Here is a 44,376-nt window from a genome sequence, read left to right as displayed (position 1 = left end):
AGCTTCCTGCGTCCCTGCGGCTGCCGGTCCTCGCGGATATCGAAGTCCATGCCACCCCTTGAGCTGGGGTGTTGCAACGACTCCTAGAACCCGAGACGTGTCCGTGGGGCCCTTCTCGTGTACGGGCGTACGGGCTGCCGTACGGGCGTACGGGCTGCCGTCAGCCGACGGAGCTGTAGGCGACGACGCCCCTGAGCAGCGCGTCGACGGCCTTGCGGGCGTTCTTGGCGACGGTGCTGTTCTCCCGGGGTGCGGCGGCCGCGATCTGGCCGAGCACGTCGATGACTTGCTTGCACCACCGGACGAAGTCGCCCGCGGGCATCTCGGCTTCACGGAGCACCTCGTCGAGCCCCTTGTCGGAGGCCCACTGGTAGGCGGCCCAGGCGAAGCCGAGGTCCGGTTCGCGCTGGCCCACCCCCTCCGCCTGGTTGATCTTGAACTCTTCTTCGAGCGCGTCGAGGCGGCCCCAGATCCGCACCATCTCGCCGAGGGCGGCCTTGGCGGCGCCGGAGGGCAGCTTGGGCGCGACGGCGTCGTCGGCCTGACGCGCCTCGAAGACGAGCGCCGAGACGCAGGCGGCGAGTTCGGCCGGGTTCAGCCCCTCCCAGACGCCGTCGCGGAGGCATTCGCTGGCCAGCAGGTCGAGCTCGCCGTAGAGCCGGGCCAGGCGCTTGCCGTGCTCGGTGACGGTGTCTCCGCGCAGATAGTCGAGCTCGGTGAGGAGCGCGACGATCCGGTCGAAGGTCCGGGCGATCGTGTTCGTACGGCCCTCGATGCGCCGCTCCAGCTGGCGGGTGTCGCGCTGGAGGCGGTGGTAGCGCTCGGCCCAGCGGGCGTGGTCCTCGCGCTCGTCGCAGCCGTGGCAGGGGTGCGCGCGGAGTGCGGCGCGCAGCCGGGCGATGTCACGGTCGTCGGCGGCGGGCGAGCGCTCCTTGCGGTGGTGCCGGTCGGGCACGATGTGCCCGGCCTTGGTCCGCAGGGCGGAGGCGAGGTCCCGGCGGGACTGGGGCGAGCGCGGGTTGAACGACTTGGGGATCCGCATCCGTTCCAGCGCCTCGACGGGGATGGGGAAGTCGATCGAGGCGAGCCGCTTCACCTGCCGCTCGGCGGTGAGGACGAGCGGGCGCGGGCCGTCGTGCTGCTCGAAGCCGCGGTGGCCGTTGGTGCGTCCGGCGGGCAGCCCGGGGTCGAGGACCAGGGCGAGGCCGGCGAACTTGCCCGTGGGGACGTGGATGACGTCGCCGGGCTTGAGCTTCTCCAGGGAGCTCGCGGCGGCGGCGCGGCGCTGCGCGGCGCCCTGCTTGGCCAGTTCGGTCTCGCGGTCCTTCAGGTCGCGGCGCAGGCGCGCGTACTCCTCGAAGTCACCGAGATGGCAGGTCATGCCTTCGCGGTAGCCTTCCAGGCCTTCCTCGTTGCGCTGGACCTGCCGGGAGATACCGACGACGGACCGGTCGGCCTGGAACTGCGCGAAGGACGTCTCCAGGAGCTCGCGGGAGCGGTGGCGCCCGAACTGGTCCGTGAGGTTGACGGCCATGTTGTAGGACGGCTTGAAGCTGGAGCGCAGGGGGTACGTGCGGGTGCCGGCGAGCCCGCCGAGGTGGCCCGGGTCGAGCCCGCGCTGCCACAGGACGACGGCGTGTCCCTCGACGTCGATGCCCCGGCGGCCGGCGCGGCCGGTGAGCTGGGTGTACTCGCCGGGGGTGATGTCGGCGTGCTGCTCGCCGTTCCACTTGACGAGCTTTTCGAGGACCACCGAGCGGGCCGGCATGTTGATGCCGAGCGCGAGGGTCTCGGTGGCGAAGACGGCCTTGACCAGGCCCCGGACGAAGAGCTCCTCGACGACTTCCTTGAACGTGGGGAGCATGCCGGCGTGGTGGGCGGCGATGCCCCGCTCGAGCCCTTCGAGCCATTCGTAGTAGCCGAGGACGTGCAGGTCCTCGCTGGGGATGGACGCCGTGCGCTCCTCGACGATGTCGCGGACCTTCTGGCGGGCCTCGTCGTCGTTCAGCCGCAGCCCGGCGTACAGGCACTGCTGTACGGCGGCCTCGCAGCCGGCGCGGCTGAAGATGAACGTGATCGCGGGCAGGAGGCCTTCGGCGTCGAGCCGCTCGATGACTTCGGGACGCCCCGGGGTCCAGATCCGGGAGCGCTGGCGGCGCTCGCGCTCACGGTCGGCCTCGCGCACCATCTTGCCCCGGCGCCGGTCGCGGGGGTTGTACGTGCGCTGGTTCTCCATCCGGGCGAGACGGACGAGGTCGGGGTTGACCTCGCGGCGGCCCGCGCCCCGGCCGCCGTGGTCGGTCTCCTCCTCGAAGAGGTCGTACATCCGGCGTCCGGCGAGGACGTGCTGCCACAGCGGCACGGGCCGGGACTCGGAGACGATGACCTCGGTGTCGCCGCGGACCGTGTCGAGCCAGTCGCCGAACTCCTCGGCGTTGGACACGGTGGCGGAGAGTGACACGAGGGTCACGGACTCGGGGAGGTGGATGATCACTTCCTCCCAGACGGCGCCGCGGAAGCGGTCCGAGAGGTAGTGGACCTCGTCCATGACGACATAGCCGAGACCGGAGAGCGCCTGGGACCCCGCGTACAGCATGTTGCGGAGGACCTCGGTGGTCATGACGATGATCGGGGCATCGCCGTTGACGCTGTTGTCACCGGTGAGGAGGCCGACCTTCTGGGGGCCGTAGCGCCTGACCAGGTCGGCGTACTTCTGGTTGGAGAGCGCCTTGATGGGCGTGGTGTAGAAGCATTTGCGCCCCTGGCTGAGGGCGAGATGGACGGCGAATTCGCCGACGATGGTCTTGCCGGAGCCGGTGGGGGCCGCGACGAGCACGCCCTTGCCGGCCTCGAGGGCCTGGCAGGCCTCGATCTGGAAGGGGTCCAGACCGAACTCGTACATCTCGCGGAAGGGGGCGAGCGCAGTGGCCTGCTCGGCGGCGCGGGCCCGGGCGGCTGCGTACGCCTCGGCTGGTGTGAGGTCCTCTGTCATCTTGTTGTCGAGCCTACCCGGCACCTCTGACAGTGGGCTCGATCTTTAATTGTCCGATGGTCCTACCGGCCGGGGCCTGGGTGTTCGGCCGGATCCGGGGCGAGGACACGGACGGCCGCGGGGACGCAGACGGCGGTGAGCGGCAGGGGGCCGAGCGGCTCCCCGTCGGCGTATCCGGTGGTGCCGGGGGCGGCCAGGGTGACGCGTGTGGCCCGGTGGACCGTGACCTTGGGGTGGCTGAGATGCGTGCCGCGGTAGACCCGCGGGAAGACCTTGAGCAGCGTGGTGCGTGAGCAGTCCCCGACGACCGTGATGTCGAAGAGACCGTCGTCCAGGGCCGCGTCGGCGCAGATCCGCATGCCGCCGCCGTAGGAGGTGCCGTTGCCGACGGCGACGAGAGTGGCCTCGATCTCCCGCTCGGTGCCGTCGTCAAGGGTGAGGCGGTACGGGACGGGCCGGAAGGCGGCGAGTTCCGCGATCATCGCGAGGTCGTACTTCAGCCGGCCGACGGGCAGGCGCATGCGGTTGCCCCGGTCGTTGACGCGGGAGTCGAAGCCGGAGGCGAGGACGGTGCCGAACCATCGCTCCCCGACCCGGCCGAGGTCCACCTCACGTATCCACCCGCCCTTGAGCGCGTCGGCGGCCAGGCGTGCGGCCTGCGCCGGGGCGCGTACGGGCAGGCCGAGAGTACGGGCGAAGTCGTTGCCGGTGCCGACGGCGATCACGCCGAGCGGGGTGTCCGTACCGGCGACGGCCTGGAGGGCGAGCGAGACCAGTCCGTCGCCGCCGACCGCGACAAGGGCACCGGTGCCCTCGCCGACGGCTTCGCGCGCCCGGCGCAGGGCGTCCTCGGCGTCGGCGCCGAGGACGGTGCGTACGGAGTACCCGGCGTCCCGGAGCGCACGCGCGGCCGGCTGCGCGGCGTGCGCGCCCCGGCCGCGTCCCGCGGTGGGATTGACGAAGAGGGTGATCTCGCTGGTCACCCGCCGGACCTTACAAGGTCAGGTGATGTCGTCGTAACCGTTGACCCGGTGCGCCCGTCCGCCGTCGGCCTCGCCGGTGGCCTGCTCGGGCAGGGCCCGGGCCGAGGGGACGGTTTCGATCTCGCCGACGGAGGAGGGGGTGAGGTCCAGGGGCGCGGCCTCGTCGTCGTCGAGCTCCGCGTCGGGGTCGTTCCGGCGGCGGCGCCGGTCGTTGAGGATCGAGATGCCGACGGCGATGAAGTAGAGGACGATGATCGGCCCGGCGAGGGCGATCATGCCGAGGGGGTCGGTCGACGGCGTGGCGATGGCGCCGAAGACGAAGATGCCCATGACGACCCCGCGCCACCAGCCGGCCATGCGCTTGCCCGTGACGATGCCCGCGAAGTTGAGCATGATCAACAGCAGCGGGAGCTCGAAGGCGAGACCGAAGACCAGCACCATGCGGGTGGTGAAGTCCAGGACGTCGTCGAGGGAGAGGAAGTTCGACGCGACGTCCGGCGTGATGCTGATGAGGACCTTCACGCTGACCGGCATGATCAGGTACGCGAGGTAGGCGCCGGCCAGGAAGAGCGGCACGGCGACGCTGGCGAAGTAGTACGTGTACTTCTTCTCGCTCTTGTGGAGGCCGGGCGCGATGAACGCCCACAGCTGGTAGAGCCAGATCGGGCAGGACGCCATGACGCCCGCGAGGAGGATCACCTTGATGGTCGAGGTGAACGGCGAGAGCATCGTCTGGTAGGCGATGATCACGCACGTGCCGCCGGTGTTGTCCTCGATGCCGGTACCAGGAGGGCACTTCGGTACGGGCGATGCAAGGAAGTCCATCAGCTGCTGGCTGTAGAAGGCGGCGGCGATCGACGCGATGGTGATCGCCAGCATGGCCTTCGCCAGGCGGTTGCGAAGCTCACGCAGATGGTCCGCGAGAGGCATCCGCCCCTCGGGATCCTTCGCCTTCTTGCTGCGGGCAGGCTTGAGCAACCCACGTCCTCATCTCGTGCGGCAGGCCGCCGTCGGCGGCCTTGGGGGCAGCGTCCTGGGGGTCAGCGCTGGGTGGTCGTGTCGGTCGGCTCGGTCACCGGACGGGCGCTGGTGACGTCGCCGGGCGCGGCCTTGATCGTGCGCGGGGCCGGGGGCTGCTCGGCCGGCGGGTCGGTGGGGGCGGTCTGCTGGCCCTCCGACTTCATCGCCTTCGCCTCGCTCTTGAGGATGCGGGCGGACTTGCCGAGCGAACGGGCCATCTCCGGCAGCTTCTTGGCGCCGAACAGCAGGACGACGACGAGCAGGATGAGAATGATCTCGGTGGGGCCGATCTGTCGGAACATAAGTCTTGTCTACCTTCTCACCGAGGCGGCATGGGGCTGGGCGGGTGGCCGTCGCGCGGACTGGTGTCCGAACCCCGACCGTCAGCGATCGTAACGTGCATGGGTAAACGCTCGGCAATCCCTGTGCATACTCACGCTTTCTACGGCAGGTGTGCCTCAATCACCCGCCGCGATCAGCAGCGTACCCCCCGGGTCGGACAGCGAGGCGAGCGCGCCGGTCAGCGCAGCGCCTGGCCGGTCCGGGTCAGATCGGTGGCCGCGCGCTCCAGGTCCTCGGCGGCCTGATGGATGCGCTCGGTGGTGTCGGCCACTTGACGGCCGAGGCGCTGGGCCTCCAGGAAGACCTTGATGCCGAGGACGCCGAGGACGGCGATACCGAGGAAGCCGAGGGCGATGGCGAGCATGGGCCAGAACATGCGGTGAGCCTAGGGGGTGTCAGGCGGTGGACGGGGACGTGGAGTGCAGCCGCAGGGTGCGTACGCCGCCGCCGGTCAGCAGCTCGACGATGCGTTCGCCGGCCGGCTTGCGGACGGCGCTGCCGCACTCGGGGCAGGTGAAGGAGTAGAAGGTGGTGCGGCTGCTGCCGCCGATGGCGAGACGCAGGGCGCTCGCGGAGAGCTCGAAGCGGCAGCGGCAGTCGGGGCAGGAGGCTTTGAAGAGGACGGGCCCTACGGTCGCCGGAATTCCCACCATTCCTGACATCACGGACATGTCGCTCAACTCTCTCACCTCGGTGTGCTCGGTCGTCTCCGGTCCGGCCTGCTCGTTCGGGTCCGGCGGGGTCACGCGGCCCCGCCGGTGAGGTACGTCAGTCCTGCCCGTCGTAGGCGGCCAGCGCCTCGGCGGCCGCCTGGCGGGCGCTGTCCGCCAGGTCCTGCGGGGCGACGATCCGGCCGTCCCGGCCGAGCCGCAGCGCGAGGCGCCGCAGCGAGGCGGGGGCGGGGGTCCGCAGCGTGATGCGCAGACCGCCGTCCGGGAGCTCCTCGGCGCTGTCGTGCGGGTAGTACTCGGCGACCCAGCGCCCGCCGGGCCCCACCTCCACCACGACCTCCGGGTCCTCGGCGGAGGGTTGGACCAGCCCCTCCGAGAGGTCCCGCAGCTCGATCTCGGGCGGCGCGGACGGGTCGTCGAGGATCCGGATCTCGGCGACCCGGTCGAGGCGGAAGGTGCGCCGGGCCTCGGAGAGGCGGCACCAGGCCTCCATGTACGTGTGGCCGACGGCGAACAGCCGGATCGGGTCGACCTCGCGCTCGGTGAGCTCGTCGCGCGCGGGCGAGTAGTAGCGCAGCCAGAGCCGGCGGCGCTCCGAGATGGCCCGGTCGACCTCGGCGAAGACACCGCCCTCGGACTCGAAGGTGACCGAGAGCCGGGAGCTGGCACCGGCGGCCTCCCCGGCCGCGGTCTCCAGCTTGGCGGTGGCGCGCAGCAGCGCGTCCCGGTCGCCCTCGCGCAGCCCGGGCAGGGTGGCGACGGCGCGCGCGGCGACGAGCAGCGCGGTGGCCTCGTCGGCGGCGAGCCGCAGCGGCTCGGCGACGTCGTCCGGGTTGTGCCACCAGATCCGGTCGCCGTCGGTGTCGATGTCCAGCAGGTCGCCGCCGCGGAAGCTGGTCCCGCACATGGGCAGCACGTCGAGGTCGGAGATCAGCTCGTCCTCGCTGATCCCGAAGGCCCGGGCGACGTCCTGCACATGGGCGCCGGGGCGCTCACGGAGGTAGGTCACCAGGGACAGCATCCGCCGGGTCTGGTCGATCGCGTTCGTGGCCATCGCTTGTTCGTCCCCTCAGCCCTTGGCGACGGCGCGCAGCCGGTCCACCACGTCGGCCCGCAGATCCGCGGGCTCCACCACGACGACGTCCGGGCCGAACTCGACGAGCCAGGCGTCCAGTCCGTGCCCGTACGGGATCTCCAGCTCGTCCCAGCCGTCGCCGCGCTCCCGTACGGACAGGGCGCGGGCGCGCAGCGGGTAGCCGCAGCCGGTACGGAGCCGGATGACGGCCGACCGGGTCGCCGTCTCACCGGCCCAGCTCTCCACGGTCTCCCGGACGGTCGACACGTCGGGTACGGGCGCGGTGAAGGCGCCGGCCCGGGAGCGGACCTTGCCGGTGATGCGGGAGAGGCGGAAGACCCGCTCGGCGCCGCGGTCCCGGTCCCAGCCGGCGAGGTACCAGTGGCCGCGCCAGCACTCCAGGGTCCAGGGTTCGACCTGCCGGGTCTCGGGGCGGGCGGCGTTCGACTTGCGGTAGTCGAAGACGACGGGGCGGCGGTCGCGGCAGGCGAGCATCAGCGGCTCGAAGGCGGTCTCGTGGACCGGGATGCGCGGTTCGAGGGCGCTGTGCCGGTCGTCGTACGCGTCCTCCGCCTCCGGCATACCGGCGGCGCGGAGCTTCTGCAGCGCGCCGCTGGCGGCGCCCGCGAGGCGGGCCTGCTGCCACACCTTGGCGGCGAGCCCGAGGGCCGCGGCCTCCTCGGCGTCCAGGGTGATGGGCGGCAGCCGGTTGGAGTCGCGGCGGGCGAGGTAGCCGGTGTCGCCGTCGAGGTTCTCGACGGTCTCGATGATCAGCCCCAGCTCGCGGAGATCGTCCTTGTCCCGCTCGAACATCCTGTTGAAGGAGTCGTCGGACCCGGCCTCCAGGTAGGCCTCGATGGACCCACGGAGCTCACGCTTGCTCAGTGGGCGCCGGGTTCCCAGCAGGCACAGCGCCAGATTCATCAGCCGCTCGGCCTTGGCAATCGCCATCGACGCCCTGCACCTCTTCTGATGGAGTCACTTGCCCGATGACCGTACCGCCCCGGGGTGTCGCGGGAAAAGCCGAGGGCCCGCGCCGGCAGGCACGGGCCCTCACGACGACCGGTTCCGGTCGTCTTCTTCGGTTGTCGTACGACCGGCCTGGCCGATCAGACGGCGACGAGGTCGCAGACGAAGATCAGGGTCTCGCCCGGGGCGATCTTGCCACCGGCGCCACGGTCGCCGTAGGCGAGGTGGGCGGGGATGATCAGCTGGCGGCGGCCGCCGACCTTCATGCCCTGGATGCCCGCGTCCCAGCCCTGGATGACCTGGCCGGCACCGAGCTGGAACTCCAGCGGCGTACCGCGGTTCCAGGAGGAGTCGAACTCCTCACCGGTGGAGAAGGACACACCCACGTAGTGGACCTTCACGAAGTCGCCCGCCTTGGCGACCTGTCCGTCGCCCTCCCAGAGGTCCTTGATCTCCAGGTCCTTGGGCGGCTCGCCACCCGGGAAGTCGACCTCGGGCTTGTCGATGCTCACGAAAACTGCTCCTCAAACTGATGAACGGGCAGGGGACAGTCTTACATCTTCGCCAGGATGTCGACGGCGAACACCAGGGTGGAGTTCTTCGGGATGCCCTGCTGCTCCTTGTCGCCGAAGGCGTCGGCGGGCGGGGCGACGATCAGGACGCGGCTGCCGACCTTCTTGCCGACGAGGCCGTCCTTGAGACCCTTGAGGGTGACCTGCGCCAGCGGGAAGTTCGCGGTCTTGCCCGTGTCGTAGGTGGAGTCGAACTTCTTGCCGTCCTTCCACAGTGTCGCGACATAGTTCACGACGACCGTGTCAGTGGCCTTGACGGCCACGCCCTTGGACTCCAGGACGTAGTTGGAGACGAGCTTGGCGGGCGGGTCGGTCTTGGGGACGGTGACGGTCGGGGCCTTGCCGTCGGTGTTGGTGCCGACCTTCGGCAGGTCGATGTTGTCCTGGGCAACCGGGGTGCCCGCGGCGGACTTGGGGATCGTGGTCGACTTGAGGATGTCCACCACGAAGACGAGGGTGGCGTTGGGCTTGATGTCGCCCTGGCCCTTTGCGCCGTAGCCGAGCTCCGGCGGAATGCCGATCTCGACGCGGCTGCCGACCTTCTGGCCCTCCAGGCCCTGGTCCCAGCCCTTGATGACCTGTCCGGCACCGAGCGTCAGATCGAACGGCTGCTTGCGGTCGAAGCTGTTGTCGAACGGCTTGTCGGAGTCCCAGGCCTGTCCGAGGTAGTTGACCTGGAGAGCGTCGCCCTTCTTGGTGACCGCGCCGTCGCCCTCACTGATGACGTTGACCTTGAGTTCCTTGGGCGGGTCGCCCTCGCCCTTGGCGAGGGTGGGCTTCTCTCCGAACTTGTCTCCCGCCGTGATGGCGGGCAGTCCGTTCTTCATCGAGGCGGAATCGGAGCCCTCGTCGCCGCAGGCCACCGCCGACAGCAGCAGCAGGGGGACGACGAGAAGGCCGGCAAGTCGGCGCACGTGTTCCTCAGATCTCAGACGGCACATTGGTTGCCCGACACTCTAGGGCGTGCCACGGGCCCCGCACGAGAAACGTACGGGGCCCGGGTGACGTTCCGAGGGGATGGCCCTACATTCCGGCGATCAGCTTTTCCACCCGGTCGTCGACCGACCGGAAGGGGTCCTTGCACAGCACGGTCCGCTGCGCCTGGTCGTTCAGCTTGAGGTGCACCCAGTCGACGGTGAAGTCCCGGCGCTGTTCCTGGGCACGCCGGATGAAGTCGCCGCGCAGCCGCGCCCTGGTGGTCTGCGGGGGCACCGACTTGCCCTCGAAGATCTTGAGGTCGTTGCAGATCCGGGCGGCCTGACCCTTGCGTTCGAGGAGGTAGTAGAGGCCCCGGCGGCGGTGGATGTCGTGGTACGCGAGGTCTATCTGGGCGACCCGCGGATGCGACATGGTCATGTTGTTCTTGGCGCGGTACCGGTCGATGAGCTTGTACTTCATGACCCAGTCGATCTCGGTGTCGATCCGGTCGAGGTCCTCGGCCTCGATGGCGTCGAGCGTGCGGCCCCAGAGCTCCAGGACCTGGGCGACGGTGCCGCTGCGGATGCCGCGGCGGTCGACGAAGTCCACGGCCTTGTCGAAGTACTCGCGCTGGACCTCCAGGGCGGACGCCTCGCGTCCGCTGGCCAGGCGTACCTTGCGCTGTCCGGTGATGTCGTGGCTGACCTCGCGGATCGCCCGGATCGGGTTCTCCAGCGTCAGGTCGCGCATGACCGTGCCCGCCTCGATCATGCGCAGGACGAGGTCGGTGGCGCCGACCTTGAGCAGCATGGTCGTCTCGGACATGTTCGAGTCGCCGACGATGACATGCAGCCGGCGGTACCGCTCGGCGTCGGCGTGCGGTTCGTCACGGGTGTTGATGATGGGGCGTGAGCGGGTGGTGGCGGAGCTGACGCCCTCCCAGATGTGCTCGGCGCGCTGGCTGACGCAGTAGACGGCGCCGCGCGGGGTCTGCAGCACCTTTCCGGCACCGCAGATGAGCTGACGGGTGACCAGGAACGGAATGAGGATGTCCGCGAGCCGGGAGAACTCTCCGTGGCGGGCGACCAGATAGTTCTCGTGGCAGCCGTAGGAGTTTCCCGCCGAGTCGGTGTTGTTCTTGAAGAGATAGACGTCGCCGGCGATTCCCTCCTCGTGCAGGCGGCGTTCTGCGTCGACGAGCAGGCCTTCGAGAATGCGCTCGCCGGCCTTGTCGTGGGTGACCAGTTCGGTCACGTTGTCGCATTCGGGTGTGGCATATTCCGGATGCGATCCCACGTCGAGGTAGAGGCGGGCGCCGTTCCGCAGGAAGACATTGCTGCTGCGGCCCCATGACACGACACGGCGGAAGAGGTAGCGCGCCACTTCGTCAGGAGACAGTCGGCGCTGTCCCCTGAACGTGCACGTGACGCCGTACTCGTTCTCCAGCCCGAAAATGCGGCGGTCCATGTCTGAACATTACGCCTGCTGGCCTGAGCTGAAACCGGGTTCGACTGCACCGTTTCGATCATTTTCCGATGAGCTCGTGATGACTTCGGCGTGTCGCGCGGTGGGGGCGGGAGCCGTGAGGACCCGCCCGGTGGCGAGAAGGACCAGCAGGGCCGCCGCTCCGCCCGCCGCGGCGACGGCGAAACCGGCGGTGGTTCCGGAGAGTTCCACGGCGGGTCCGGCGGCGGCCGTGCCGACCGCGGCGCCGACACCGAAGGTGGTGACGAGCCAGGAGAACGCCTCGGTGACGGTCCCCCGCGGGGCGTGGCGGTCGACGACGATGAACGCGCAGGCGAGCGCGGGGGCGAGGAAGAGTCCGGCGAGGGCCGAGAGCGCGGTCATGGCGGGCACACCGGGGGTCAGCATGAGCGGCAGGTAACCGAGGGCCAGCAGCGCGGTGATGACCCGCAGTCGGCGCTCGGGCGCTCCCGCCCACTGGCGGGCACCGTAGAGCGCGCCGCCGACGAGCGCCCCGAGGCCGAGGGCGGCCATCAGCCAGCCGTAGACGGAGTCCTGGCCGTGGTCGTCGGCGTAGGCGACGGCGGCGACGGTGATGGAGCCCAGCGCGAGGCCGACGAAGAAGAAGGAGCCGAGCAGGGCGAGGAGCCCGGGTGAGCGCAGGGCCCCCAGCCAGTGGGCCTCGCGGGGGGCCGAGCGCCACGCGCGCGAGGGTGCGGAGACGACCACGGACAGAGCACCGAGGACCCCGACGGCGTTGACGACGAGCAGGGCGGCGGCCGGCGAGTGCAGCGCGACCAGCAGGGTCACCAGCAACGGGCCGACGGTGAACATGACTTCCTGGGCTATGGCGTCCATCGCGTACGCCCGGTGGACCCGGTCCTCCCGGCCGAGGACGCCGGGCCACAGGGCGCGCAGTCCGCCTTCGAGGGGCGGGGTGAACAGTCCGGCGACGACGACCGCGAGGTAGGCGAGCAGGAGCGGCTCGACGCCGAGGACGGCGAGCAGGGCCGCGCCGAGGGCCGAGACCACGGCGGCGGGGAGCTGGACGCGCGGCTGGCCGTACAGGTCGACGGCGCGGCCGAGCAGGGGCTGCCCGATGGCGTTGGCCACGCCGTAGGCGGCGGCGAGGCCGCCGGCGAGGCTGTAGCTGCCACCTTCGGCGCGGGTGAAGAGCACGATCGCGATGGGCGCCGTGGCGTTGGGGAGGCGGCCGACCAGCGTCCCGGCGAGGAGCCGGGCGGCGTGCGGCGCCCTGAGGATGTCGAGATATCCCCCGGCGGCCTTGGCCTCGGTGGCCATGTGCGGCTCCTCCCCCTCGGTGTCCCCCGAGGTGTTACGTATAACGTCCGGTCTTCCATACGTACCATGGCGACAGCCCGCCGGTCCACCCCCGGTCCACTGCGCGGGCGGGACCGTACGATCGCGGAGGCATGTGTGCAGACCCCGGAACCCCGTGGCGGGACCCGGCCGACCAGCCGTGACGTCGCCCGCGCCGCCGGGGTCTCGCAGGCCACGGTGTCGCTGGTGCTCGGCGACAAGTGGCGCGGGCGGGTCTCGGAGCGGACCGCGGAGCTGGTCCGGGACGCGGCCGGGCGGCTGGGCTACCGGCCCAATCTGGCCGCCCGCAATCTCCGGCTAGGCCGGACCAGGACCGCGCTGCTGGTCGTCCCGGCGCTCACCAACGAGTTCTTCGCGCGGGTGTACACGGGCGCGGCGACGGTGGCCGCCCGGCACGGCTTCGGCGTGGTGCTTTACCCCTCCCCGGAGGGGGTCGGGCCGGCCAGGGACCCCTTCGCGTCGGCCAGGGCCGCGCTGGACGGGGTGATCGCCTCGTCGATGGCGGCGCGGGCGCTGGACGCGATCCGGGGCAGCGATCTGCCGCTGGTGATGCTGGACAGCGATCCGGCCGACCCGGCCGCGGCGGCGCGGGTCAATCTCGATGTCGCCGACGGCATGCGGCAGGTGACGGCGCATCTGCTAGCGCTCGGCCACCGCCGCTTCACCCATCTCGCCTCGGCGGTGCCGTCCTGGACCTTCGACGTACGCGCCGCGGCGCTGGCCGAGGCGCTACGGGGGGTGTCCGTACGGACCGTACGGGCGCCGCTGGACGTGCACGGCGCCCGGGAGGCGGCCGAGCGCGCGCTGACCGCTCCCGGCCCCCGGCCCACGGCCCTGATCTGCGACGACGACATCCTGGCGGCGGGCGCGTGCAAGGCGGTACGGCGCCTGGGGTTGCGGATCCCGGAAGACGTGTCGGTCACCGGGTTCGACGATCTGGCGCTGGCGACGGCGGTCGAACCGGAGCTGACGACGGTCCGGCTGCCGGCCGAGCGCATCGGCGAGCGGGGCATGGAGGCCCTCCTCGCCGTCCTGGAGGGCCGTCCGGCGCTCTCCGGGGACCTTCCGGTGACCCTGGTGCCCCGGGGCTCCTCAGGGCCCCCGCCGGCGGCCTGAGGACACGGCACCGGCCCCGGACCGTCCGCGGAGGCGGGCGGTCCGGGGCCGGTGCCGGCATCGGTCCTGGCGCGGCTACTCCGCGGCCGTCCCCGGGGTGTCCTCGCCGGTCTCGGGGGCCTCGTCGGAGGGCGCGTCCGTCGGGGTCGACGGGGCGCCGTCCGCCTCCAGCAGCCGGGCGAGCTGGCGGCCGACGATGCGCTTGAACTTGCGCTGCTGGGGACGGGTGCGGTCCAGGACCGCCACCTCCAGGCGCTCGGCGGGGATCTCCCGCTCCGTGCCGTTGGTGTCCCGGGACAGCGCCTGCACGGCCAGCTTCAGCGCCTCGGCGAGCGACATGCCGTCGCGGTGCCGCTGGTCCAGGAAGCTGCTGATCTGCTCGGCGTTGCCGCCGACCGCGACCGAGCCGTGCTCGTCCACGATCGATCCGTCGTGCGGCAGCCGGTAGATCTGGTCGCCCTCGGGCGCCGCGCCGACCTCGGCGACCACGAGCTCCACCTCGTACGGCTTCTCCCCCGCGCTGGAGAAGATCGTGCCCAGGGTCTGGGCGTAGACGTTGGCGAGGCCCCGCGCGGTGACGTCGTCGCGGTCGTAGGTGTATCCGCGCAGGTCGGCGTAGCGCACGCCGCCGATCCGGAGGTTCTCGTACTCGTTGTACTTGCCGGCGGCCGCGAAGCCGATCCGGTCGTAGATCTCGCTGAACTTGTGCAGCGCGCGGGACGGGTTCTCGCCGACGAAGACGATGCCGTCGGCGTACTGCAGCACGACCAGGCTGCGTCCACGGGCGATGCCCTTGCGGGCGTACTCCGCCCGGTCGGCCATGGCCTGCTGGGGTGAGACATAGAACGGCGTCGACACCGGCTATCCGTCCCTTTCTGTCATGGAGGAGAACATCAGAGCAGCGCGGCGCGCGGGCCGTCCGGCTGTTCGAGACGGCGTTCCAGGATCGAGCGGGCGATGTCGGAGGACTCGGCCTCGGTGAGCCGGCGGAAGCCCTCGTCCGTGATGACCGTGACGATGGGGTAGATCCGTCGGGCCACGTCCGGGCCGCCGGTCGCCGAGTCGTCGTCGGCCGCGTCGTACAGCGCCTGGACGACGAGGGTGGTCGCCTGCTGTTCCGTCAGATCCTCGCGGTAGAGCTTCTTCATGGCTCCGCGGGCGAAGATCGAGCCCGAGCCCGTCGCGGCGTAGCCGTGCTCCTCGGAGCGGCCGCCGGTCACGTCGTAGGAGAAGATGCGGCCCTTCTCACGGTCCACGTCCCAGCCCGCGAAGAGCGGGACGACGGCCAGGCCCTGCATGGCCATGCCCAGATTGCTGCGGATCATCGTGGAGAGCCGGTTGGCCTTGCCCTCCAGGGAGAGCTGGGTGCCTTCGACCTTCTCGAAGTGCTCCAGCTCCAGCTGGAAGAGCTTGACCATCTCCACGGCGAGGCCGGCGGTTCCGGCGATGCCCACGGCCGAGTACTCGTCGGCCGGGAAGACCTTCTCGATGTCGCGCTGCGCGATCATGTTGCCCATGGTCGCCCGGCGGTCACCGGCGAGCACCACGCCGCCGGGGAAGGTCGTGGCGACGATGGTGGTGCCGTGCGGCGCCTCGACGGCGCCCTGCACGGGCAGCGTGCGCCGGCCCGGCAACAGCTCCGGCGAGTGGTCGGCCAGGAAGTCCAGGAACGAGGACGAGCCCGGCGTCAGGAAGGCTGCCGGCAGACGCCCGGTGCTACGAGGGTTGGCTTCCACGCGTTTCCTTCCGGATGGGAGAGGCGGCCCGCCGTCGGAGGCCGGGCCGATCTTGCGTACTGTGCACGGACATTACCCGTACCACCGCCGGTCATCCGCCCCGGTGCCCACGGCTTTCACCGCGGCCCCGGGGCGGACAACTGGGAATCCCCCGGCGAACTTTGGGGGAGTTACTCGCCGCCCTTTTGCACGAAGGAGCGCACGAAGTCCTCCGCGTTTTCCTCCAGGACGTCGTCGATCTCGTCGAGTACGGAGTCGACGTCGTCCGAGAGCTTCTCCTGCCGCTCCTTGAGGTCCTCGGATGCCTGCGCTTCCTGCGCCTGCTCCTCGACCTCCTCGGTCGAACGCGTCGACTTCTGCTGTCCGCCGCCGGTGTCCTTGGTCGCCATGTCCCTCACCCCGCTCGAATCGGCCCGCTCGGTTGGGTCTGTCAAGATCAGACCCTACAAGGCGGGTCTGACATCGGCCCCGCAGTTACTGCAAGAACCGGGGGGCCACCCCCATGATTCCCTTTGGAAGGCCCTTTCAGCCGCCGGAAAGCACGCGGACCAGCTCCTCCGCCGTACGGCAGCGGTCCAGCAGCTCCTTGACGTGGTTCCTGGTGCCCCGCAGTGGCTCCAGGGTGGGCACCCGCTGCAGTGAGTCACGACCGGGCAGGTCGAAGATGACCGAGTCCCACGAGGCCGCGGCCACGTCGTCGGCGTACTGCTCCAGGCACCGGCCCCGGAAATAGGCCCTGGTGTCCTCTGGAGGCTTCGTCTCGGCCCTCTCGACGGCGGGCTCGTCCAGGAGGCGCTTCATCTTCCCGCGGGCCACCAGACGGTTGTACAGGCCCTTCTCGGGCCGTACGTCGGCGTACTGCAGGTCCACCAGGTGCAGCCGGGCCGCGTCCCAGTCGAGGCTGTCCCGGCGGCGGTAGCCCTCCATGAGCTCCCGCTTGGCGAGCCAGTCCAGCTCCCCGGACAGGCTCATCGGATCGTTCTCGAGCCGGTTGAGGGTGTCCTCCCAGCGGACCAGGATGTCCTTGGTCTGCTCGTCGGCGTCCGCGCCGAAGCGCTCCTCCACGTACTTCCGGCCGAGCTCGAAGTACTCCATCTGGAGCTGGACAGCGGTGAGTGTCCGGCCGCTGCGGAGCGTGATCAGATGCTGGAGCGACGGGTCGTGGGAGACCTGGTGCAGGGTGCGCACCGGCTGGTCCACGGCCAGGTCGACATTGATGAAGTCGTCCTCGATCATGGACAGCACCAGCGCCGTCGTGCCGAGCTTCAGGTACGTCGAGATCTCGGAGAGATTGGCGTCGCCGATGATCACGTGGAGCCGGCGGTACTTCTCGGCGTCCGCGTGCGGCTCGTCGCGGGTGTTGATGATGGGGCGTTTGAGGGTCGTCTCCAGACCGACCTCGACCTCGAAGTAGTCCGCCCGCTGGCTGATCTGGAAGCCGTGCTCCCGGCCGTCCTGGCCGATGCCGACCCGCCCGGCGCCGGTGACGACCTGGCGCGAGACGAAGAACGGGGTCAGGTGGCGCACGATGTCCGAGAAGGGGGTCTCCCGCTTCATCAGGTAGTTCTCGTGCGTCCCGTAGGAGGCGCCCTTGTTGTCGGTGTTGTTCTTGTAGAGGTGGATCGGCTGGGCCCCGGGCAGCTGGGCGGCCCGCTCGGCCGCCTCCGCCATGATCCGCTCGCCGGCCTTGTCCCAGAGGACGGCGTCGCGCGGATTGGTGACCTCGGGGGCGCTGTACTCGGGGTGCGCGTGGTCGACGTAGAGCCGGGCACCGTTGGTGAGGATCACATTGGCCAGGCCGATGTCCTCGTCGGTGAGCTGGCTGGAGTCGGCGGCCTCGCGGGCGAGGTCGAAGCCGCGGGCGTCCCGCAGCGGATTCTCCTCCTCGAAGTCCCAGCGGGCGCGGCGCGCCCGGTGCATCGCCGCCGCGTACGCGTTGACGATCTGGGACGAGGTGAGCATGGCATTGGCGTTCGGATGGCCCGGGACGGAGATGCCGTACTCCGTCTCGATGCCCATTACTCGCCGTACGGTCATGCGGCCCTCCTTGCCCGGCGGCGCTCCCGTTCGGGAACGGCGCTCAAGTACCGCTGCTTCTCCGGTGCGTGTGCGGTGCCCGTCCCCGCACTGCGCGACCCGTCGGTACCGAAGAGCCTAGAGCGGCTCTGCGCTGGTGGGGAGATCAATTCCGTCATTGCTCCGGTGTCGTCGAATCATGGCCGAAGACCGTGGAACGCAGCCGGCTGCGGATGCCCACCCCCTGCCGTCGGGCGGGGGGATCCCAGGACATCCGCAGCCGGTCCGCGTCTTACAGGTACTGACCGGTGTTCGCCACCGTGTCGATGGAGCGTCCGGTGTCCGCGCCTTGCTTTCCGGTGACGAGCGTGCGGATGAACACGATCCGCTCGCCCTTCTTTCCGGAGATGCGGGCCCAGTCGTCCGGGTTCGTGGTGTTCGGCAGGTCCTCGTTCTCCTTGAACTCGTCCACGCATGCCTGGAGGAGGTGGGAGACCCGAAGGCCCTTCTGGTTGTGGTCGAGGAATGCCTTGATGGCCATCTTCTTGGCCCGGTCGACGATGTTCTGGATCATCGCGCCGGAATTGAAGTCCTTGAAGTACAGGACTTCCTTGTCGCCGTTGGCGTACGTGACCTCCAGGAAGCGGTTCTCCTCGGATTCCGCGTACATCTGCTCCACGACCGACTGGATCATGGCGTGGGCGGCGGCCTCCTTCGACCCGCTGTGCTCGGACAGGTCGTCCGCGTGCAGCGGGAGGGAGGGGGTGAGGTACTTCGCGAAGATGTCCCTGGCGGCCTCGGCGTCGGGGCGCTCGATCTTGATCTTGACGTCGAGCCGGCCGGGCCGCAGGATCGCCGGGTCGATCATGTCCTCACGGTTCGAGGCGCCGATGACGATGACGTTCTCCAGGCCCTCCACACCGTCGATCTCGGCGAGCAGCTGCGGGACGATGGTGTTCTCCACGTCCGAGCTGACACCGGAGCCACGAGTGCGGAAGAGGGACTCCATCTCGTCGAAGAAGACGATGACGGGGGTCCCCTCGCTCGCCTTCTCCCGGGCACGCTGGAAGACGAGGCGGATGTGCCGCTCGGTCTCACCGACGTACTTGTTGAGGAGCTCGGGGCCCTTGATGTTGAGGAAGTAGCTCTTCCCCGCGGGCTGGCCGGTCACCTCGGCGACCTTCTTGGCAAGGGAGTTGGCGACCGCCTTCGCGATCAGCGTCTTGCCGCATCCCGGCGGGCCGTAGAGCAGGATGCCCTTCGGCGGCCGCAGTTCGTGCTCCTTGAAGAGGTCCGGGTAGAGGTACGGGAGCTCGACCGCGTCGCGGATCAGCTCGATCTGGTTGCCCAGACCGCCGATCTTGTCGTAGTCGACGTCCGGAACCTCTTCGAGGACGAGTTCCTCGACCTCGCTCTTCGGCACCACTTCGTAGACGTAGCCGGACCTGGGCTCGAGCAGCAGGGCGTCGCCGGGGCGGATGGTGGCGTCCAGCAGCGGCTCGGCGAGCCTGACCACCCGTTCCTCGTCGGTGTGCCCGACCACCAGGGCGCGCTCGCCGTCCTCGAGGATCTCCTTGAGGGTGACGATGTCCCCGGCGCGCTCGAACTCCATGGCCTCGACCACGTTCAGCGCCTCGTTGAGCATGACTTCCTGGCCGCGCCGGAGCTCGTCGAGCTCGACGCTGGGGCTGACGTTCACCCGGAGCTTGCGGCCCCCGGTGAAGATGTCGCAGGTGCCGTCCTCATTGGCCTGCAGGAAGACACCGAAGCCGGCCGGCGGCTGCGCGAGCCGGTCGACCTCCTCCTTGAGGGCCACGATCTGGTCACGGGCCTCGCGGAGCGTGTTTGCGAGCCGCTCGTTCTGCGCGGACACGCCGGCCAGGTTGGTCTGCAGCTCGACGATCCGCTCTTCGAGAATCCTCGTATGACGCGGAGAGTCGGCGAGCTTGCGTCGCAGGACGGCGATTTCCTGCTCGAGATAGGCAACCTGGCCGGCAGGGTCTTCAGACCCCCGCCCCGGCCGGATGCCGCGGTTGATGTCGTCGTCGTGGGCTGCCACGGTCCTCACCTCCTCCAAGGGGAGCTGGACGCTTCCTGACCCTACCTGGGTGGGTGGTGATTGAAACCCCTAGATCACAAAGACTGTCGAGGCGTGTCCGATCTTCACCCTTGCGCTCTCCCTCACGCCTGGGGAATACCCACCCATCAACATCGGAAAGCGGGCGGTTGTAAGGTCGGAGTGGTCAACACCCGTCAGGGCTGTACCGACTTACTTCACTTTGCTTCACCGGACCGCAGGACCGGGCGCAGGAAACGGCAGGAGATATGACCGTGCAGGACGAGGCTCCCTCCGCGACGGCGGGCGACGCCCTGGAGGTCTGGATCGACCAGGACCTGTGCACCGGTGACGGCATCTGCGCGCAGTACGCCCCTGAGGTCTTCGAGCTGGACATCGACGGTCTGGCCTATGTGAAGAGCGCCGAGGACGAGCTGCTCCAGGACCAGGGTGCCACCACGCCGGTGCCGTTGCCGCTGCTCCAGGACGTGATCGACTCGGCGAAGGAGTGCCCGGGCGACTGCATCCACGTCAGGCGCGTTTCGGACAGGGTCGAGGTCTTCGGCCCCGACGCGGAGTGACGGATCACACACTCCGCGCTTCGGCCTGGGCGGTCCTGATGAACTTCCCGCCCTTCCACTGCCACTTGACCCGCTCCCGGCGGTCCGGGCAGCAGCTCGGAACGTCCGGCGACGAGTAGCCGAGCAGGGTCGCGGTCACCGCCCCGTCACGTACGGCGAGCGCGGTCACGTTCTTCCGTTCCGCCGGCGCGATGAGGGTGGCCACCACGCGCGCGGGGCTCTGCCGCCCGTGGGTCAGTACGTAGACGCCGTGCGGGGGCGCCCCTGAGCCGGCGGCGCAGTGGGCCACGGCGACGGTCTCCGGCCGGCCGTCTCCGTCGAGGTCTCCGGACGCCTTGCGGGCCACCACGCTCGGCGCTCCCCCGCACTCCAGAGGGAAGGTCACGGCGGCCGGGTCCGGGGCCGGTACGGCGGCGGAGGCGGGGGCGACCGCGGGGGCCGTGGACGAGGCGGTGGCCGCGTCGGGCCGCAGCAGATGGGCGCCCGCCACGACCGCGGCCATCGCCGCCGCGGTGGCGAGCCAGTGCACCGGGCGGGTGTGGGTGTGCGCGAGGTCCGGAAGGACTGCGGGCTGCACGCGGGATGTCTCCTGTGGCGTGGTGGTGCGGTGGGGTGGCCAGCATCGTGCCATACGTCACAGGAGGGCGGAACAGGCGGGGTCGGACCCCGTGAACGTGAAGGTGCCGCCGTCGAGTTCCCCGTGGTCGGCGGGAACTCGGCGGCGGCACCGTTGCGTTGTGAGGGCGTCAGCCCTTGTTGGGGCCCTCGTAGTCCTCGCCGTAGGCGCCCTTGGCCGGACGGCGGCGGCGCATCGGGGGCTCCACACCGTCCGCGAGGCGGCGGGCGGTGACGAGGAAGCCGGTGTGTCCGATCATCCGGTGGTCGGGGCGGACGGCCAGGCCCTCGACGTGCCAGTTGCGGATCATCGACTCCCACGGCTGCGGCTCGGCGTAGCAGCCGAACTCGCGGATGGACTCCACGGTCCGCGCGAGCTGGGTGGTGGTCGCCACGTAGCAGCAGAGGATGCCGCCGGGGACGAGCGCCTTGGAGACGGCCTCCAGGCACTCCCAGGGGGCGAGCATGTCCAGGATGACGCGGTCGACGTCGGTGTCGGACAGGTTGTCCTGGAGGTCGCCGACGGTGAGCTGCCAGGCCGGGTGCGGGCCGCCGAAGTAGCGCTCGACATTGCCCTTGGCGATCTCGGCGAAGTCCTCGCGGCGCTCGTAGGAGTGGAGCATGCCGCTGTCGCCGATCGCGCGGAGCAGGAAGCTGCTGAGCGAGCCGGAGCCCACTCCCGCCTCCACGACGCGCGCGCCGGGGAAGATGTCGGCGAAGGCCAGGATCTGCCCCGCGTCCTTGGGGTAGACCACGGCGGCGCCGCGGGGCATGGACAGGACGTAGTCGGGGAGCAGGGGGCGCAGCGCGAGGTAGGCGACGTTTCCCGTGGTACGGACAACACTGCCCTCGGGAGCACCGATCAGCTCGTCGTGCGGGAAAGAACCCTTGTGGGTGTGGAAGTTCTTTCCGGCCTCGAGCGTGAACGTGTAGTGGCGTCCCTTGGGGTCGGTGAGCTGGACCTGGTCCCCGACCTTGAAGGGCCCGCGACGGCGGGCGGCACCGGTCGGTTCGGACATGTGACCAGCCTACCGGCAGCTATGTGGTGGGTCGTGCCATGGCTCGTACGAAGGCCCGCTCGACGTCCGCGGTGGACAGGACGCCGTAGATCTCGCCGGTCTCCTCGACGACGAGGTACTCGGTGGCCGGGGTGGCGCGCAGCCGGTCGAGCAGGGCCTCGCCGGCCAGCTCGGCGGGGATGCGCATGCCGTCGGTGAGGTCCTGGGCGAGGCCGCTGACGGCGACCCAGGGGCGGCGGTGCTGGGGGACGCCGACGATGGCGGTCTCGCGGACCAGGGCCGTCGGGGCGCCCTGGCCGTCGACGACGACGAGGGCGCGGGCCCCCGCCTCGTTGGCGCGGCGCAGGGCCTCGGAGAGCGGGGTGGCGGACTCGACGGGGACGGCGCGGCGGGTGAGCGTACGGGCGCGCAGCTCGGGGAGGTGTTCGCGCAGCCGGGCCATGCGCAGGCTGTTGCCGGCGCCGGTCCAGATGATCGCGGCGAGGATGGCGGCGAGGAGCGCGTCCATGACCGTGTCCATGCCGCTGATGTCTTCGGTGGCGTTGCCGAGGGCGCCGGTGTGGGTGAGCAGGGGCAGGCCGACCAGGACGGCGACGGCCAGGGCGCGGCCGACCCAGGCGGCGGCGACGGTGCCGCTCATCGGCTTGCCGGTGATCTTCCAGACGATGGCGCGGAGCATCCGGCCGCCGTCGAGGGGAAGGCCGGGGAGCAGGTTGAAGACGGCGACGATCAGGTTGGAGATCATCAGGCCGGCGAGCAGGACACCGGGGACGGTGCCGGGTTCGACGGCGCTCATGCTGAGGTAGAACACGCCGGCGAGGACGAGCGAGAGCAGGGGTCCGACGAAGGCGAGGACGAATTCGCGGCCGGGGGTCTCGGACTCCTTCTCGATCTCGGAGACGCCGCCGAAGAACTGGAGCTGGATGCGGCGCACCGGCAGTTTGAAGCGCAGGGCAGCGACGGTGTGGGCCAGCTCGTGGACCAGTACGGAGGCGTAGAAGGCGACCGCGAAGAAGAGTGAGACCAGGTAGCGGACGTTGCCGAGCTCCGGCAGGACGCGGTCGAGCTGGCCGCCGAAGACCCAGGTGATGAGGGCGGCGACCAGGAACCAGCTGGGGGCGACGTAGACGGGCACGCCGAAGGGGCGGCCCATGAGGATGCCGCCGCCGGGTTCCTCGCGCGGTGGTGTGCCGCTGCCGGGGTTCGGTCCCGCCGTGTCGGACCGCGGCCTCGTGCTCTCGCCGCTCTCGTCGTCCTGGTTCACGGGTTCCCTTCGTTGCCGAGCGTCGTGCGACCGGCCCGCGTGCTGTGGTCTGTCTCACGGTACGGGCAGGTGACTGCCTCGATCATGCAGTGCGTGGGGGTCTTGAGTCGATGGTATTCCGCTCGCTGTCAGTGGCGGGTCGTAGGGTCTGAGTCATGAGTACGAGCCAGCAGCCGCCGACGGACGCCGAGCCGACCCCGTCGGAGGCCGCTTCGCCGCCCGCCGAGTCGCCCGCCGAGCCCCCTGCCGTGTCCCCCGCGTCGCCGCCCGCGTCGCTGTCGCCGTCGCGGGCGAGTGACTTCATGCAGTGCCCGCTGCTGTACCGGTTCCGGGTGATCGACAAGCTGCCGGAGAAGCCGAGCGAGGCGGCGACCCGGGGCACGCTGGTCCACGCGGTGCTGGAGCGTCTCTTCGACCATCCGGCGGTGGAGCGTACGGCTCCGCGGGCGAAGTCGCTGATCCCCGCGCAGTGGGACCGGCTCCTTGAGGCGCGGCCCGAGCTGTCGGAGCTGTTCGAGGGGGACGCCGAGGGCGAGCGGCTCGGGCAGTGGCTGGCCGAGGCGGAGCAGCTGGTCGAGCGGTGGTTCACGCTGGAGGACCCGACCCGTCTGGAGCCCGCCGAGCGGGAGATGTTCGTGGAGACGGAGCTGGAGTCGGGCCTGCGGCTGCGGGGGGTGATCGACCGGATCGACGTGGCGCCGACGGGTGAGGTGCGGATCGTCGACTACAAGACGGGCAAGGCGCCCCGGCCGGAGTACAGCGAGGGCGCGCTCTTCCAGATGACGTTCTACGCGCTGGTGATCCAGCGGCTGAAGGGCGTGCTGCCGCGGCGCTTGCAGCTGGTGTATCTGGGCAGCGGGGACGTGCTGACGTACGACCCGGTGGAGGCGGATCTGCACCGGGTGGAGCGCAAGCTGCTGGCGCTGTGGGAGGCGATCCGGCAGGCGACCGAGACGGGTGACTGGCGGCCGCGGCCGACGAAGCTGTGCGGGTGGTGCGACCACCGGTCGGTGTGCCCGGAGTTCGGCGGGACGCCTCCGGTGTATCCGCTGCCCGTGGTGCCGGCGCGGTCGGCGGACCCGGCCGAGTGACGGCCGGTGGGGGCCCGGCGGATGGTTCGTCGCCCGCCCGGCCCGCCCTGCGCGACGGCGGCGCGCCCCTCGAAGGCACAATAGGGGCGGTCTAGCTAAGGAGATCACGTGGCCATCCGCGTCCTATTGGTCGACGACCAGCCGCTGCTGCGCACCGGCTTCCGGATGATTCTGGAGGCGGAACAGGACATCGCGGTCGTCGGCGAGGCCGGGGACGGCCTCCAGGCTCTCGATCAGGTGCGGGCGCTGCAGCCCGATGTGGTGCTGATGGACATCCGGATGCCGCGGATGGACGGGGTCGAGGCGACCCGGCAGATCACCGGTCCCGGCCGGGACGGTCCGGCGAAGGTGCTGGTGCTGACCACGTTCGATCTGGACGAGTACGTGGTGGAGGCGCTGCGGGCCGGGGCGAGCGGCTTCCTGTTGAAGGACGCGCCGGCGAACGAGCTGGTGCAGGCGATCCGGGTGGTCGCGGCGGGCGAGGCGATGCTGGCGCCCAGCATCACGCGTCGTCTTCTGGACAAGTACGCGGACCATCTGCCGTCCGGCGAGGAGCCGGTGCCGCAGGCGCTGAACACCCTGACGGAGCGTGAGGTCGAGGTGCTCAAGCTGGTGGCGCGTGGGCTGTCGAACGCGGAGATCGCGGCGGATCTGTTCGTGAGCGAGACGACGGTCAAGACGCATGTGGGGCACGTGCTGACCAAGCTCGGTCTGCGGGACCGGGTGCAGGCGGCGGTGTACGCCTACGAGAGCGGTCTGGTGCGCCCCGGGGCGCAGTGACGGCGCGTCAGCGCTTCGACGCGTCGACTTCGGGTCGGCATACGGCGGCGCCCCCTCGGCAAGTGAGCCGAGGGGGCGCCGTCGTGTGCGCGGGGCGGGTCAGCCCTTCTTGATCTCCCAGAAGCGGAAGACGGTCGAGGCGTCGAGGGTCCACTCCAGGCCGGTGATGTTGCCGCGGGCGACCGCGTACTGCTTGCCCTGCCACAGCGGCAGGAGCGGCAGCTCTTCGGCGACGATGTGCTGGAGGTCGGCGAAGTCCTTCTCGGTGGTGGAGCGGTCGGCGGTCGCGGAGGTCCGCGGGATGAGCGTCTTGGAGATGGTGAGGTTCTCGTAGTTGTTGCCGAGAACGTTACCGGCGCCGAAGAACGGCTGCGTGAAGTTGTCGGGGTCCGGGTAGTCGGGGACCCAGCCCTTCACGTACACGCCGTACTTGCCGGCCTTGATGTCCTTCTCGTACTGCTCGATCGGCACGGACTTCATGGTCGCGTCGAACAGGCCGCTCTTGTTGAGCTGGCCGACGATCGCCGCGATCTCCTCGTCGGTCGCCGGGCCGTAACGGCTGGGCGTGGACCAGAGGGTGAGCTTGACCTTGTCCTTGACGCCGGCCGAACGCAGCGCCTTGCGGGCCTTGTCGACGTCGGGGCGGCCGCCGTAGGCGTCGAAGAAGGCGGTGTTGTGGCCGACGACGCCGGCCGGGACGATCGAGTACAGCGGGGTGGCCGTGGAGCGGTGGACGTGCTGGACCAGGGCGTCGCGGTCGACGATGTGGGCGATGGCCTTGCGGACGCCGAGCTTGCCGACGACCGGGTCCTTGACGTTGAAGACCAGGTGCTGGACCTCGGCGCTGGTGCCCTCCATGACGGAGATGCCCTTGGCGTCCTCGGAGCCCTGGAGGGTGGCGATGTCGCCGGCGGCGAGGCCTCGGTAGGCGACGTCGATGTCACCCTTGCCGAGCGCGTCGGAGAGGGCCTTGCGGTCGCCCTTGAAGAACTTGAGGGTGATGCCGCCGTTCTTGGGCTTGGCGTTGCCGCGGTACTCGGGGTTGACCGAGAAGACGGCCTGGCCGTCGTCGAAGGACTCCAGCTTGTACGGGCCGGAGCCGGCCGCCTTGCCGTCGGTGCGCAGTCCGTCGGCGGCGTACTCGCGGTGGTCCACGATGGAGCCGGCGCCCGAGGCGATCTTGCTGGGGAAGGTGGCGTCCGGGACCTTGAGCTTGAAGACGACGGTCTGGTCGTCCGGCGTCTCGATGGAGGCGATGGTGGAGAGCAGCGGCGCCGGGCCGGACTCGTCGTTGATCTTCATCGCGCGCTCGAAGGAGTACTTGACGTCCTTCGAGGTCAGCGGGTTGCCGTTGCTGAACTTGAGTCCGCTGCGCAGTGTGCAGCGGTAGACGGTGCTGCCGCCCTGGGCGAAGCCGCACTTCTCCGCGGCCTCCGGCTCCGGGGAGGAGGCGCCCTTGGGGAAGCTCAGCAGGGACTGGAAGACGTTGTTGAAGAGCAGCCAGGAGCCCGGGTCGTAACCGGCGGCGGGGTCCGTCGCCAGGACCTCGTCGGACATGCCGACGACGACGGCGTTGCCGCCGCCGGCGGATTCGCCGGTCTTCTCCGAACCGCAGCCGCTGAGCAGGGCGGCGGCCACCCCCGCGGCGAGCGGGGCCGTCAGCCACTTGTTGTGTGCCTTCACAGAACCTTGAACCTTGCCTTTGATCACTTTCAACCGGCCGTGCGGCTGCGCGGCCGGGCACAGAAGGGGGTCAGGCGCCGCCGCGGCCGAGCTCCCAGAGCTGCAGGTCCGAGGAGGTGTTGAGCGCCCATTCGACGCCGCTGACGTCGGCCTGGGCGGCCACGTACTGCTTGCCCTGCCACAGCGGGAGGACGGGCACGTCGGTGGCGACGATGTCCTGCATCCGGGCGAAGGTGCCGGCCGCGGCGGTGCGGTCCGCCTCGCGGCGGGACGCGGGGATCAGCTGCCCGCGCACCACGTTGTTGGCGTAGGGCGTGTTGAGGAAGTTGTCCGCGTCAAGGAAGGGGGCGATGTAGTTGTCGGGGTCCGGGAAGTCGGGGAACCAGCCGAGGCCGTAGACGGCGTAGTCGCCGCGCTTCTGGGCCGGCCTGAACTTGGACCACTCGACGCCCTTGACGGTGACGTCGAAGAGCCGGGTGGCGTTGAGCTGGCCCCGCAGTGCCTCGAACTCCTTGGCGGTACCAGGGCCGTAGTGGTCGGTGGTGTAGTGCAGGGTCAGCTTCACCGGGGTGGAGACGCCGGCATCGCGGAGGATGTCCGCGGCCTGCCGCGCGTTGGGCTCGCCGTAGCGGTTGAAGAAGGAGTTGGTGTGCCCGGCGATGCTGGAGGGGACCAGCGAGTACAGCGGCTGGGCGGTGGAGCCGTAGACCTTGCCGGCGATCTGGCCGCGGTCGACGACGGCGGCCATGGCCTGGCGTACGGCCTTGTCCTTGACCGAGGGGTGCTCGGTGTTGAAGCCGAGGTAGCGGATCTCCAGACCGGGCACCTCGGTGAGCTTGACGCTGTCCTTGGGCTTGTCGGTGAGGTCCTTGATCTGGTCCGGCGACATGGCGCGGGTCATCAGGTCGATCTCGTCGGCGTCGAAGGCCTTGCCCATGGCGTCGGCGTCCGCGTACGAGCGCAGCTCGACCTTCTCGTTGCTGAGCTTGATGTCGCCCTTGTACTTCGGGTTCTTGGTGAAGACGGCCCGGGTCGCCCGCTCGCCGTCGTGGTCGATGCGGACGGTGTACGGGCCGGAGCCGTCGATCGCGAAGCCGTCGCGGAGCTTCTTGCCGTCGTACTTGGCCTTGCTGAGGATGCCGGCGACAGGGGTGGAGAGCTTGTACGGGAAGGTGGCGTCCGGGGTCTTGAGGTGGAAGACCACTTCCTTGTCGCCCTTGGGCTCGACGGTGTCGATGCCCGCGAGCAGGGCGGCCGTGCCGTTGTCGGACTTGATGTCAAGCACGCGCTCGATGGAGAACTTGACGTCTTCGGCGGTGACGGGGGTGCCGTCGGCGAAGGTCAGGCCGTCGCGCAGGGTGCAGCGGTAGCTCTGACTGACCTTGTCGGTGAAGCCGCACTTCTCGGCGGCCTCGGGGACCGGCGCTCCGCTGCCGCGGGGGACGTGCATCAGCGTCTGGACGGTCTGGCGCAGGACGTTCCAGGCACCGGTGTCGTAGGCGAAGGCCGGGTCGAAGGGGGCGGGAGCGTCCTCGGTCGCGACGAACTGGTCCGTGGTGCCCACGACTATGTCGCCGCCGCCGCCCGATCCGCCGTTCGAGGCGCCGCAGGCGACCAGTACGGGGGCGAGCAGGCCGGCCAAGGCCGGCAGCGCCAGAGTCTTGCGGTTCATCCTGGACGTTCTCCCTCATCCGGCACTGAGATACAGCGGTGTCGTGGACACTCCGCCGCTGCCGCCCGGTCGGGGCGGGAGCGATCGGGCCGGGAACGTGCGATCGGTCCTGTGCGCACGGCGACTTGGGTTTGTCACCGCGGCACGCGGAAGGTGCGGCGAAGTACTCGCGAAAGATTAGTCGGCGGCGTCAGGAAAGCCGGACCGCACCCAAGGGGGCGCCAATGCGCACAGTGATCGGTAATGCACTCCGTTCGATGACCATGCAACGGAAGGATTCGTACACGGATTACCGAATCGGGACACATGGGTGGGGCGCTGCGGTGGATTCCGGACATGACGCTACGGACAGGCCATCCGGTCGGCGCCACGGTGCGTGACCAAGGTCACGGCCGGGCTTTTCCTTTGGAAAGCCCGGCCGAATTCGCCGGCATTACCCGCGCCACGCTCGGTGCGCGGTTCAGTGCATTCCCGTGATCAGGGTGCGCAGAAAGCGGAGATCGACTTCTTCGAGGGAGCGGACGACGACCCGGCCGGCCGAGGGGGCGATGGGGGCGACGGAGGGGACGGCGACCACACGGCAGCCGGCCGCCTCGGCGGAGGCGACGCCGGTGGCCGTGTCCTCGATGACGGCGCAGCGGGACGGTTCGGCGCCGATGCCCCGGGCGGCGTGCAGGTACGGGTCGGGGTGCGGCTTGGTCCGGGGCACCTCGTCGCCCGCGACGGTGAGGGTGAACCGGTCGCGCCCCAGGGAGGCGAGGACCCGGTCGATGATCCGGCGGTGCGAGGCGGAGACCAGGGCGGTGGGGATGTTGTGCGCGGCCAGCTCGGCCAGCAGCCGCTCGGCGCCCGGCATGAGGGGGACGCCGCGGTCGATCCGCTCCTCGAACTTCTCGTTGAGCAGCACGGTGAGCTCGGCGAGGGTGATGTCGGCTCCGGTGGCCTCGATCAGATAGCCGGCGCTGCGGGTCATCGGACCGCCGACGACCACGTCCCGCCAGGACTCGTCGAGCTGATGGCCGAGCGCGCCGAACGCCTCGACCTCCGCGTCCCACCAGAACCCCTCGGTGTCGACCAGCGTGCCGTCCATGTCGAGGAAGACGGCCTGCAGGGCGGAGCCCTCGGCCGTACGGGTCAAGGACGCGGGGACCGTACTGGTCATCGGCACACCTTCCGAGAGGGACGAGAAGGCCGGCAGCCCCTCCCGGATGGGAAGGCTGCCGGCCTGCATGGGACCGACCAGTGTACGTCCGGGACGTTCCGGACGCATCGTGGTTTCTCTCCCGGGTCGCGCGGGATTTTCCGCCCCGTGCGACGCGGAGCTACCGCGCGTTGAAGTACTTCGCCTCCGGGTGGTGGATGACGATCGCGTCGGTGGACTGCTCCGGGTGGAGCTGGAACTCCTCGGAGAGGTGCACGCCGATCCGCTCGGGCTGGAGCAGCTCGGCGATCTTCGCGCGGTCCTCCAGGTCGGGGCAGGCGCCGTAGCCGAGGGAGAACCGCGCGCCCCGGTACTTCAGCGCGAACATGTCCTCGACGTCGGCGGGGTCCTCGCCCGCGAAGCCGAGCTCGGCCCGCACGCGCGCGTGCCAGTACTCGGCGAGGGCCTCGGCCAGCTGGACGGAGAGGCCGTGCAGCTCCAGGTAGTCGCGGTAGGAGTCGGCCTCGAAGAGCTTGGCGGTGGCCTCGCCGATCCTGGAGCCGACGGTGACGACCTGGAGGCCGACGACGTCGGTCTCGCCGGACTCCTCCGGGCGGAAGAAGTCGGCGAGGCACAGCCGTCGGCCGCGGCGCTGGCGCGGGAAGGTGAAGCGGGTCCGCTCGGAGCCGTCCTCGCCGAGGATGATCAGGTCGTCGCCCTTGGAGACGCAGGGGAAGTAGCCGTAGACGACAGCGGCTTCCAGCATGTTCTGGGTGTGGAGCTGTTCCAGCAGACCGCGCAGCCGGGGGCGGCCCTCGTTCTCGACGAGCTCCTCGTAGCTGGGGCCCTCGCCGGTGCGGTTCTGCTTGAGGCCCCACTGGCCCTTGAAGAGGGCGCCCTCGTCGAGCCAGCTCGCATACTCCTTGAGCTGGATGCCCTTGATGACCCGGGTGCCCCAGAACGGCGGCTCGGGCACGGGGTTGTCGGTGGCGACGTCGGAGCGGCCGCCCTCCTGCGGCTCCTCGGTCTCCAGGACAGCCGTGGTGGCCCGTACCCGGCGCTGCTTGAGCTCGGGGAGGCTGGCCCCGGGGACGCCGCGCTTGACGGCGATCAGGGCGTCCATGAGGCGCAGGCCCTCGAACGCGTCGCGGGCGTAGCGGACTTCGCCCTCGTAGATCTCGTGGAGGTCCTGCTCGACGTACGCGCGGGTGAGGGCGGCGCCGCCGAGGATGACCGGGTACTCGGCCGCCAGCTTGCGCTGGTTGAGCTCCTCCAGGTTCTCCTTCATGATCACCGTGGACTTCACGAGGAGACCGGACATGCCGATGACGTCGGCCTTGTGCTCCTCGGCGGCCTCCAGGATCGCGGAGACGGGCTGCTTGATGCCGAGGTTGACGACGTTGTAGCCGTTGTTGGACAGGATGATGTCGACGAGGTTCTTGCCGATGTCGTGGACGTCGCCGCGGACGGTGGCGAGGACGATGGTGCCCTTGCCCTCGGCGTCGGACTTCTCCATGTGCGGTTCGAGGTAGGCGACCGCGTTCTTCATGACCTCGGCGGACTGGAGGACGAACGGCAGCTGCATCTGGCCGGAGCCGAAGAGCTCGCCGACGACCTTCATGCCGTCCAGCAGGGTCTCGTTGACGATGTCGAGGGCGGGGCGGGTCTGCAGGGCCTCGTCGAGGTCCTTCTCCAGGCCGTTCTTCTCGCCGTCGATGATGCGGCGCTTGAGCCGCTCCTCCAGCGGCAGGGCGAGCAGCTCCTCGGCCTTGCCGGCCTTCATCGACTTGGTGTTGACGCCCTCGAAGAGCTCCATGAGCTTCTGGAGCGGGTCGTAGTCCGCGGTGCGCCGGTCGTAGATCAGGTCGAGGGCGGTGTTGACCTGCTCCTCGTCGAACCGGGCGATCGGCAGGATCTTGGAGGCGTGCACGATGGCCGAGTCGAGCCCGGCCTTGACGCACTCGTCGAGGAAGACGGAGTTGAGCAGGATGCGGGCGGCGGGGTTGAGTCCGAAGGAGATGTTGGACAGACCCAGCGTGGTCTGCACGTCCGGGTGGCGGCGCTTGAGCTCGCGGATCGCCTCGATGGTGTGCACACCGTCCTTGCGGGACTCCTCCTGGCCCGTGCAGATGGTGAAGGTGAGGGTGTCGATGAGGATGTCGGACTCGAGGATGCCCCAGTTGGTGGTGAGGTCCTCGATGATGCGCTCGGCGATGGCGACCTTGTTCTCGACGGTACGGGCCTGGCCCTCCTCGTCGATGGTGAGCGCGATCAGCGCGGCGCCGTGCTCCTTGGCGAGCGCGGTGACCTTGACGAAGCGGGACTCGGGCCCGTCGCCGTCCTCGTAGTTGACCGAGTTGATGACGGCCCGGCCGCCGAGCTTCTCCAGACCGGCCTGGATGACGTCCAGCTCGGTGGAGTCGAGGACGATCGGCAGGGTGGAGGCGGTGGCGAACCGGCCCGCCAGCTCCCTCATGTCGGCGACGCCGTCGCGGCCGACGTAGTCGACGCACAGGTCGAGCATGTGGGCGCCCTCGCGGATCTGGTCGCGGGCCATCTCCACACAGTCGTCCCAGCGGCCCTCCAGCATGGCCTCACGGAACTTCTTGGAGCCGTTGGCGTTGGTCCGCTCGCCGATCGCCATGTACGCGGTGTCCTGGCGGAAGGGGACCGTCTGGTAGAGCGAGGCGGCACCGGGCTCGGGGCGCGGCTCGCGGACGGTCGGGGTGAGGTCGCGGACCCGCTCGACGACCTGGCGCAGGTGCTCCGGGGTCGTACCGCAGCAGCCGCCGACCAGCGACAGGCCGTACTCGCGGACGAAGGTCTCCTGGGCGTCGGCCAGCTCGGGGGCGGACAGCGGGTAGTGCGCGCCGTCCTTGCCCAGGACGGGCAGACCGGCGTTGGGCATGCAGGAGAGCGGGATACGGGAGTGCCGGGCGAGGTAGCGCAGGTGCTCGCTCATCTCGGCGGGGCCGGTGGCGCAGTTCAGGCCGATCATGTCGATGCCGAGCGGCTCAAGGGCGGTGAGCGCGGCGCCGATCTCCGAGCCGAGCAGCATGGTGCCGGTGGTCTCGACGGTGACCGAGCAGATCAGGGGCAGGTCGATGCCGAGGGTGTCCAGGGCGCGGCGGGCGCCGAGGATGGCGGCCTTCGTCTGCAGGAGGTCCTGGGTGGTCTCGACCAGCAGGGCGTCCGCGCCGCCGGTGATCATGCCTTCGGCGTTCTGCTGGTAGGCGTCGCGCAGGGTGGTGTAGCCGACGTGCCCGAGGGTGGGCAGCTTGGTGCCGGGGCCCATGGAGCCGAGCACCCAGCGCTGCTGTCCGGTGGAGGCGGTGTACGCGTCGGCGACCTCGCGGGCGATGCGGGCGCCGGACTCGGACAGCTCGAAGTTCCGGTCGGGGATGTCGTACTCGGCCAGTGCGGCGAAGTTGGCGCCGAAGGTGTTGGTCTCGACGCAGTCGACGCCGACGGCGAAGTACGCCTCGTGGACCGAACGGACGATGTCCGGGCGGGTCACATTGAGGATCTCGTTGCAGCCTTCGAGGTTCTCGAAGTCCTCGAGGGTGGGGTCCTGCGCCTGGAGCATGGTGCCCATGGCACCGTCGGCCACCACCACGCGCGTGGCGAGTGCCTCACGGAGGGCTGCGGCTCGGGTCCGGCTGTCAGCGGAAGGGGTAGGCAACGAGGCCATGGATGTGCTCCCTGGAGTGCGACGGCTGTCGGCTTTGCGTCTTCGGTGGAAGGCGCACCGGGCCAGAGTAACCGCGCAGACGCCGGGGTGGACATGGTGTCCCACGGGGCGGACGGCATGCTGTGTTCCCGAGAAGCCGTCGTCGCAGGTCTTGACGGACACTTTCAGTGGTGACACAAGTTCGGCATGGACCGATAGTGTTCAGCATTGTCGAATAGCAAGATCGAATCCCCGCGTAGGTGCCCGCACCGGTACCGCAGGGTCCAGAAGATGGGGAGAAGGGCCGGGCGATGGCGAAGAACATCCAGTCGCTTGAACGGGCGGCGGCGATGCTGCGACTGCTCGCGGGCGGCGAGCGCCGGCTCGGACTCTCCGACATCGCCTCGTCGCTCGGACTGGCCAAGGGCACGGCCCACGGCATTCTGCGCACCCTCCAAGCGGAGGGGTTCGTGGAGCAGGACGCAGCCTCGGGCCGCTATCAGCTGGGCGCCGAGCTGCTGCGTCTTGGCAACAGCTATCTCGACGTGCACGAGCTGCGGGCGCGCGCCCTGGTGTGGACGGACGACCTGGCCCGTTCCAGCGGCGAGAGCGTCCATCTGGGCGTCCTGCACCAGCAGGGGGTACTGATCGTGCACCACGTCTTCCGGCCGGACGACAGCCGTCAGGTACTGGAGGTCGGCGCCATGCAGCCGCTGCACTCGACGGCCCTGGGCAAGGTCATCTCCGCGTACGACCCGGTGGCGCACAGCGAGGCGCTGGAGGTGGAGCGGGAGACGTTCACCGCCCGTACGGTCACGGACCTCACCGACTTCGAGTCGGTGCTGGACCTGACACGCGCGCGTGGCTGGGCGGCGGACGTGGAGGAGACCTGGCAGGGCGTGGCCTCGGTGGCCGCCCCGATCCACGACCGGCGCCGGATGCCGGTGGGCGCGGTCGCCATCACGGGGGCCGTGGAGCGCGTCTGCAATGCCGGGGAGCTACGTTCGGAGCTGGTGGCGGCGGTACGGGACTGCGCCCGCGCGGTCTCCCGCGACCTGGGCGCCGGCCGCTTCTGAGCCGGCCCCCCGGCCTCCGTGCCCGCGTACCGCCGCGGCCGGATCCCGCCCATGGGCGCCCGCACCCCGAGGGGGCGGGCGCCTTTGCCATGGGGCTCCGTACGACCCTGCGGCCGGGCCCTGTGGGCGGCACTGACCTGCGACACCGGGCGATCGAGGAGGCCTTGGGGCCTCGTCGGTAACGATCCGGGTTTCGGCCAACGGAACCCTTGACGCGCTGTTCACCCGGGCGCAAAACTGCCGTTCATCGGTCGGCATTGTCGAACACCTACCGGCAATACGCGCTAGAGTGTCGCAAGGCCACGGGACCGGCAAACGCCCTCACCTGAGGGCGCGGACCACCGGAGGGACCCGGGGTTCGCCTTCCCCTGGACGAAGGACAAAGGAGTCGCGGGTGTCCAGCTCCGACATCTTCATCGGCGAGATCATTGGTACCGCCGTACTCATCCTGCTGGGCGGTGGCGTGTGCGCCGCCGTCACGCTGAAGCGCTCTAAGGCGCAGGGCGCCGGCTGGCTCGCGATCACCTTCGGGTGGGGCTTCGCGGTCATGACGGCCGTCTACATGACGGGCACCCTCTCCGGCGCCCACCTGAACCCGGCCGTCACCGTCGGCATCGCGGTCAAGGACGGCGACTGGAGCAATGCTCCAATCTACTTCGCCGGCCAGATACTGGGCGCGATGATCGGTGCCTTCCTGGTCTGGGTCACGTACTACGGACAGTTCCAGGCCCACCTCACCGACGAGGCGATCATCTCGACGCCGCACGAGGAAGGCATGGTCGACCAGAAGTCGGCCCCGAATGCCGGCCCGGTCCTCGGTGTCTTCTCCACCGGTCCCGAGGTCCGCAACGTCTGGCAGAACCTCGCCACCGAGATCATCGGCACGGTCGTCCTGGTCCTCGCGGTGCTCACCCAGGGCCTCAACGACAGCGGCAAGGGCCTCGGTGTGCTCGGCGCCCTGATCACCTCGTTCGTCGTCGTCTCCATCGGTCTCTCCCTCGGCGGCCCGACCGGCTACGCGATCAACCCGGCCCGTGACCTCGGTCCGCGGATCGTGCACGCCCTGCTGCCGCTGCCCAACAAGGGCGGTTCCGACTGGGGCTACGCCTGGATCCCGGTCGTCGGCCCGCTGATCGGCGGAGCCCTCGCCGCGGGTATCTACACCATCGCGTTCGCCTGAGCCGTACAGCCACCGCAGACCTGAGACTTCTTTGGAGCACACCGTGACCGACGCACACACCGCCGCCACCCACTCCCACGGCGCGGGGCCGTTCATCGCCGCGATCGACCAGGGCACCACCTCCTCCCGCTGCATCGTCTTCGACCGCGACGGACGCATCGTCTCCGTCGACCAGAAGGAGCACGAGCAGATCTTCCCGAAGCCGGGCTGGGTCGAGCACGACGCCGCCGAGATCTGGACCAACGTCCAGGAGGTCGTCGCCGGCGCCATCGAGAAGGCCGGCATCACCGCCGCCGACGTGAAGGCCATCGGCATCACCAACCAGCGCGAGACCACGCTGCTGTGGGACAAGAACACCGGTGAGCCCGTCCACAACGCCCTCGTCTGGCAGGACACCCGCACCGACGCCCTCTGCAAGGAGCTCGGCCGCAACGTCGGCCAGGACCGCTTCCGCCGCGAGACCGGTCTGCCGCTTGCCTCGTACTTCTCCGGCCCGAAGGTCCGCTGGCTCCTCGACAACGTCGAGGGCCTGCGCGAGCGCGCCGAGCGCGGCGACATCCTCTTCGGCACCATGGACTCCTGGGTCATCTGGAACCTGACGGGCGGCGTCGACGGCGGCCACCACGTCACCGATGTCACCAACGCCTCGCGCACCATGCTGATGAACCTGCACACCATGGGCTGGGACGACAAGATCCTTCAGTCCATGGAGATCCCGGCCGAGGTGCTGCCGGAGATCCGGTCCTCCGCCGAGGTGTACGGCACCGTCAAGGGCGGCGTCCTGGACGGCGTCCCGGTCGCCTCCGCGCTCGGCGACCAGCAGGCCGCCCTGTTCGGCCAGACGTGTTTCGCCGAGGGCGAGGCCAAGTCCACGTACGGCACCGGCACCTTCATGCTGATGAACACCGGTGACAAGATCATCAACTCCTACAGCGGCCTGCTGACCACGGTCGGCTACCAGATCGGCGACGAGAAGCCGGTCTACGCCCTGGAGGGCTCGATCGCCGTCACCGGTTCGCTGGTGCAGTGGATGCGCGACCAGATGGGCCTGATCAAGTCCGCCGCCGAGATCGAGACGCTCGCCTCCTCGGTCGAGGACAACGGCGGCGCCTACTTCGTCCCCGCATTCTCGGGCCTGTTCGCCCCGTACTGGCGCTCCGACGCCCGCGGTGTGATCGCCGGCCTGACCCGGTACGTCACCAAGGCGCACATCGCGCGCGCCGTGCTCGAGGCCACCGCCTGGCAGACCCGCGAGATCACCGACGCCATGACGAAGGACTCCGGTGTCGAGCTGACGGCCCTCAAGGTCGACGGCGGCATGACCTCCAACAACCTGCTGATGCAGACCCTCTCGGACTTCCTGGACGCGCCGGTCGTGCGTCCGATGGTCGCCGAGACCACCTGCCTCGGCGCCGCCTACGCCGCCGGCCTGGCCGTCGGCTTCTGGCCCGACACCGACGCCCTGCGTGCCAACTGGCGCCGGGCCGCCGAGTGGACCCCTCGCATGGACGCCGACAAGCGTGACAGCGAGTACAAGAGCTGGCTCAAGGCCGTGGAGCGCTCCATGGGCTGGCTCGATGAGGAAAACTGACGAGGAGTAGATCGACATGACCACCCTGCAGAGCGTCCCCGCCCTCGGGACGCACCCGGCTGCCGGTTCCCTGCCGAGCCGCGCCGAAACTCGGGAGCAGCTCTCCAAGGCGACGTACGACCTCCTGGTGATCGGCGGCGGCATCCTGGGCATCTCCACCGCCTGGCACGCCGCGCAGTCGGGACTGCGGGTGGCCCTGGTGGACGCCGGCGACTTCGCCGGCGCCACCTCCTCCGCCTCCTCCAAGCTGCTCCACGGCGGCCTGCGCTACCTGCAGACCGGCGCGGTGAAGCTGGTCGCGGAGAACCACTTCGAGCGGCGTGCGGTGTCGCGTCAGGTGGCACCGCACCTCGCCAACCCGCTCACCTTCTACCTGCCCGTCTACAAGGGCGGCCCGCACGGCGCCGCCAAGCTCGGCGCGGGCGTCTTCGCCTACAGCGCCCTGTCCGCGTTCGGTGACGGCGTCGGCCACCTGCTCTCACCGGCCAAGGCCGCGCAGGACGTGCCCGAGCTGCGTACGGACAACCTCAAGGCCGTGGCCGTCTACGGCGACGACCAGATGAACGACGCGCGGATGGCGCTGATGACGGTCCGCGCGGCGGTCGCCGCCGGCGCTGTCGTCCTCAACCACGCCGAAGTCACCGGACTGCGCTTCACCCGGGGCCGGGTCACCGGCGCCGACCTCAAGGACCGTACGAACGGCGAGGAGTTCGGCGTCGACGCGCGCCTCGTCCTCAACGCCACCGGCCCCTGGGTCGACCACCTGCGCAAGATGGAGGACCCGAACGCGGCCCCCTCCATCCGGCTGTCCAAGGGCGCGCACCTGGTCCTCAAGCGCACCTCCCCCTGGAAGGCCGCGCTCGCCACCCCGATCGACAAGTACCGCATCACCTTCGCCCTCCCCTGGGAGGACATGCTGCTGCTCGGCACGACCGACGAGGAGTACGAGGGCGACCCGGGCGAGGTCGCGGTCAACGACAAGGACGTCACCCAGATCCTGGACGAGGCCGCGTTCTCCATCCGCGACCAGCAGCTGTCCCGGGACCTGATCACGTACTCCTTCGCCGGTCTGCGCGTGCTGCCGGGCGGTCCCGGCGACACCTCCAAGGCCAAGCGCGAGACGGTCGTGACCGAGGGCCGCGGCGGCATGCTGTCGGTGGCCGGCGGCAAGTGGACGACCTTCCGCCACATCGGCCGTACGGTGATGAAGAAGCTGGAGCAGCTGCCGGGCCGGCCGCTGGGCGAGGACTACGAGCCGGTGTCGGAGCTGCCCAAGCGGCTGCCGCTGCCCGGTATCGCCAACCCCAACGCGGTCGTGCACCGGCTGCTCGTCGACGGCCCGGCCCCGGGCCCGCGGATGGCCGCCGACACCGCCAAGCACCTGGCGACGCACTACGGTTCGCTGTCGTTCGACATCGCCCGCATGGCGAACGACAACCCGGAGCTCGCCGAGCGCATCCACCCGGACGCCCCGGAGATCTGGGCGCAGGTCGCCTACGCCCGTGACCACGAGTGGGCCGAGACGGCGGACGACGTGCTGCGGCGGCGTACGACGCTGACCATCCGCGGCCTGGCGACGGACGAGATCCGCGCCAAGGTCGAGGGCATACTCGCGGCCAAGTAGGCCCGCGGGAGCGTGCGGGTAAGGGGCGGTCTCCCTGGAGGCCGCCCCTTACCCGTTCCTCTGTGGCCCCGACGGAATCCGTCGTGTGCCGGCCCTGGATCGTGGGTAGTCGATCAAGGCCGGGACGCATCCCGGACGCGTACGGGGGCTGCGGCCCGGCCCCCGGAAAGCCGTAAGGTTGGTCCGTACGACAGGAACTTCGGAAGGAGGCGCTGGGTGATCGAGCTCGAGGGGGTTCCCGAGCTGATCGACCCGGTCATGGTGGCCGCGTTCGAGGGCTGGAACGACGCCGGCGACGCCGCCTCCACCGCGGTCGCGCACCTGGAACGGGAGTGGAAGGGCGAGGTGTTCGCGGCGCTCGACGCCGAGGACTACTACGACTTCCAGGTCAACCGGCCCACGGTGTGGCTGGACGGCGGCGTGCGGAAGATCACGTGGCCGACGACCCGGCTCTCGGTGGTCCGGGTCGGCGGCGACAAGCCCCGCGATCTGGTCCTGGTGCGCGGTATCGAGCCGTCCATGCGCTGGCGTTCGTTCTGCAACGAGATCCTCGGCTTCGCGCATGAGCTGGGCGTGGAGATGGTGGTGATCCTGGGCGCGCTGCTCGGTGACACCCCGCACACCCGCCCGGTGCCGGTCAGTGGTGTCACCTCCGACCCGGATCTGGCGCGGACCATGGACCTGGAGGAGACCCGCTACGAGGGGCCGACGGGCATCGTCGGCATCCTCCAGGAGGCGTGCACGCACGCGGGCGTGCCGGCGGTGAGCCTGTGGGCGGCGGTGCCGCACTACGTGTCGCAACCGCCCAACCCGAAGGCGACGCTGGCGCTTCTGAACCGGCTGGAGGATCTGATCGATCTGCGGATCCCGCTGGGCGAACTGCCCGAGGACGCGCGGGCCTGGCAGCTCGGGGTGGACCAGCTGGCCGCCGAGGACAGCGAAGTGGCGGAGTACGTCCAGACGCTGGAGGAGGCGCGGGACACCGCGGATCTGCCGGAGGCGTCCGGCGAGGCGATCGCCCGCGAGTTCGAGCGGTATCTGCGGCGGCGCGACGGCGGCCCCGCCCAGGGCCCGGGGCACGCCACGGAGAGCGGCGACAGCTCGTATCTGCGGGACACCTCCAGCGGCCGTACGAAGCCGCCGAAGCCGCCCAAGGCGGAGCCGGGGAAGGCCGGTCAGGACGAGGACGGGGACGACGCCCGGGGCGCCCCGGGCGACGAGGCGTCCGAGGAGTGACCACGTCCGTCGGGTGACGACGCGGGGGCGGTGCCGGTCCGGCGCCGCCCCCGCCCGCGTCCCGGCCCGTCAGCAGATTGCCGGACCTGACACAAGGCCCATGGTCGCTGACGCCTCATCACATCCCTGACATTCCCCGCGTGTCAGACGTCCGGGAAACGCACAGGGCCGCCCGTGGAGCGCTGTCCACGGGCGGCCCTGAGACGGTCAGAGCGCGACGCCGAGGAGGGCGTCGACGGTACGGGAGACGAGGCCGGGCGCGGCCTCGTCCGTGCCGCCCTCGGCCTCCTGGAGCGCGGCCCAGCGGTCGACCGCGGCGAGCGCGGCGGGGGCGTCCAGGTCCTGGGCGAGCGCCTCGCGGACCTCCTCGACGAGCGCGTCGGCGGACGGCCCGTCGGGCCGGGAGACCGCGGCGCGCCAGCGGCCGAGCCGCGCGACGGCGTCCTCGAGGACCTGGTCGGTCCACTCCCAGTTGGCGCGGTAGTGGTGCGAGAGGAGCGAGAGACGGATGGCCGCCGGGTCGACGCCGTCGCGCCGGAGCTTCGAGACGAAGACCAGGTTGCCGCGGGACTTGGACATCTTCTCGCCGTCGAGGGCGACCATGCCGGCGTGCACGTACGCCCGGGCGAAGGGGTGCTCGCCGGTCAGGGCCTGGGCGTGCGAGGCGCCCATCTCGTGGTGCGGGAAGACCAGGTCGGATCCGCCGCCCTGGACGTCGAAGCCCATGCCGAGGTGGTCCAGGGCGATGGCGACGCACTCGATGTGCCAGCCGGGGCGGCCGGGGCCGAGGCTGGCACCGTCCCAGCTCGGCTCGCCCTCACGGGCGGCCATCCAGAGCATCGGGTCGAGGGGGTTCTTCTTGCCGGGGCGCTCGGGGTCGCCGCCGCGCTCGGCGGAGAGCAGCCGCATCGCCTCGGCGTCCAGGCCGGACACCTCGCCGAAGTGCGGGTCGGCCTCGACGGAGAAGTAGATGTCGCCTTCGAGCTCGTAGGCGGCTCCGGCGTCCCGCAGCCGCTCGACGAGCGGCACGATGCCCGGTATCGCCTCGACGGCACCGATGTAGTGCTGGGGCGGGAGCATCCGCAGGGCGGTCATGTCCTCACGGAACAGGGCGGTCTCCCGCTCGGCGAGGCCGACCCAGTCGATGCCGTCGCGGACGGCCCGCTCCAGGAGCGGATCGTCCACGTCGGTGACGTTCTGGACGTAGTGAACCTGCCGCTTGGTGTCGAGCCACACGCGCTGCACGAGGTCGAACGCGTTGTAGGTCGCCGCGTGTCCCATGTGGGTGGCGTCGTACGGCGTGATGCCGCAGACATAGATACGGGCGACGGGACCGGGGTCGAGGGTGACCAGACCGCCGGTCGCGGTGTCGTGGATCCGGAGGTCGCGGCCCTTGCCGGGCAGGGCGGGGACCTCAGAAGCGGGCCAGGCATGCATGTCTTGAAGCGTAACCGGACGCACGTTCCGGATACGAACCGGATCCGGGATCTTGACCGAGAAGGCCCTCTTGCGGTCGTGGGCCGTTCGTGTAGGGGAGAACGTACCGGGTCAGACCGGTGGCCAGGGGATCGCCGGCCACTCGCCGGAGGGCTCCGGGTGCCGTCCTGTGGCGCGCAGTCGCGTGACACGCGCGCGTACGGCGTCGATCTCGGCGGGTGTCAGGAGCTGGGCCAGCCGGGTGGCGAGCGGCATGCCGTCGGCGAGCTCGGTCTCCAGCCGGGCGAGCACCTCGGCCGCCTCGGCCGGCAGCGGCTCCCCGGCCCAGCCCCACAGCAGGGTGCGGAGCTTGTCGTCCACGTGGAAGGTGACTCCGTGGTCGATGGCGTAGAGCCGCCCTTCGGGGGCGGGCAGCAGATGGCCGCCCTTGCGGTCGCCGTTGTTGATCACGGCATCGAGTACGGCGAGCCGGCGCAGATCGGGGTCGTCGGCGTGGACGAGCAGCGCGGTGTGGTCCTCGGCGACCTGGGCGAGCCCCACGGCCTTCCAGCCGTCGGCCGGTTCCTCGTCCTCGACCAGCGCGAGCAGGTTCGCCGCCGGGTCGGCCTCGATCCACAGCTGGCACATGCCCTCGCCGTAGGGCCCGTCGCGCAGCACCGTGGGCGGGACGAGCCCCCAGCCGGTCGCCTCGGAGAGGGCGTACGCGGCGACCTCCCGCTGGGCAAGGGTGCCGTCGGGGAAGTCCCACAGCGGGCGCTCCCCCGCGACCGGCTTGTAGACGCAGGCGGCCTCCTGGTCCTCGTAGGCGACCGAGCAGTACAGGACACCGTTGGAGGCCTCGCGGACCTGGCCGCGGACGGTGAGCTCGCCCTTCGTCAGGAGGTCGAGGATCGTCATGCTCCCCGGCGGTATCCGTTCTGGCGCGGGCACACATGTCCTTCCGGGTCGAGGGGCAGGCTGCACAGCGGGCACGGCGGGCGGCCGGCGTTGACGACGTCCAGGGCGCGCTTGGCGAAGGCCCTGGCCTGGGCGCCGGTGAGCCGGACCCTGAGCATCGGCGGGCCGTTCTCCTCGTCCTGCAGGAGCCGCTCCTCGGCCTCCGCGAGGTCCTCCTCGGTGTCGGCGTCCAGCTCGACGAGGGCCTGGGCCTCGACGATCATCCGCTGGTCCTCGCCGTCCCAGGCGAGCGCCATGGTGCCGACCCGGAACTCCTCCTCCACGGGAGAGTCCAGCGGGGCCGTGTCGGTGATCTCGGCCGGGGCGACGGCCGGCACGGGCGCGTTGCCGCCGGTGCGCCGTACGACCTCGTCGAGCAGTTCGTCGATCCGCTCGGCGAGGGCGGCCACCTGGGTCTTCTCCAGGGCGACGCTGGTGACCCGTCCTGCGGCGGAGGCCTGCAGGAAGAACGTACGGCGGCCAGGCAGCCCGACCGTACCCGCCACGAAGCGCTCCGGCGGGTCGTAGAGGAACACCTGACGGGACACGTCCCTGTCTCCCTTGAGTATCGACGGCTGATCGGACGGCTGTCTTGCGCGCGACGGCAATCGGGCCATGGGGGCCGGGGGTTGTCCCCCCTGGCGCTACGGCGCCTCATCCACCCTACTGCGCGGATCGATCACGGTGCGCCCGCACCGCCACCGACCTCGGCGGCCGCGCTCTCGCCGGTGGAATCGCCGCTCCCCCGGGGGATCAGCGCGCCGAAGTCGCCGGTGTCTCCCAGGCGCAGCAGAAAGGGCCGCAGCCGGGTGTAGCGGACGGCGGTCACGGAGCAGGGGTCGACGTGGATGCGCTGGAAGAGGTCGAGGTGCATCCCGAGCGCGTCGGCGACCAGCGCCTTGATGATGTCGCCGTGCGAGCACATGAGGTAGACGGCGTCCTCGCCGTGCTCGGCCTCCATGCGGGCGTTCCATTCGCGGACGGCCTCGACGGCGCGGTGCTGCATGGCGCGCATCGACTCGCCGCCGGGGAAGACGGCGGCGGAGGCGTGCTGCTGGACGGTCTCCATCAGCGGCTCGTCGGCGAGCTCGGCGAGCTTGCGTCCCGACCAGTCGCCGTAGTGGCACTCGCCGATCCGGTCGTCGGTGTGCAGCGGCAGCCCGGGGCGGGCGTCCAGCAGCGGCTGGAGAGTCTCCCGGCAGCGCTGGAGGGGGCTGCTGACGGCGGCGGCGAGCGGCACCCGCGCCAGCCGCCCGGGGAGCGCGGCCGCCTGCGCGGCGCCCCGCTCGTCGAGGGCGACGCCGGGGGTCCATCCCGCGAGGATCCCGGCGGTGTTGGCGGTGGAGCGTCCGTGGCGGACGAGGATCAGCGTGGCCATGCCCGCAAGGGTAGAAGCAGGAGGCGGGCCGTGGAGGTGCGAAGGCCCCGGGACGAAGGGAGAATACGCGCCGTGATCGTGGACTGTGCCATCTACAAGGAGGGCGCTCGGTCCGAGGGTCCCACCGATCTCTCGGACGCCCTGGCCCAGGCACGGGCCGAGGGGGACGCGTTCCTCTGGCTCGGGCTGTACGAGCCGACGGAGAAGGAGTTCGGTCATGTCTCGGAGGAGTTCGGGCTGCACCCGCTGGCGGTCGAGGACGCGCTGAAGGCTCATCAGCGGCCGAAGCTGGAGGTCTACGACGACTCGCTGTTCATGGTCCTCAAACCGGTGGTGTACGAGCCGGAGAGCGACCGGGTCTCCACCGACGAGCTGATGCTGTTCGTGGGCGACTCGTTCGTGGTGACGGTCCGGCACGGCGACAGCGCCCCGCTGGCGGCCGTACGCAGGCGCCTGGAGGCCGACCCGGAGGTGCTGCGGCAGGGGCCGACGTCGGTGCTGTACGCGGTCGGGGACGCAGTGGTGGACCACTACATCGACGTGGCGGGCGAGCTGCAGGTGGACCTGGAGGAGCTGGAGGCGGAGGTCTTCGCCCCCGACGGCGGTCATCCGAAGACGACCGCGGCGCGGATCTACACGGCCAAACGGCAGGTGCTGGAGTTCCGCCGGGCCACCGGGCCGCTGGCGGCGCCGGTGACCCGGCTCGCGGCCGGGACCGTGCCGTTCGTGCACGCGGCGGCCCAGCCGTTCTTCCGGGACGTGGGTGACCATCTGACCCGGGCGAACGAGCAGGTGGAGGGGCTCGACCGGCTGCTGTCGGACATCCTGTCGGCGCATCTGGCGCAGATGGGGGTGCGGCAGAACGACGACATGCGGAAGATCTCGGCGTGGGCGGCGATGGCGGCGGTACCGACGATGGTCGCGGGGATCTACGGCATGAACTTCGACCACATGCCGGAGCTCACCTGGGCCTGGGGGTATCCGGGCGTGGTCGTGCTGATGGCGGCCGTGGAGGTCGGCCTGTACCGGCTGTTCAAGCGGCGTGGCTGGCTGTAGGACCGGCCGCGCCGCCGCCGGTCAGAAGGCGGGTGCCGGGGTGGCGGGGCCGCCAAGGGCGTCCCGCCGCTCGGG

Annotated in this window: 39 protein-coding genes (1 of these 39 only partly in view); 10 read left to right on the top strand and 29 right to left on the bottom strand. The window is 70.4% G+C overall.

What is annotated here, in order from left to right:
• Positions 1 to 160: 160 nt before the first annotated feature.
• The 12 genes from ACZ7LT_RS31055 to ACZ7LT_RS31000 all read right to left on the bottom strand — a co-directional run bounded on the left by ACZ7LT_RS31055 (position 161) and on the right by ACZ7LT_RS31000 (position 12,308).
• On the bottom strand, positions 161 to 2,992 hold the full coding sequence (locus ACZ7LT_RS31055) for a DEAD/DEAH box helicase (protein WP_471239432.1): 2,832 nt from the start codon (positions 2,990 to 2,992) through the stop codon (positions 161 to 163).
• A 62-nt stretch (positions 2,993 to 3,054) separates the two neighbouring features.
• Entirely contained in the window at positions 3,055 to 3,975 is a 921-nt protein-coding gene (locus ACZ7LT_RS31050) for a diacylglycerol kinase (RefSeq protein WP_471239431.1), read from the bottom strand.
• 18 nt (positions 3,976 to 3,993) lie between these two features.
• Entirely contained in the window at positions 3,994 to 4,905 is a 912-nt protein-coding gene (tatC, locus tag ACZ7LT_RS31045) for a twin-arginine translocase subunit TatC (protein ID WP_471239454.1), read from the bottom strand.
• A 110-nt stretch (positions 4,906 to 5,015) separates the two neighbouring features.
• The gene (tatA, locus tag ACZ7LT_RS31040) at positions 5,016 to 5,297 is read right to left on the bottom strand and encodes a Sec-independent protein translocase subunit TatA (protein WP_471239430.1); all 282 of its coding nucleotides are present in this window, start codon (positions 5,295 to 5,297) and stop codon (positions 5,016 to 5,018) included.
• A gap of 218 nt (positions 5,298 to 5,515) precedes the next feature.
• Positions 5,516 to 5,713, bottom strand: a complete 198-nt coding sequence (locus ACZ7LT_RS31035; protein ID WP_471239429.1) for a hypothetical protein — start codon at positions 5,711 to 5,713, stop codon at positions 5,516 to 5,518.
• 19 nt (positions 5,714 to 5,732) lie between these two features.
• A complete protein-coding gene (locus ACZ7LT_RS31030) occupies positions 5,733 to 6,008 on the bottom strand; it encodes a hypothetical protein (protein ID WP_471239453.1) in 276 nt (91 codons plus the stop codon).
• Positions 6,009 to 6,105: 97 nt separating this feature from the next.
• Positions 6,106 to 7,062 (bottom strand): helix-turn-helix transcriptional regulator, encoded by a 957-nt coding sequence (locus ACZ7LT_RS31025; protein ID WP_471239428.1) that lies wholly within the window; start codon positions 7,060 to 7,062, stop codon positions 6,106 to 6,108.
• Positions 7,063 to 7,077: 15 nt separating this feature from the next.
• Positions 7,078 to 8,034 (bottom strand): helix-turn-helix transcriptional regulator, encoded by a 957-nt coding sequence (locus ACZ7LT_RS31020; RefSeq protein WP_471239427.1) that lies wholly within the window; start codon positions 8,032 to 8,034, stop codon positions 7,078 to 7,080.
• Between the two features lie 158 nt (positions 8,035 to 8,192).
• Positions 8,193 to 8,564 (bottom strand): FKBP-type peptidyl-prolyl cis-trans isomerase, encoded by a 372-nt coding sequence (locus ACZ7LT_RS31015; RefSeq protein ID WP_471239426.1) that lies wholly within the window; start codon positions 8,562 to 8,564, stop codon positions 8,193 to 8,195.
• Positions 8,565 to 8,605: 41 nt separating this feature from the next.
• The gene (locus tag ACZ7LT_RS31010; protein WP_471239425.1) at positions 8,606 to 9,538 is read right to left on the bottom strand and encodes an FKBP-type peptidyl-prolyl cis-trans isomerase; all 933 of its coding nucleotides are present in this window, start codon (positions 9,536 to 9,538) and stop codon (positions 8,606 to 8,608) included.
• Between the two features lie 109 nt (positions 9,539 to 9,647).
• Positions 9,648 to 11,009 (bottom strand): Pup--protein ligase, encoded by a 1,362-nt coding sequence (pafA, locus tag ACZ7LT_RS31005; RefSeq protein WP_019884983.1) that lies wholly within the window; start codon positions 11,007 to 11,009, stop codon positions 9,648 to 9,650.
• Positions 11,010 to 11,018: 9 nt separating this feature from the next.
• On the bottom strand, positions 11,019 to 12,308 hold the full coding sequence (locus ACZ7LT_RS31000) for an MFS transporter (RefSeq protein ID WP_471239424.1): 1,290 nt from the start codon (positions 12,306 to 12,308) through the stop codon (positions 11,019 to 11,021).
• A 135-nt stretch (positions 12,309 to 12,443) separates the two neighbouring features.
• Here ACZ7LT_RS31000 and ACZ7LT_RS30995 point away from each other — a divergent pair, with 135 nt between their 5' ends.
• Positions 12,444 to 13,463: a LacI family DNA-binding transcriptional regulator gene (locus tag ACZ7LT_RS30995; protein WP_471239452.1), complete on the top strand. Its 1,020-nt coding sequence runs from the start codon at positions 12,444 to 12,446 to the stop codon at positions 13,461 to 13,463.
• A gap of 75 nt (positions 13,464 to 13,538) precedes the next feature.
• Here ACZ7LT_RS30995 and prcA read toward each other — a convergent pair whose 3' ends face one another.
• The 5 genes from prcA to arc all read right to left on the bottom strand — a co-directional run bounded on the left by prcA (position 13,539) and on the right by arc (position 19,274).
• The gene (gene prcA, locus ACZ7LT_RS30990; RefSeq protein WP_471239423.1) at positions 13,539 to 14,321 is read right to left on the bottom strand and encodes a proteasome subunit alpha; all 783 of its coding nucleotides are present in this window, start codon (positions 14,319 to 14,321) and stop codon (positions 13,539 to 13,541) included.
• A gap of 35 nt (positions 14,322 to 14,356) precedes the next feature.
• Complete coding sequence (gene prcB, locus ACZ7LT_RS30985; protein WP_471239422.1) at positions 14,357 to 15,199, bottom strand: proteasome subunit beta; 843 nt, start codon at positions 15,197 to 15,199, stop codon at positions 14,357 to 14,359.
• Between the two features lie 170 nt (positions 15,200 to 15,369).
• Positions 15,370 to 15,588 carry a ubiquitin-like protein Pup gene (locus ACZ7LT_RS30980; RefSeq protein WP_019884990.1) on the bottom strand — a complete coding sequence of 73 codons (219 nt, stop codon included), beginning with the start codon at positions 15,586 to 15,588 and terminating at the stop codon, positions 15,370 to 15,372.
• 136 nt (positions 15,589 to 15,724) lie between these two features.
• Positions 15,725 to 17,236 (bottom strand): depupylase/deamidase Dop, encoded by a 1,512-nt coding sequence (dop, locus tag ACZ7LT_RS30975; protein ID WP_471239421.1) that lies wholly within the window; start codon positions 17,234 to 17,236, stop codon positions 15,725 to 15,727.
• Between the two features lie 271 nt (positions 17,237 to 17,507).
• Positions 17,508 to 19,274 carry a proteasome ATPase gene (gene arc / locus ACZ7LT_RS30970; protein WP_471239420.1) on the bottom strand — a complete coding sequence of 589 codons (1,767 nt, stop codon included), beginning with the start codon at positions 19,272 to 19,274 and terminating at the stop codon, positions 17,508 to 17,510.
• A 266-nt stretch (positions 19,275 to 19,540) separates the two neighbouring features.
• Here arc and ACZ7LT_RS30965 point away from each other — a divergent pair, with 266 nt between their 5' ends.
• Positions 19,541 to 19,852, top strand: a complete 312-nt coding sequence (locus ACZ7LT_RS30965; RefSeq protein WP_471239419.1) for a ferredoxin — start codon at positions 19,541 to 19,543, stop codon at positions 19,850 to 19,852.
• Between the two features lie 4 nt (positions 19,853 to 19,856).
• Here the strand turns inward: ACZ7LT_RS30965 and ACZ7LT_RS30960 are convergent, their stop codons facing one another.
• The 3 genes from ACZ7LT_RS30960 to ACZ7LT_RS30950 all read right to left on the bottom strand — a co-directional run bounded on the left by ACZ7LT_RS30960 (position 19,857) and on the right by ACZ7LT_RS30950 (position 22,750).
• A complete protein-coding gene (locus ACZ7LT_RS30960; RefSeq protein ID WP_471239418.1) occupies positions 19,857 to 20,429 on the bottom strand; it encodes a hypothetical protein in 573 nt (190 codons plus the stop codon).
• A 169-nt stretch (positions 20,430 to 20,598) separates the two neighbouring features.
• Positions 20,599 to 21,486 (bottom strand): tRNA (adenine-N1)-methyltransferase, encoded by an 888-nt coding sequence (locus tag ACZ7LT_RS30955; RefSeq protein WP_019884997.1) that lies wholly within the window; start codon positions 21,484 to 21,486, stop codon positions 20,599 to 20,601.
• Between the two features lie 19 nt (positions 21,487 to 21,505).
• The gene (locus ACZ7LT_RS30950) at positions 21,506 to 22,750 is read right to left on the bottom strand and encodes a site-2 protease family protein (protein WP_471239417.1); all 1,245 of its coding nucleotides are present in this window, start codon (positions 22,748 to 22,750) and stop codon (positions 21,506 to 21,508) included.
• A gap of 155 nt (positions 22,751 to 22,905) precedes the next feature.
• On the opposite strand from ACZ7LT_RS30950, the gene ACZ7LT_RS30945 reads away from it, so the two are divergent.
• Together ACZ7LT_RS30945 and ACZ7LT_RS30940 are read left to right on the top strand one after the other, a co-directional pair.
• Positions 22,906 to 23,841: a RecB family exonuclease gene (locus ACZ7LT_RS30945; protein WP_471239416.1), complete on the top strand. Its 936-nt coding sequence runs from the start codon at positions 22,906 to 22,908 to the stop codon at positions 23,839 to 23,841.
• A gap of 108 nt (positions 23,842 to 23,949) precedes the next feature.
• Positions 23,950 to 24,621 carry a response regulator gene (locus ACZ7LT_RS30940; protein ID WP_471239415.1) on the top strand — a complete coding sequence of 224 codons (672 nt, stop codon included), beginning with the start codon at positions 23,950 to 23,952 and terminating at the stop codon, positions 24,619 to 24,621.
• Positions 24,622 to 24,720: 99 nt separating this feature from the next.
• Here ACZ7LT_RS30940 and ACZ7LT_RS30935 read toward each other — a convergent pair whose 3' ends face one another.
• The 4 genes from ACZ7LT_RS30935 to metH form a co-directional block, all read right to left on the bottom strand.
• Positions 24,721 to 26,304 (bottom strand): ABC transporter substrate-binding protein, encoded by a 1,584-nt coding sequence (locus ACZ7LT_RS30935; RefSeq protein ID WP_471239414.1) that lies wholly within the window; start codon positions 26,302 to 26,304, stop codon positions 24,721 to 24,723.
• A 70-nt stretch (positions 26,305 to 26,374) separates the two neighbouring features.
• Positions 26,375 to 27,976, bottom strand: a complete 1,602-nt coding sequence (locus ACZ7LT_RS30930; protein ID WP_471239413.1) for an ABC transporter substrate-binding protein — start codon at positions 27,974 to 27,976, stop codon at positions 26,375 to 26,377.
• A 460-nt stretch (positions 27,977 to 28,436) separates the two neighbouring features.
• Positions 28,437 to 29,138 carry an HAD family hydrolase gene (locus ACZ7LT_RS30925; protein WP_471239412.1) on the bottom strand — a complete coding sequence of 234 codons (702 nt, stop codon included), beginning with the start codon at positions 29,136 to 29,138 and terminating at the stop codon, positions 28,437 to 28,439.
• A 160-nt stretch (positions 29,139 to 29,298) separates the two neighbouring features.
• Complete coding sequence (gene metH / locus ACZ7LT_RS30920) at positions 29,299 to 32,808, bottom strand: methionine synthase (RefSeq protein ID WP_471239411.1); 3,510 nt, start codon at positions 32,806 to 32,808, stop codon at positions 29,299 to 29,301.
• Between the two features lie 290 nt (positions 32,809 to 33,098).
• Here metH and ACZ7LT_RS30915 point away from each other — a divergent pair, with 290 nt between their 5' ends.
• From ACZ7LT_RS30915 to ACZ7LT_RS30895, 5 genes are all read left to right on the top strand, one after another.
• On the top strand, positions 33,099 to 33,863 hold the full coding sequence (locus ACZ7LT_RS30915; protein WP_471239410.1) for an IclR family transcriptional regulator: 765 nt from the start codon (positions 33,099 to 33,101) through the stop codon (positions 33,861 to 33,863).
• A gap of 394 nt (positions 33,864 to 34,257) precedes the next feature.
• Complete coding sequence (locus tag ACZ7LT_RS30910) at positions 34,258 to 35,043, top strand: MIP/aquaporin family protein (protein WP_471239409.1); 786 nt, start codon at positions 34,258 to 34,260, stop codon at positions 35,041 to 35,043.
• Positions 35,044 to 35,086: 43 nt separating this feature from the next.
• Entirely contained in the window at positions 35,087 to 36,634 is a 1,548-nt protein-coding gene (gene glpK, locus ACZ7LT_RS30905; protein ID WP_471239408.1) for a glycerol kinase GlpK, read from the top strand.
• A 16-nt stretch (positions 36,635 to 36,650) separates the two neighbouring features.
• Complete coding sequence (locus ACZ7LT_RS30900) at positions 36,651 to 38,258, top strand: glycerol-3-phosphate dehydrogenase/oxidase (RefSeq protein ID WP_471239407.1); 1,608 nt, start codon at positions 36,651 to 36,653, stop codon at positions 38,256 to 38,258.
• Between the two features lie 216 nt (positions 38,259 to 38,474).
• A complete protein-coding gene (locus ACZ7LT_RS30895; RefSeq protein ID WP_471239406.1) occupies positions 38,475 to 39,494 on the top strand; it encodes a PAC2 family protein in 1,020 nt (339 codons plus the stop codon).
• A gap of 207 nt (positions 39,495 to 39,701) precedes the next feature.
• Here the strand turns inward: ACZ7LT_RS30895 and mshC are convergent, their stop codons facing one another.
• The 4 genes from mshC to ACZ7LT_RS30875 all read right to left on the bottom strand — a co-directional run bounded on the left by mshC (position 39,702) and on the right by ACZ7LT_RS30875 (position 43,245).
• Positions 39,702 to 40,931 (bottom strand): cysteine--1-D-myo-inosityl 2-amino-2-deoxy-alpha-D-glucopyranoside ligase, encoded by a 1,230-nt coding sequence (gene mshC / locus ACZ7LT_RS30890; RefSeq protein WP_471239405.1) that lies wholly within the window; start codon positions 40,929 to 40,931, stop codon positions 39,702 to 39,704.
• 111 nt (positions 40,932 to 41,042) lie between these two features.
• Positions 41,043 to 41,861: an SCO1664 family protein gene (locus tag ACZ7LT_RS30885; protein WP_471239404.1), complete on the bottom strand. Its 819-nt coding sequence runs from the start codon at positions 41,859 to 41,861 to the stop codon at positions 41,043 to 41,045.
• On the bottom strand, positions 41,825 to 42,415 hold the full coding sequence (locus tag ACZ7LT_RS30880; RefSeq protein ID WP_019885014.1) for a DUF3090 domain-containing protein: 591 nt from the start codon (positions 42,413 to 42,415) through the stop codon (positions 41,825 to 41,827). The genes ACZ7LT_RS30885 and ACZ7LT_RS30880 overlap by 37 nt, the downstream gene beginning before the upstream one ends.
• Before the next feature lie 131 nt (positions 42,416 to 42,546).
• A complete protein-coding gene (locus ACZ7LT_RS30875) occupies positions 42,547 to 43,245 on the bottom strand; it encodes a histidine phosphatase family protein (protein WP_471239403.1) in 699 nt (232 codons plus the stop codon).
• A 63-nt stretch (positions 43,246 to 43,308) separates the two neighbouring features.
• On the opposite strand from ACZ7LT_RS30875, the gene corA reads away from it, so the two are divergent.
• Positions 43,309 to 44,301, top strand: coding sequence for a magnesium/cobalt transporter CorA (gene corA / locus ACZ7LT_RS30870; RefSeq protein ID WP_471239451.1), 993 nt, complete (start codon positions 43,309 to 43,311; stop codon positions 44,299 to 44,301).
• A gap of 21 nt (positions 44,302 to 44,322) precedes the next feature.
• On the opposite strand, the gene ACZ7LT_RS30865 is transcribed toward corA, so the two are convergent.
• A protein-coding gene (locus ACZ7LT_RS30865; RefSeq protein WP_471239402.1) for a ferritin-like domain-containing protein crosses the window boundary here: on the bottom strand, positions 44,323 to 44,376 show its 3' portion. It continues 732 nt past the right edge of the window; the window shows 54 of its 786 coding nt (coding positions 733-786); its start codon lies off the right edge, out of view; its stop codon occupies positions 44,323 to 44,325.

This window comes from Streptomyces sp. NPDC039465, from assembly GCF_055639315.1.
Note: the sequence above shows the minus strand (reverse complement) of the source record. Positions and strands in the feature narration are given on the sequence as shown.

Coding starts and splice junctions, on each gene's coding strand:
- tatC (WP_471239454.1), bottom strand. CDS start 4,905: ATGCCTCTCGCGGACCATCTGCGTGAGCTTCGCAACCGCCTGGCGAAG.
- ACZ7LT_RS31020 (WP_471239427.1), bottom strand. CDS start 8,034: ATGGCGATTGCCAAGGCCGAGCGGCTGATGAATCTGGCGCTGTGCCTG.
- ACZ7LT_RS30930 (WP_471239413.1), bottom strand. CDS start 27,976: ATGAACCGCAAGACTCTGGCGCTGCCGGCCTTGGCCGGCCTGCTCGCC.
- ACZ7LT_RS30955 (WP_019884997.1), bottom strand. CDS start 21,486: ATGTCCGAACCGACCGGTGCCGCCCGCCGTCGCGGGCCCTTCAAGGTC.
- metH (WP_471239411.1), bottom strand. CDS start 32,808: ATGGCCTCGTTGCCTACCCCTTCCGCTGACAGCCGGACCCGAGCCGCA.
- mshC (WP_471239405.1), bottom strand. CDS start 40,931: ATGCATGCCTGGCCCGCTTCTGAGGTCCCCGCCCTGCCCGGCAAGGGC.
- ACZ7LT_RS30925 (WP_471239412.1), bottom strand. CDS start 29,138: ATGACCAGTACGGTCCCCGCGTCCTTGACCCGTACGGCCGAGGGCTCC.
- dop (WP_471239421.1), bottom strand. CDS start 17,236: ATGACCGTACGGCGAGTAATGGGCATCGAGACGGAGTACGGCATCTCC.
- tatA (WP_471239430.1), bottom strand. CDS start 5,297: ATGTTCCGACAGATCGGCCCCACCGAGATCATTCTCATCCTGCTCGTC.
- ACZ7LT_RS31055 (WP_471239432.1), bottom strand. CDS start 2,992: ATGACAGAGGACCTCACACCAGCCGAGGCGTACGCAGCCGCCCGGGCC.
- pafA (WP_019884983.1), bottom strand. CDS start 11,009: ATGGACCGCCGCATTTTCGGGCTGGAGAACGAGTACGGCGTCACGTGC.
- ACZ7LT_RS30945 (WP_471239416.1), top strand. CDS start 22,906: ATGAGTACGAGCCAGCAGCCGCCGACGGACGCCGAGCCGACCCCGTCG.
- ACZ7LT_RS30900 (WP_471239407.1), top strand. CDS start 36,651: ATGACCACCCTGCAGAGCGTCCCCGCCCTCGGGACGCACCCGGCTGCC.
- ACZ7LT_RS30915 (WP_471239410.1), top strand. CDS start 33,099: ATGGCGAAGAACATCCAGTCGCTTGAACGGGCGGCGGCGATGCTGCGA.
- ACZ7LT_RS31025 (WP_471239428.1), bottom strand. CDS start 7,062: ATGGCCACGAACGCGATCGACCAGACCCGGCGGATGCTGTCCCTGGTG.
- ACZ7LT_RS31030 (WP_471239453.1), bottom strand. CDS start 6,008: ATGTCCGTGATGTCAGGAATGGTGGGAATTCCGGCGACCGTAGGGCCC.
- ACZ7LT_RS30965 (WP_471239419.1), top strand. CDS start 19,541: ATGACCGTGCAGGACGAGGCTCCCTCCGCGACGGCGGGCGACGCCCTG.
- ACZ7LT_RS30980 (WP_019884990.1), bottom strand. CDS start 15,588: ATGGCGACCAAGGACACCGGCGGCGGACAGCAGAAGTCGACGCGTTCG.
- ACZ7LT_RS31000 (WP_471239424.1), bottom strand. CDS start 12,308: ATGGCCACCGAGGCCAAGGCCGCCGGGGGATATCTCGACATCCTCAGG.
- ACZ7LT_RS30875 (WP_471239403.1), bottom strand. CDS start 43,245: ATGGCCACGCTGATCCTCGTCCGCCACGGACGCTCCACCGCCAACACC.
- ACZ7LT_RS31035 (WP_471239429.1), bottom strand. CDS start 5,713: ATGTTCTGGCCCATGCTCGCCATCGCCCTCGGCTTCCTCGGTATCGCC.